Genomic DNA, 47,380 nt, shown 5'->3' with positions numbered 1-47,380 from the left:
GGTAAAATGGTGCTACAGAAAGAAGAGGATGGTGATAGTGGAGATGAAGGAGACGACGAAGATGAGGATGATGAAGCAGCGGAAGGAAGTGAAGTAGAAACTGAAGCTCAGGCTGATGATGACGAGGATGAAGATTAGTTGTCTTTAGCTTTGCTAAGAATAATAATGAATTGAATTTATTATGATAATCATATATTGCTTTTAGCTAAATTGATGCATGAATATTATAATAAAGACTGAGTAAGCCCGCCTATGGCGGGTTTTTTATTACACTTAAGATTTTCGCGTGCAATAATGTTGAATCATTTTCCAAAGACTGATATTGATTATCCACATAGAAATAGAGATTATTTCATAGCAGGATTTACGTTCTTTTGTGTTGCGGTGAGCTTGGTAATAGATGGTACTGCGAGCCCTGAAACCCAAAAACAGTTAGGTGTTATAGCTTGGATCTTTCTGACTGGATTGCTAGTTGGTGAGAATAAGGAAGTAAGAATGCAAGTTGTTGTTGCCGTTGCATTTGCGACTGCCGGTGAGCATTTTGCTTCGATTTATATGGAAGGCTATACATATCGGTTTGGAAATGTGCCTTCTTATGTCCCGCCTGGCCATGGAATGGTTTATTTGACAGCTGTTGCACTTGCACGCTCTAGATTTTTCTTAAAGAATGCTAGAAAGCTGGCTATTTCTGTTATTGTGGTTGGTGGATTGTGGTCACTGTGGGGTATTAGTGGCATACCTGAACAAGGCGATCAGGTTGGTGCTTTTTTATTCTGTATTTTTGTAATTTGCTTATTCAAAGGACGCTCGCCGATGGTTTATCTGGGAGCCTTTTTTATTTGCACATGGCTAGAGATTATTGGTACAGCAGCTGGAACGTGGAAATGGGCGTCAATTGAACCTGTTTTTAATTGGACCCAAGGAAATCCGCCTAGTGGCGTCGCAGCATGGTATTGCTTGGTTGATGCAATAGCTATTGGTTTTTCTCCAAAAATTCTAAACGGATTGCAAAAAATGAATAACTGGTATAAAACATCACTGAGCAAATAATCATAAAAAGAATTAAAAATTAAGAAGTATGAGATAAGGGATCTCTGAATAATGGTCATTTCGAGCATAGTGAGAAATCTATAATGTTGATTAGAAAAGACTCTCTACTCTTTTCGGAATTAAAACAATGAATTAATCAGCGCTTCCATAACTTTATAAAGGCTGTAATTTTGTTAAATATAATTACTTAGAAGGAATTGATGTGACCGTTGTTCGTCTGCCAGATGGATCTGAGCGTATTTTTGATCACCCTGTAACTGTACTGGATGTCGCGAGTGCGATTGGGCCAGGATTAGCTCGCGCAGCGATTGCTGGAAAAATAAATGGTAAACTGACTGATGTATATAGTCAAATTTACGGAAATAGTGAAGTTGCCATCATTACAGAGAAAGATACTGAAGGATTGGAAATTATCCGGCATTCCTGTGCGCATTTGTTGGCTCACGCGGTAAAAGAGCTCTTTCCTGAGGCGCAAGTTACCATTGGGCCGGTAATCGATGATGGGTTTTATTATGATTTCTTTTATAAGCGATCTTTTACTCCAGAAGATCTAGCCGCGATTGAAAAGCGCATGTTTGAGATTAGTAAACGGGACTTAAAGATAGTACGAAAAGTACTGGAGCGTAACGAAGCAATCAATTATTTTAAGCAGCAAGGTGAACACTATAAAGCGCAAATAATTGAATCGATACCGGGAGATCAGGATCTGTCGCTTTATTCTCAGGGGAATTTCACAGATCTTTGCCGAGGGCCGCATGTTCCAACGACTTCTAAGATAAAGGTTTTTAAACTCATGAAGGTAGCAGGAGCTTATTGGCGAGGGGACTCTAATAACGAAATGCTTCAACGTATTTATGGAACCGCTTGGATAAATAAAGATGACCAGAGAAACTATTTGCATCGCATAGAAGAATCGGAGAAAAGAGATCATCGAAAGCTTGGAAAGAAATTTAATTTATTTCACACACAAGATGAAGCACCTGGTATGGTATTCTGGCATCCCAAAGGGTGGATGTTGTGGCAACAGATAGAGCAGTATATGAGGAATATACTGAATCAGAATGGTTACCAGGAAATACGGACCCCGCTGATTCTGGATAAAGAATTGTGGGTGCGTTCGGGGCATTGGGAAAATTTCCGTGAGAATATGTTCACCACTAATTCAGATGATCGAGATTTTGCTATCAAACCAATGAATTGTCCTGGCCATGTACAAATATTTAATCAAGGGTTGAGGAGTTATCGCGAACTTCCTATACGATTGGCTGAATTTGGTTCATGTCATCGAAATGAAGCTTCTGGTGCATTGCACGGAATTATGCGAGTGCGGGCCTTTACGCAAGATGATGCACATATTTTCTGTACAGAAGACCAAATACAAAGTGAGGTTGTAAGATTTATCGATTTATTAAAAACTGTCTATTCGGATTTTGGTTTTAAAGAAATTCTAGTTAAACTCTCAACACGCCCGAAGAAGCGTGTCGGATCAGAGACTCAATGGGATGAGTCGGAAGCTGCGCTTGCTGCGGCGTTGAACGAGGCTAAGTTAGAATGGGAGCATCAGCTTGGGGAAGGTGCATTTTATGGGCCAAAAATTGAATTTTCATTAAAGGATTGTATTGGGAGAGTGTGGCAATGCGGTACGCTACAACTAGATTTTTCTATGCCGGAGCGTTTGGGTGCCGAATATGTGGCGGAAGATAATTCACGGAAAGTTCCAGTAATGCTTCATAGAGCAATTCTGGGATCTCTGGAGAGGTTTATTGGCATATTGATAGAAAATTATGCGGGTGCATTACCTCTGTGGCTATCGCCTGAGCAAGTTGTTGTATTGAATATTTCTCGCGCACAGATAGATTATGCACAGGAGGTGACCACTCAATTAAAACAACATGGTATTAGAGCTAGATTAGACTTGAGAAATGAGAAGATAACCTTTAAAATTCGAGAGCATAGCTTGCATAAGCTTCCTTATCAAATTATAGTCGGAGACGAAGAAGTGCGAACAAATATGATAGCTGTTCGTGATCGTATAGGTGAGAATCTTGGTCAAATGACATGCCAAGCTTTTCTGGAACGTCTTAAAGAAGAGATTTCTTTAAAATTATAATTTTTTCTTTAATAAACTAATCTTGGAGAATTTGCCATAGCTCAGGAAAAATCAGTACGCATCAATGAAGAAATCGATGTGCCACAGGTACGTTTAATCGGTGTGAATGGAGAGCAAGTTGGTATTGTTACACTTGCTGGTGCAATAGTCTTAGCGGACGAAGCTGGGGTGGATCTGGTTGAAATCGCACCGACAGCACAACCACCTGTCTGCCGCTTGATGGATTACGGCAAGTTTCGCTACCAGGAAAGCAAGAAAAAACACGATGCGAAATTAAAACAGAAACAAGTCCAGATTAAAGAAATTAAATTCAGACCTAATACGGATGAAGGAGACTACAATATCAAATTAAGAAACTTAACTAATTTCCTCAATGACGGGGATAAAGTTAAGGTAACATTGCGATTCCGTGGACGTGAAATGGCACATCAAGAATTCGGCATGCGATTATTAGAACGTGTGAAAGGTGATTTAGAATCTTTTGCAGTAGTTGAGCAATTTCCAAAAATGGAAGGACGACAGATGGTTATGGTGTTGTCGCCTAAAAAGAAAGACGTTAAAGCAGATAAATCAAAAGCGGCAGAGGAAGATTCATCAGTAGCATCATAGGCAGACTTTTTGTTTGCAAAGTTTATTGTTGTAAATTAAGTGAAAAATAAGTGATCACTAGGTTTTGGAAGATTTTCAATAATGAAAACACCTGGTTTCATGTTAATTGAGGAGTAGTTATGCCCAAAATGAAAACTAAAAGTGGTGCAGCAAAGCGCTTTAAGTTTAGAGCGAGCGGGAGTATCAAACGCTCACAAGCTTTCAAACGTCATATACTGACTAAAAAAACAACTAAAAATAAGCGTCAATTACGTGGTATTGCGGTTGTTCATCCCACCAATACAGCATCTATTCGCGCTATGATGCCGTACGCATAAGGGAGAACGATCATGCCAAGAGTTAAACGTGGTGTAACCGCTCATGCGCGGCACAAGAAGATATTGGATCTAGCTAAAGGCTATCGTGGACGTCGTAAGAATGTTTATCGCATAGCCAAACAGGCTGTTATGAAGGCCGGTCAATATGCGTACCGAGATCGTCGGCAACGTAAAAGACAGTTTCGCGCTTTATGGATTGCACGTATCAATGCGGCTGCTCGTGAATGCGGATTGTCGTACAGTGTATTTATGAACGGTCTTAAGAAAGCAAGTATTGAAGTCGATAGAAAAGTCTTGGCTGATTTGGCTGTATTTGATAAGGGTGCTTTTGAAAAAATTGTGCAACAAGCAAAAGCTAGCTTAGCCACATAATTGGTTGTAAAAAGTGACACTGGGAGGCTGGGTAAAACCTGAGCCTCCTTTTTTCTTGTGAAATTTATCGATATGGCCCGGTTCTTTAATCAGAGATGTTGAATTGACATGCGAAATTTGGAAGAAATTATTAGTGAAGCAACAAACCTAATGGATGGCATCGAAGACCCTATTGAATTGGAGAATGTGAAAGCTCGTTATCTCGGTAAGAGTGGTGTTCTTACTGAATTACTCAAAGGACTAGGAAAGCTTCCTGTCGAAGAGCGCCCTGTCATGGGAAGTCAAATAAATGAAGCAAAAAATCGATTAGAAGAAACACTTAAAAGCCGACGGAATGCGATTCAAGCAAAGGAGTTGGATGCTAAATTAACTGAGGAGGCTTTGGATGTTACTTTGCCTGGCAGAGGAGCGGGAATCAGCGGCTTACATCCAGTAACGCAAACTTTATTGCGAGTTGAAGCGCTATTTCATTCGATCGGTTTTAATGTGGTTTCTGGGCCTGAGATAGAGACTGATTTTTATAACTTTACTGCTTTAAATATTCCAGAGAACCATCCTGCCCGGGCAATGCATGATACATTTTATATTGATAATGGTAACTTGCTTCGTACACACACATCGCCTGTTCAAATTCACTATATGCAGAATAACCAACCGCCTATAAAAATAATTGCACCCGGGCGGGTTTACCGATGTGATTCTGACGTAACTCACACGCCGATGTTTCATCAGGTGGAAGGCTTATGGATTGATGAAAATGCAAATTTTTCCGCATTAAAAGGCATCTTAACTAATTTTATGGCACATTTTTTTGAACGAGATGATCTGCCGGTAAGATTCCGGCCATCTTTTTTCCCATTCACTGAGCCTTCCGCTGAGATGGATATCGGCTGTGTCATGTGCAATGGGAAAGGCTGTCGCATTTGTAGTCACACCGGTTGGCTTGAAGTACTCGGATGTGGAATGGTTCACCCAAATGTATTAAAGCATGTAGCAATTGATAACGAACAATACATTGGATTTGCTTTCGGTATGGGTGTGGAGCGATTGACAATGCTCAGATATGGCGTTAATGATTTGAGGCTGTTTTTTGAAAACGATTTGCGCTTTCTGAGACAATTTAATTGAATCTACTCATCTTTCTATTTTAAGTAATAACAGATTCTCATGAAATTCTCTGAAAACTGGTTACGCAGCTTTGTTAATCCTCCCCATTCGAGTGATGAGCTTGCACATGTACTAACGATGGCAGGAATTGAGGTTGAAAGCATTGAGTCGGTAGCAGCGACCTTTGATAAAGTCGTTGTGGCAGAAGTTCTCTCAGTCGAGAAGCATCCAACAGCAGACCGGCTGAATGTTTGCAATGTCAAGATAGGAAAAGCAGCGGAAGATATATTGCAAATTGTTTGCGGCGCATCCAATGTAAGCACGGGCGTAAAGGTACCCTGCGCATTAACTGGAGCAAATTTGCCGGGTTATAGGATCAAAAAAACGAAGCTGCGCGGAATCGACTCTGCTGGCATGTTGTGTTCAGCTAAAGAATTAGGAATTAGTGAGGCAGCTGATGGGTTGTTGTTACTCCCCGATGATGCCCCGGTAGGCACAGATTTTCGTGGTTACTATGGACTTGATGATCGCATTTTTACTCTAAAATTAACACCTAATCGCGCTGATTGTCTTGGTGTGCTCGGTGTTGCACGCGAAGTTGCCGCCATAACAGCAGCCAAGTTGCATAATTCACTAGCGATAAATGCTATTCCTGGTGAGATTAACGATACTCTAGATGTGCAGGTGATGGCATCAGAAGCATGCCCTTTGTATTGCGGTCGTATTATTCGAGGCATTAATCTTGAAGCGTCGGTAATACCTTTATGGATAACGCAGCGGCTGGAACGTGGAGGAATCCGGTCTATTAATCCGGTAGTCGATATCACTAACTATGTATTGCTGGAAACCGGGCAACCCATGCATGCTTTTAATCTGGAAAAGATTACTGGCACTATTCAGGTTCGCTTCGCGCTGTTGCATGAAAGCATAGAATTATTAAACGGTAGTCAAATAGACTTAAATCCAGAAATACTGTTGATTGCGGATGAACATAGACCGCTTGCTTTAGCTGGGATTATGGGGGGGCTGGACAGTGGCGTGACGCAAGGCACGACAGATATCTTTCTCGAAAGTGCATTTTTCAGTCCGAATGTAATCAGCGGTAAATCATTTCAACTTGGATTCAGTTCTGATTCTGCTTATCGTTTTGAACGTGGTGTAGATTTTGCTGCGACCAGAGCTGCACTGGAGCGCGTTACTTACCTGATACAAACTATCTGTGGTGGTCAGGCGGGCCCAGTGACGGAAGTAAAGCATAAGTTGCCGCAGCGATCCGCCGTGAATGTGCGTATTAATCGGATAAAACGAGTATTGGGTATAAATGTCGACAAGCAGCAAGTAAATGATTATTTTAAGCGCCTGGGATTTGATTTCTCAGTGAAAGAGGATATTTTTAATGTAAAACCTCCTTCTTACCGGTTCGACTTGGCGATAGAAGAAGATTTCATAGAAGAACTGGCGCGCATCTATGGTTATGACCATATACCTACTCATTTCCCACATGCAAGTATGGCGATGCTGCCAGCATCTGAAACAGAGCATTCTTCGATGGAATTAAAGCAGTTATTAGTAGCTCGCGATTATCAGGAGGTTATTAACTATGCTTTTGTGGATGCAGATTGGGAGCTTGATTTTGTCAATAACAGCACGCCAGTTACATTAAAAAATCCGATTGCGAATCAAATGAGTGTGATGCGTAGTACATTGTTAGGGGGGTTAATATCCAATTTGCAATTTAATTTAAACCGGAAACAAACCAGAGTACGCCTATTTGAAACAGGTTGTTGCTTTGTAAGAAATGGCGAAAGTGAATGCAAGCAAATAGAAAGAATTGCAGGGCTCAGTTATGGGGATGTCGTATCTGAGCAATGGGGAGTACCGGCGAGAAACGTGGATTTTTATGATGTCAAAGCAGATGTAGAAGTTTTATGCAGGGGGGGGCGGACTATTTATTTTAAGAAATTTCTCCATCCGGCATTGCACCCCGGTAAATCCGCACAAATTTGTATCGAAGACAGGTCGATCGGTTGGTTGGGCGAGTTGCATCCCCGTTGGCAAAAGAAATATGGATTGCAGAAAAATACGATGTTATTCGAAATAAGTTTAGAGAGTTTAATATCAAAGTCCTTATCTATTGTCAAAGAGATTTCTAAGTTTCCACCGGTGCGGCGTGATATCGCAATAATTGTTGAAAGTGATATTAGTGTATATTCACTTTTGGCCTGTTTGCTTGCAGAGAAATCGGCTATTGTGTCGGATATTTCATTATTTGATATTTATCGTGGCAAGGGCATGGAGAATACCAAAAAAAGTCTTGCATTCCGAGTGTTGTTACAAGATACTGAGAAAACATTGATGGATGAAGAGATTGATTTTGCTGTGGCAAACTTAGTTGAAGTTTTAAAAAATAAATTTGGTGCAACTTTACGTAATTGATGCTTGCTTCAGCATTTATATCGATTGATTGTTGTTGGGATTTGAATAGTTAATTGGATTTATTCTCTGTAGTTTTACTTATTAGATAAGTTACTAATATATCTTATAAAAGCGTCGTTTATTGAATCTAATTATTGTTGAGTTAGAGCTAAAAATTAATAACGTGATGGAGTAAAGTATGGCATTAACAAAAGCTGAACTAGCAGATTTATTGTTTGAGAATGTGGGACTTAATAAACGTGAAGCAAAGGATATGGCTGAGTCTTTTTATGAAGAAGTACGTACAGCGCTACAAAATGGAGAAGGAGTGAAACTGTCAGGCTTTGGTAATTTTCAACTGCGCGCTAAACCGCAACGACCAGGCAGAAACCCAAAAACAGGCGAAGAAATTCCGATTACTGCGCGTCGCGTAGTAACATTTCATGCCAGTCAGAAGTTAAAAGCTTTGGTTGAGAAGAATTATCATGGAAAACAAAAAAGTAAATAACCCCCCGCTTCCAATTCCAGCCAAACGGTACTTCACCATTGGAGAAGTTGGTATTCTTTGTGGCGTAAAGCCGCATGTATTACGTTACTGGGAACAAGAGTTTACGCAGCTAAAACCTGTCAAGCGCCGTGGTAATCATCGTTATTATCAGCATCAAGAAGTATTATTGATACGACGTATCAGAGAATTGCTTTACGATGAAGGTTTTACGATCAATGGAGCGCGTAATCGTTTGAACCATAGCGACAATAAGCTGCCCCCAATAGAAGAAGTTATTGTTAATCCGATATCCACGGTAACAGATTTAGGCTATGTTCGGCGTGAAATTAGAAGTATTGTGTCGCAATTGCTTTCTTAAAGGAAGGACTTTTCAGTAATAGTCTATAAAGTTTGGGTGTTTTGTTTGTTATAATTTACTGTTCGGGGCGTAGCGCAGCCTGGTAGCGTACTTGCATGGGGTGCAAGTGGTCGGAGGTTCGAATCCTCTCGCCCCGACCATTTGATAGGTACTCATTTTTTTAAATATGATTGATGCTGAGTTTTATGTGTAGGAAAGTCCGTTTGACCATCCGGTGGCTAACATAAACTTATAAAAATGCGCATACTGCTTAGTAATGATGATGGATATTTTTCCCCTGGTCTTGCTTGTCTTGCTGAAGTACTTTCAGAAATTGCAGAAATTATAGTTGTCGCACCCGAGAGGGATCGCAGTGGATCCAGTAATTCGTTAACGCTGGATCGTCCGCTAAGCTTACATAAATCCCATAATGGTTTTTATTATGTCAATGGAACACCAACAGACTGTGTCCATCTGGCAGTGACTGGTATGCTTGATTTAGTGCCGGATATGATCATTTCTGGTGTAAATAGTGGTGCTAACATGGGCGATGACACGATTTATTCAGGCACTGTTGCTGCCGCTACAGAAGGTTTTCTACTCGGAATTCCTTCGCTGGCTATTTCTTTGACTGATACGTTGAATGAAAATTACTTAACGGCTGCCCGTGTGGCCGCTGATATGGTGAAACGATTCAGAGAAAATGGTATTCAAAGTCCAGTTTTGTTAAATATCAATGTGCCGGATATCGAATATCAGAAACTTGAGGGGATCGAGGTTACTCGTCTGGGAAGACGCCATAAAGCAGAACCGGTGATCAAGTCGAAAAATCCTCGTGGAGAGATCCTATACTGGGTTGGTGCAGCAGGTGCCGCACAAGATGCAGGAGAGGGTACGGATTTTTATGCAGTTCAGCATAATCGAGTTTCGGTAACCCCGCTACAGATTGATCTAACACGATATGATCAGTTAGATCTCATAACAAGTTGGCTTGATATATAAATAGGTCATTGTTATATTTGAGTGATTTGAAATTTTATGGATACTAATTGGTGAATGTTCGTCATTCTGGAATTGGTATGACTTCTCAGCGCACACGTATGCGTATGATTGAACGCTTACGTGCACAAGGAATTTCTGATGAAGTGATTTTGTCAGCTATAGGTACAATTCCTCGTCATATTTTTGTTGAAGAAGCGCTGGCAAGCCGGGCTTATGAAGATGTTTCTTTACCCATAAATTATGGGCAAACGATATCCAGTCCATGGATTGTTGCGCGTATGAGTGAGCTATTACGTGCAAATTCTATTTTAGGAAAAGTCCTGGAAATTGGGACAGGCTGTGGCTATCAGACTGCAGTGCTGGCGCAGATTGCGCAAAAAGTTTACTCGATAGAACGTATAGGGCCATTATTGACTCGTACCAGAATTCGATTGCATGAATTGCAGATCAAAAATGTTTATTTGAAGCATGCGGATGGTTTGTTAGGGCTTGCGGAAGCAGGGCCGTTTGATGGTATTATCATGACAGCAGTGACAACCCATGTTCCTGCTTCATTATTGGAGCAACTGGTGGTGGGCGGCAGGATGGTTTTTCCCAGAGGAACTCAGAAACAGAATTTGTGTATTATTGAACGGAATTCCCAAGGTTATACTGAAACTGTATTGGAAGAGGTGAATTTTGTACCCTTACTAGCAGGGGTTATAAAAAAATAGCGACGCAGGAAATATTAAAATGAAAAATGTTGCAACGATCAAGCTAAGCGATATTGATATCTGTAAATATCTCGTTAAGATATTTATTGCTTTATCAAGGCGATTACAATCATCACCTTTTAATTTTTATTTTCCGCTTGCTTTTTTTTTACTGGTTGGATGCAGTACAACACAGCCGCCAGTGCCTGTCGTCGATAGTGTAAAAAGCGGTTCATCGAGACCAGCAAAATCAGCTGAATCAAGTAATCCAGATAATCAATTTTATATCGTGCAAAAAGGGGATACGTTGTACGGCATTGCACTGAGTCATGGCATCGATTTTAAAAAATTGGCAGAGTGGAATGATATTTTTGATCCAAAAACTATTCGGCCGGGACAGAGGATTAGTTTGTCAATGCCAGCGAGAGATTTGCAACCTGAGTTGTTTGCTTTGCCCCAGCAACCCATAACAACGACAATTGATCCGACCATACATCCGTCTGATCCAAAAAATACAATTCCACAGGAAAGTAGTAGTATTGTCGATGCGGGTAAAGTGAGAACAGGCCCTAAAGCGCTTAAATTGCCTTTTTCAGAGCAGAATGTCGCTCGATTAGAATATCCAACTAAAAGTCCGTTGCCAGCAGTACAATCTGCTTCTTTCTCATCTACTGCTGCAGAAAAAAATACGAGAATTGAAGTAGCTCCTCAACCTAATCCATCAAAACTTGATAAAGCTTCCAATTATTCTAATGCTGAATGGATATGGCCGACAACGGGAAGATTGTTATCATCTTTCTCAAAAAATTCCAAAGGTGTAAAAATATCGGGGCAGTCAGGACAATCGGTTTTGGCATCTGCTGCAGGCGAAGTAGTTTATAGTGGCCATGGTTTGCGCGGCTATGGGAATCTGATTATTATCAAGCATGACAATACATTCCTCAGCGCCTATGCGCATAATAGTAAACTTCTGGTCAAAGAAGGAGAAATAGTAACCAAGGGCCAGAAAATTGCAGAAATGGGTAATACAGACACAGATACGATTCAGTTGCATTTTGAGATACGCAAACATGGTAAACCGGTAGATCCACTGGAATATTTGCCGCACCAATCGTAATTAAGGAGCCATAGTCAAATCTGGTGTATAGAGAATCAGACGGCATTCTGTTTTTGATCTCCAGCTCCCACAATTTTTTGTTTTGGCAGTTCTTAGTCTAACAGTAGCAAATACTGATTCAATCGGATTAGTGGTTCTGATGTGCTGCCAGTTTTCGGCAGGATAATCATAGAAAGCCAACATGGAATCTTTGTCCTTGGCTAGGCAATCCATTGCACCCGGATATTTCGGACTGAATCTTTCAATACAATCATCAAAGGCTTTGTAAGCCTCCTCCATTCCGAAACCTGATTCGGATGCACATCAATTGTTCAGCTAACTCAGCTAGTGTCTTGTCACCTTTGATCGCAGCTATTGCCACCTTGGCTTTGAATCCCGCTGCGTGATTCCTTCTCGTTCTCCTCATACTCCCGCTCCTTTTTTGCCACGAGCTTAACGGATATAGATTGAGCAAGATTACCACTTATCCAATTGTCCGAATTTGTGAGGTCACTTCTCTTTGACAATCTATCCAGCTTTCAGTACATATTTGTATCAGATCTAAAAGGTTTTTTTGTCAATTATAAAAAGGGCTAGCTGGCAGTTGAAAAACTATCTGTGTTGCCACTGCGGAACAAAGAAAAATTCAAACATGCATAGATTGTCTGTTTTCGCTTATTATTACCTTGCATCGGCTATTTCAAAAATGTTTCTCGGCGGCTTGCTTGCGCTTTGGTTTTGATCGACTGTCGCTTATTTTTAAAATTCCCATGAGGTATCGCCATGCTCAAGTACATTACGGTCGCGATAATTTTGAAGTTGTTTTCTCTCAATCCGTCCACTAAACGCGCTTATCGACTCATTGCGAACAATTTAGAAGCTCGTTCGAGAACAAAAAAACAATTGCCGTAGCGCTATTTAAACCGCGCCAATAACCTTCTCAACCTGAATCATCGCTATGGCTTTCTCAAGCAAGGTGATAAAATTCTAGAAGTTGGAACTGGATGGTTACACTGGGAAGCCATAGTCATTCGGTTGTGCTTTGACGTCCGATCAGTACTCTGCGATGTGTGGGATAATCGTCAGCTTACCGCCTTGAAAGATTATATTGCTCAACTTGAAGGAATGCTCGATGAGTTGAACGGAGACGATGCGCAGCTCGACGGCGCAAGGCGATTGATTTCCCAGATTAAGGCCGTGCAGTCTTTTGACGAGCTATATCGACTATTGGATTTTATCTATGTGATTGACAAAAGTGGAGAACTTGCCTCATTCGAACAAGAGGCCTTCGATTTTGTTGTTAGTTCTGATGTGCTTGAGCATGTTCACAAGGATTCCGCCTTCTCGCTCGTGAAAGGCTTTGCTAAAGTACTCAAACCGGGTGGATATTCGATGCACAAGAATGACATGAACGATCACCTATACTACTACTCGAACACCGTGTCTCCAAAACAATATATGCACTATTCAGACCGCATCTGGAAACGCTATTTTGAGAATGACGTGCAGTACATCAACCGAATACAGCTTCCCGAATGGCGCGCAATGTTCCATGACGCAGGGTTAGAACTAGTTCACGAAGAGACAAGACTGGAAGATTTGAAAGGACTCGAACTCGCGCCACTCTACCAAGATCTGTTGTTGGATGAGAAAACCTGTAGCAACGTCATCTTCCTGTACCGCAAGTCTCTTTGAAGTCTGATAGTTGAACTTGCGATTCCCCGTGGTCTTGCCACGGGGAAGGGTGCAGGGCGCGCGGAGCAAATTTATTCTCTTCGGGAAATCTTTAATGAGCAGGTTGAAGCTATCCTTGAGGATAGCTGTCTTGGGGTGGCAGAGTGCTGTCAAGTGAACTTTCTAGAGATTAATTAGTACGGATAAGGATCATGTTCATTTTTGGTACAGTCAGTACCGACATATTGCGTGACTAAGCTTGCAGTACTTATTAAGAGCATAACCGCACGAGAAATTTTCAGACGATGTCCACAATTAAGATGAAGTTCTGGGATGGAGAATTTTAGACTGATGGTTATTTTGCAAGTACAGTTGGCAAGCATGGAGATGAACAGATGATTGGCAATTATGAACAAAATCAAGGTAAGACGTATCAGAAATCATTCTCGGATTATCAGCTTGCATTGTCCTGAGTAAGAATACCCTGCTGCTTGCGGCGGGGTTCTTTATTTGCCAGGAAAACTGGTAGCAGCAGAAAATACTTTTTAGATAGAGGAAAATGTGCTATTTATTACTGGATACTGCTATAAGTTAAGGTATTAGAATATTTAGTAAGTAGAAACAGTAAATAATTGGGGATATTCTAAAAGCAGCGAATAGTGTAAAAATTAATTAGAGTTTATGGATAATAAGAGCAATCTGTTCAGATCTGTTTAACTCGCGATTCCCCGCAGTCTTGCCGCAAGGGATAGTTGCAGGGCGCGTGGAGAAAATTTATTCCATAAGATTATGAAAAGAAGTGTATAAAGATAATCATTAAGAGATGAAAGATTGATAAATAAAAAAATAAGGTAGTATAAGAGCTTGGTGTTGCCCTCTGGTAGGGGAGATGTACCAGGTTTAGACAAGATAACCATGCCGATCATCATTTCTCCATCTTGACTAATGTTCAGAAAGGATAGTTTTATGTTTACTTTGAGGCGTGGAGTAAGAAAAGGATTTCTTGTTCTTGTCGCTTTGTTATTTTTGTTTCTAGTCAATCAGGCACAGGCGAATTTCCGCTATTCCTCTATCGTAATTGATGCGGATACTGGCAAGGTACTGCACGAATCCAATGCTGATGCCGCCCGTTATCCGGCTTCGTTAACCAAGATGATGACGCTCTATATGCTGTTTGAAGCGATTGAACAACATAAGATGTCCCTAGATACCCGTATGAGGGTGTCGACTCATGCGGCATCCATGCCGCAGACGAATATCGGTTTGCTCACGGGCGATAGTATCAGCGTTCGTGAAGCGATTCCAGCATTGATCGTGCGGTCTGCCAACGATGTGGCGGCAGTGGTGGCGGAAGCATTAGGTAATAATGAAGCTAATTTTGGCCGTATGATGACCGATAAGGCACGCAGGCTGGGTATGCATTCCACTACCTTTCGCAATGCGTCCGGTTTGCCGAATGATGAACAAAAGACTACGGCCCGAGATTTGGTAACTTTGTCGATACGATTAATGAAAGATTTTCCGAAGTACTATCATTATTTTTCGACCAAGTCATTCAGTTACAAGGGCACCACCTATAACAGTCATAACCGTATGGTGCGTAATACCTCGGGGGTGGATGGCTTAAAAACTGGATTTATTCGCGCTTCTGGATTCAATGTGGCTACCTCCGCCAAGCGCGGTAATCGCCGCGTGGTTGCTGTGGTGATGGGAGGGCAAACCGCAGTCGCGCGTGATCAGCATATGGCACAGTTGCTTGATCGCAGTTTTAACCAGGGGCATATGCATGTTGCTAACAATACCAGAAATACTCTTATCACCCCGGCTACTAAAGTAGTAAGAGCCAGCACGTCGATCCCCGCTCCTGGCCCTAAACCATTTTCCACTCTGGAAAAAAAAGTTGAGCCAGTTATCAGTCTGCAACCACAAATACAGCTCCAGAAGGCTGCTATGCGGATGGATGATGGTTGGGCAGTTCAGATTGGCTCTTATAGTGAGTCTGATCGAGCTCATGTCCATGCACAAGCGGCTGCCCGTTGGATACCGGGCGAAGTGGTGGTAACCGAGGTCGAAATTAGCAGCCGTAAGTTGTATCGAGCACGGCTGGTTGGTTTGCAGGAAAGCCAAGCACGGACAGCCTGCCAGAATTTGACCCGGCAGGGACTGGAGTGTCTGGTAGTGAAGTCATAGGGTCACAGCCTGTGCACCTATGTTTGATGGGTTGGCTAAGTTTGGATTTGCTGATCTTCCGGTAGTCACTGATCAACGCGCCAAGGCGCAATGTTGTGTTCAGTAATGAGACTGTGTTTGCTGATGCGGGCATCATCAAATTCAGCTTGTTCAAGCGCATTGATCTGATAAATGCCGGAAGCGACTTGGATTTTTATGTGTCCATCCGCAACGGCGATATGGCCACTACCATCCTTTTGCATCTGGACACTAAAGCGGGTTCCGGTGTTTTTAATGATGGCATTGCCGACTTTGACTTCAAGTTGGTTGATTGCATTCTTCTTGATGCCAAAATAGACACTTCCCTTGAACAATTCGACTTGCACTGGCTGACTTTCTTTTACGGCAACAGAGCTGCGGATATCAAGTACCATGTCAATATCGGGTGCTATTGCTGTGGCAAGCTGTGTTTCCGAATTTGTTTCATAAAACCGCACGCTATGCGGTTTTCCAAAATACCATGTCATCATACCCAGCAGCACACAAACGCCAATAATCGCGCAGTGTAACGAAAAACGCCGCCAACTGAAAACAAAAATAAAGGGTTGTATAACAGGTGGCTCAGGTTTTTGCATATGAGTTAAACGAAGTAAAGTTCGAAAGCAGAAATTATATACTGATAGCAAAAATTCTTTTAGTCTGAATCTTATGACTAAGTACCTACTTCTTTATTTTTATGAAGTTTCTGCAAACAGGAAACAAGTTAAAATTGATGTCTAGCTCAGTTGTCACAGTAGCACAACTTTCAGGCAATCAAGCAGGCATATCACTATCTTGATAGACTGCCCAAGATAGAAAATTTAGATTTTTAATGTCAATTTAAGCGAACAATGAATACTCTTGATACATTCCAATTTGCTTTCCGTTCGTTAACTGCGCATCGCCTGCGCACCATTTTATCGGCATCGGGTATTGCCATCGGTATTGCTGCGGTGATTCTGCTGACTGCAATTGGCGACGGTATTCAGCGTTTCGTATTATCGGAATTCACGCAATTTGGCACCAATATCGTCACAATTACCCCGGGTAAAATCAATACCCACGGTGGTTCCTTGGGTGCCATCGGCAGTGTGCGGTTATTGACAATAGAAGATGCCATGGCGCTGAAACAAAGCCGCTATGCAGAGTACACCAATGCCAGCGTGGTCGGCAATGCGGAAATCCGCGCCCAGCAGGGTCGCAGTAGACGGGTAACTGCGTATGGTCAGGGACCTGATTTCGCCCGGGCATTCAATATGCAAATCGCTATCGGACAATTCTTACCGGATGATGATCCGCGCAATCCGCGCGCGTATGCGGTTTTGGGTTCCAAAGTGCGCACGGAACTGTTCGGTGATGCCAATCCGCTCGGCGCTTTGCTGCAAGTCGGCGGATCACGTTTTCGCATTATCGGTGTGATGGCATCCAAAGGCAATGTACTCGGTTTTGATCTGGACGACACGGTTTTTGTACCCACAGCTCGGGCATTGGAAGTTTTCAACCGGCAGGGCGTGATGGAAATCAATTTTTCCTACCACCCGGATGCACCGGTGCAAGCGGTAGTCGATGATATTAAGCATATCCTGGTGGCACGGCATGGCCGCGAAGATTTCACCGTTAAGCCGCAACAACAAATGCTCAACACGTTATCTACGGTTCTGAATGTATTAAAGTTCGCCGTCGCCGCGCTAGGTGGCATCTCCCTGCTGGTTGGTGCAGTAGGCATGGTCACGCTGATGCACATTGCGGTTTCCGAGCGCGTATCGGAAATCGGCCTGCTCACGGCATTAGGGGCGACACGCGCGCGAATCCGCATGTTGTTTCTGCTGGAATCGATCGCACTATCCACCGTCGGCGGTCTGGCAGGATTGATAATCGGAACGAGCATCGCATGGCTGCTCAAATTTTTGATTAGCGGTTTGCCAGTGAATATTCCGTGGGATTTTGTGTTCGGCGCGCTGTGTTTATCCATGGTGATCGGCCTTGCCGCCGGCGTGATACCGGCTATGCGTGCGGCAAAATTGAATCCGGTGGATGCTTTGCGTACGGATTAGAGAAAATGATTACGGCTTTTGATTCATTGATCGATTAAGAAAACCTGAATAATCTACATTTATCATTTCTAACATAGCAAGGAATTCTTGGCAATCAACAATATAGATCTCTCGTTCTACTCGAAATGACGGTCTTTAAAAGCTTCTTAATACATAACGAAGATAAGTGGGATAAAATAAACACAAACACATTCTTCTTTGACGCACCAACCCATCGATTGAGGAAACAACTTATGCGTATTTTTCTCGCTTTGATCATGACCTTCCTGATTAGTCCGGTTTTGGCCTGCAACAGTACCCTGCTGGATCATAATTTTCGCAAACTGGCGGCACCGGAAACAGTGAATTTATGTGAAACCTACTCCGGCAAAGTGCTGTTGATCGTCAATACCGCGAGTAAATGCGGTTACACACCGCAGTATGAAGGATTGGAAAAGCTATATACCCAGTATGAAAAACAAGGTCTTGTCGTGTTGGGTTTCCCATCGAATGATTTTATGGGCCAGGAGCCGGGAACTGAAGCGGAGATTCAGGAATTCTGCCACCTGACCTATGGTGTCAATTTCCCGATGTTTGAGAAAACAACGGTGATCAAAGGAAATGCGCATCCTTTCTATGTGCAATTAGCCGAGTTATCGGGAACCTACCCAACATGGAATTTCCAAAAATACCTGATTGGCCGTGACGGCAAGTTCATCGCACAATTCAGCCCGCACACAAAACCGTCTGATCCGGCGGTTGTGACTGCCATCGAACAAGCTTTACAAAAATAAAATAATGAGCCACCTATAAATGAGAAGAAATTTATTCAATCCAAGCAAGTCATCTTGATACGTGCCGGTAACAAAAGGAGGTAATCCAAGAAATGAGCCTATTATCAATCCTAGTATTCTCGTTAATTTTCGGACTAATGGCAGGCGCCAGTGTCGACAAGTCGCATATTCTCCCGGTAGCGCTGATTTCAGCGATAATTCTCTATATATCGAGAGATAAAATCGCCGCCAGAGAGCCTGCAGCACTCTCGCATGTCGATGCACAAAGTAGCACCAACACAGCAAGTGATTATTACGCCTGGCCGGAACTGGGACAATTTGCTTTCGCAATCGCAGCAGAATCCTTTCAAGGCGCAATCAAACAATTGCTGCAGGAAAATGCAATAACCCCTGATGAAGATTCAGCCCTCAAAGCACACATTCTGATAGCGCATTTGATACCGGATAACGACAATTCCTACGACAGCAACGCTGTCCGGATTGATGTCAATAACCGGACAGTTGGTTATTTGAACCGCGAGCAAGCATTGAGTTTCAGGCGCAGACTGGATGAGAAGGGACTCGCAAATCAGATTACTACTTGTAATGCGATTATTACTGGAACTGTCGAGGTAAGCAGCGGTAATGGCGTGAGGCTAGATATCGCTCCATTTGATTGATATAAACCAAGCATCAATGAAATTTACTGTACTGATCGCAGATCAGATCGCGTACAGTTACCAAAGTAATTGAATATCTGTCAGCTCAGTTATTCATACCATTACTTACTCACCCATAACGATAAACTTTCAAAAAATCACAGCATTCATTTATGATATAAGTAATCTACTGTAATTAATGCGACGTCACTGCCACAGCACCCATTCTCCCGACCATGCCCTTTAGCCCAATTATTCTGTGGACAGATGCGCTCATCTATTTATTTGTCGCTATCGTGCTTTCTTTTATTGGGTATGTTCGTCATCACGAGCACCTGCTGACGCCCTGGAAGCGCGTCGGGCACAGCGCCAGCGGGATGTCTGCCCTCACCATTTTGATTTTCTTCTTGGTGATTGGCTTATTGGATACGGTGCATTTTCGCCCAGTCCTGGACCATAAAACCAATGATGGGGAAAAAATCTACAGTGTAGAGGTATTGAGTTTGCTGGATATTGTGGTGACACCGTTACGCACCCATGTCGAAAAAACTTATTCAGCGCCGCTGGCATCGCATCTCTACGCAAAAGAAACCATTGAACTTCCGGATGGTAAGCAAGTGCGCGCCTTCGCACGGCTTGAATATGGCGGCGCACACCTGCAAAACCCGGAAACGGAACACATCGGCGATATTGTATGGCGCGGCGCAACAGGCTTGGCGTATGGCCTATTGGTTTGGGGAATCCTGGTTGTTTGTTTGTGCATGCTTCTGGCGCACCGTAACCAGCAAAGCTTCCAGCATAACCTGTCCGGCATTTGGCGCCGCACCACCGAGATTCCCTGGTACGCCATATTAATCACATTGTTAATTCTGTTGATGCTAATCGGCTGTGTATCCACACTGGCATCGCACTATCATGTTTTGGGCACAGATAAAGTCGGGCAGGACATTTTGTATCAATCACTCAAAAGTATCCGCGTCGCGCTGGTCATCGGCACCTTAACCACGCTGATCATGCTGCCGTTCGCATTGCTGCTCGGAATTATGGCGGGTTATTTCAGCGGTTGGATCGATGATGTTATTCAATATATCTACACCACGCTGAATTCTATTCCGAGTGTTTTACTGATCGCAGCCGCCGTATTGATGATGCAGGTGTATATCGAAACGCACCCGGAAATTTTTGAAACGATTGCCTCACGGGCGGATCTGCGTTTATTGTTCCTGTGCATCATTCTTGGGATTACCAGTTGGACCGGCCTATGCCGCTTACTGCGCGGGGAAACGATGAAGTTACGCGAATTGGAATATATCCAGGCTGCCCACGCATTTGGCGTCTCGCATTGGCGCATCATCAGCCGTCATATTTTGCCGAATGTGATGCACATCGTATTGATCGCAACTGTGATGGATTTCAGCGGTCTGGTTTTAGCCGAAGCTGTTTTATCGTATGTCGGGGTTGGCGTTGATCCATCCACAATCAGCTTTGGCACGATGATTAATGCCGCACGACTGGAAATGGCGCGGGAACCGATGGTTTGGTGGGCGTTAATGGCGGCATTTGGTTTTATGTTCACATTGGTACTGAGCGCCAATCTCTTTGCCGATGCGGTACAAAATGCACTCGATCCGCGCACCCGGATATTGAAACAAAGAAACAGTTTCTTTCATCGCCCGGCAAAGCAAGAAACCTTTCCGTTAAATAAAACCCCGGAAACAACCACGCCGTCAGCACCGTCTCAGCATCCATGAAAACCTTACTGGACATAGAAAATCTTCAGACGCTGCTGCACACCGGCGATGCACCAGTACGTGCAGTCGATGGATTAACCTTGAAAATTTCAGAAGGTGAAACGTTTGCCTTATTGGGCGAATCCGGATGTGGCAAATCGATGACAGCACTGTCGATTATGCGCTTGCTGCCAGATGCCGGTGAAATTGTTGCCGGTCAGATCAAAATCGATGGCACCGATGTGCTGCAATTGCCCGAAACCGGAATGCGCAAAATTCGCGGAAAGCGCATCAGCATGATTTTTCAGGAACCGATGTTGAGCCTGAACCCGGTTTTGACCATTGCCGAGCAAATTGATGAAGTGTTGAAGCAGCATCTCAATCTGCCACAACAAGCCGCGCAACTGCGCATTCAAGAATTGCTGGAACAAGTCGGCATACCGGATGCGCCGCGCCGCATGCATGAATATCCGTTTCAGTTTTCCGGCGGCATGAAACAGCGCGCCATGATTGCCATGGCGCTTGCCGGAGAACCTGAATTGCTCATTGCGGATGAACCGACGACTGCGCTGGATGTCACCATACAAGCACAAGTGCTGGATTTGATGCGGCAAATCCAGCAACGTAAAAACATGGCGATTTTGCTGATTACCCATGACTTAGGAGTAGTGGCCGAAATGGCGCAACGAATCGCGGTGATGTACGCGGGCGAAATTGTCGAGCTGGCTACCCGGGATGATTTTTTTAATCAGCCCGCCCATCCTTATTCACAGCAGTTATTCGCTTCCTTGCCCGGAAAGCAAAAACGCGATCAAGCATTGGCTGTCATCAATGGCAATGTGCCGTCCTTATCGCAACAGTTTGCAGGCTGCCGTTTCGTCGATCGCTGTAATCAAGCTTTGGCCTTGTGTCATGACACCATTCCGCAGTGGCATCCGGTTTCCGGTCAGCATCAGGTTCGCTGTCATTTATATAACAAAGATTCGATGCACGTTTCCAGCAACCTGATGACAGACAGTCTTATACGGAATGTTGTAAACATTGCACAAACAGCACACGCGTCAACAGCATCTTTCTTATTACAGGTAACCGATCTAAAAGTACATTTCCCGATCCGCAAAGGATTATTCAAACGCGTTGCGGGTCATGTCAAAGCGGTCGACGGGGTATCGCTGAAAATTGCTGCCGGTAAAACTTTGGCGCTCGTCGGTGAGTCCGGTTGCGGTAAAACAACGATCGGCAAAAGCATTTTACAATTGATTCAACCCACAGCCGGTAGCGTGCGTTTCAAAGATCAGGAATTGGTCGCGCTAGGCAGAAGCCAATTGCGCCAAATCCGCTCGCAATTTCAGATCATTTTTCAAGACCCCTACTCTTCGTTGAATCCGCGCATGCGAATTATTGAAATTCTGCAGGAGGGTATGAGTGCACTGCATGTTGAAAGAATTGATCACATGGACGCCAATAACCAGTCATCCGCTCCTTCCAGAGAAAAAGAGATTGATGCGTTATTGCAGCGCGTTGGTTTACCTGCTGATGTAAAATGGCGATTTCCGCATGAATTTTCCGGTGGTCAGCGGCAACGCATCGCGATTGCCCGCGCTTTGGCTGTAAACCCCAAACTGTTAATTTGTGATGAACCGACCAGCGCTCTGGACGTATCCGTTCAGGCGCAAATTTTGAATCTGCTCAAATCGTTGCAGAATAACTTAGGACTTGCATTTTTGTTTATTACCCACAATATCGCTGTTGTAGAATATTTGGCTGATGAGGTTGCTGTGATGTATCTGGGAAGGATCGTTGAACATGGACACATTGATGAAGTAATCGGCCGCCCCAAGCACCCTTACACTCAAGCACTGCTGTCATCTGTACCGCAGATCCAACCCGATCCCGATCGGCAAATTATCCATTTAAAAGGCGATCTACCGTCGCCAGCCGCACCGCCTGCCGGTTGTCATTTCCACCCACGTTGCCCTAAAGCGATGGCTATTTGCCGAGAAACCTATCCGCCTGTCAGTGCATTCAGTACAACGCATACTGCCCATTGTTTTCTTTATCCACAGGAACAAGGTTCTGAGAATTATGAGCATTAATAACGAAGTGGCGCGCCGCCGCACTTTCGCCATTATTTCACACCCGGATGCGGGCAAAACCACGCTGACCGAGAAACTGCTGATGTACGCCGGCGCCATTCATATTGCCGGTAGCGTTAAAGCACGCAAAGCCAGCCGGCATGCGACTTCGGATTGGATGGAAATTGAAAAGCAACGCGGCATTTCGGTCGCCAGCTCGGTCATGCAAATGGAATACCGCGATTGCGTCATCAATCTGCTGGATACGCCCGGCCACCAGGATTTCTCGGAAGATACCTATCGCGTACTCACCGCAGTGGATGCCGCGCTGATGGTGATCGATGCCGCCAATGGCGTGGAAGCACAAACCTTGCGCTTGCTGGAAGTTTGCCGCGCACGCAACACGCCGATTGTTACTTTTGTAAATAAAATGGATCGGGAAGTCCGCGAACCGCTCGATCTGATTGACGAAATTGAACGCACTCTCGGGATGTCTACGATACCCTTTACCTGGCCGGTTGGCATGGGGCGCAACTTCCGCGGGGTATGCGACCTGCAAAACAATTGTATGCGTTTATTCCAGCCCGGAGCGGATAGGGTCGGCAATGAAGAGGAAGTGATCACGAATTTTGATGACCCGAAAATGCATAAACGCTTTGGCACCGATCTGTCCACCGCATTGCAAGCTATGGATTTAATCAAAGGCGCCTCACCGGCTTTCGATCACAAAGAATTCCTCGCCGGTAAACAAACGCCGGTTTTCTTTGGTTCCGCGATCAATAACTTTGGTGTTCGGGAAATTCTCGATGCTCTGGTTGATCTGGCGCCGCCGCCTGAATCACGGAATGCCATCCAACGTGAGGTGCTGCCGGATGAAAAAAAATTCTCCGGCATGGTATTCAAGATTCAAGCCAATATGAATCTGGCGCACCGCGACCGCATTGCATTCGTGCGGGTTTGTTCTGGACATTTCAAACGCGGCATGAACTTAAAAGTCGCGCGCAGCGGCAAAGATATCCGCACCAGCACGGTGGTATCCTTTTTATCCCAGCGCCGCGATATTCTTGAGGAGGCCTATCCCGGCGACATCATCGGCATACCCAATCACGGCACATTGCAACTGGGCGATACCTTAACCGAAGGCGAAATTTTACAATTTACCGGATTGCCTTTTTTTGCACCGGAAATTTTTCGCACCGTGGAAATTGCCGATCCGCTGCGCAGCAAACAACTGAAATTAGGCTTGGCGCAATTGGGTGAAGAAGGCGCTATTCAAGTATTCCGGCCGCTCTTGGGCAATATGTTGTTACTCGGTGCTGTCGGTACATTGCAGTTTGAAGTGGTGGCACACCGCCTGCAGCATGAATACGGCGTGGCTGCTCGCATTGCATCGGCTAAATATCAATTGGCGCGTTGGGTTACCTGCGATGATCCACGCGAATTGCAGCGGTTTATTGAAGCGAATTCACATCGTATCGCCCATGATGCAGTGGATGCACCTACCTTTCTGGCATCCTTCGGTGCAGAATTAAGCGTTGCACAAGACAACTGGCCCGCCATCCGCTTTCATAAGCTGCGCGAACATGCCGGTCTGGTTTTTCAGAGTCATATGAATGGGTAATGACAAAACATGGTGAAATGGATATGGCTTTTTATATCACTGATTTCTCTAACTTCATCTACACTCGCAAGTGTTATAACCTATCCCGCTGCTGAAAAATTAACCCGGTTTGTTGTCCTCGGAGACATGCCCTACACAGATGCGGAATCTGCTCTGCTAGAACATCCCGATGGCGCAATCGCCACCGCCATTAAAGCACTCAATCCCCCAGTGTTGATTCACCTGGGAGATTTCAAGAAAGGCCGGTTGAGCTGCACCGATGAATTGTATAAAAACAATTACCAGCAAATCGCGCATCTTAATCCGCATAAAACAGTGTATACGCCCGGTGATAATGATTGGACCGATTGTGACCGGTTCAATATGTCGATGCGCTACGACGAATTGGAGCGGCTCAACACTTTACGTCAGATTTTCTTTTACCAAGACCAGTTTGAATTAACCAAAAATATTCCTGGCTTTATCCGACAGGAAGATTTGATTGAGAATGCCTTGTGGAAAATTGGCTCTGTTATTTTCGCGACACTGCATATTCCCGGAACCAATAATGGCAGAAAGGAAATTCTGCGCAGCGATAACCAGGTTGCATTGAATGCAGCGGATTATCGTGACCAATCCAATGCGAAATGGCTACAGCAATTATTTGCAGCGGCAGAATCTTTGCAAGCGATAGTAATCGTTTTTCATGCGGACATGTTTGATTTCGATCATGACAAACCTGCTTGCTCGGCCGAGAATCGCACCGAATGTGATGGTTACCGGATGCTGCGTGAGTTGATTAAAACTAAAGCATTGCAATTTAAGAAACCGGTTTTAGTAATTCACGGCGATACATTGGCCTATTGCCTGAATCAACCGTACACCGAAATTCCCAATCTTTGGCGGCTCAACGCACCCGGGGATATCAAATATGTCGATGCCAGCCAAATCTTATTTGATCCGGAAAACCAAGCAATGCCTTTTACGGTAACCGGTTTACTTGACCGAAAACCGGCTCCGGCAGTTTGTAACGATAGTTTTTTCGACTTATCCATTCTATTACCATTCTTGAAGTAGGAAGTTTTTCTATCATGATTTTTAGCATGACTGGCTACGCCATCGCAACTCAAGAAACATCCCATGGTTCTTTTAGCCTGGAAATACGTTCTGTTAATAACCGCTATCTGGATGTCCAGTTCCGCTTGCCGGACGACTTTCGCAAGCAAGAACCGGCGATGCGGGAACTGCTGGCCGCCCAACTTAGTCGCGGCAAAGTTGAATGCCGCCTAAATTTTTCCCCTTCCACGCAAGCTGAAAATAATCAGCAACTGGATAGCGCATTATTTGAAAAGCTTTTACTATTACAACGCACGATCAAAACACACCACCCTGCTGCGCCATCGTTAACGGTATCGGAAATCTTGAAATGGCCGGGCATGCTGGGAAACGACCACTCCCCCGCGGAGGAATCCGGTGAAATCGGCATGATGCTCCTGCAAAGCGCGCTGGAAGACTTAAAAGCCGCCCGGATACGCGAAGGCGAAAAACTTAAAGCTATTTTGCTAGAGCGCCTCAACCAGATCCGCCAGCTCCTGATCGCCGCATCCCCGCGTATTCCTGCACTGATTGCCGCGTTTGAGGAAAAACTGCGCACCCGCTTGGAAGAAATTCTCGGCACTCAGGAGGATGACCGCATCCACCAGGAAATCTCCCTATTTGCCGGAAAAATTGATGTGGATGAAGAACTCTCCCGCCTGCAAGCGCATCTGGATGAAGTGGAACGCATTCTGAATAAAGGCGGTTCTGTCGGCAAACGACTGGATTTCATGATGCAGGAACTGCATCGCGAAGCCAACACCATCGGCTCGAAATCGGTCGATCTGGAGATATCGCGGATTTCGATGGAATTGAAGGTAATTATCGAGCAGATGCGGGAACAGGTGCAGAATATTGAATAATGCGAATTCACAGTTGATACCAGGCAAGAACGAATGAATAAGAACATTACTTTGACCTAACCAAATAAATCTTGGATGGGGGATGCGCTTCGCGCATCCCCCATAAGTTAAGACTAGAAACCAATACCCATGTACCCACCAGCTGTCACGCCATCGACGTCAATACCGTCTTTCTTTCCTCCTGTGATGTGATAGCGCGCATCGACACCGGCATAGAAATCTTTCCATATTCGATAATCCACACCTCCACCAAACACGACGCCTGGAATAAAGAATGAGGCTGACTCTCCGGGAGGGCTAATGATGTGCATACCGAAACCGGCAGGAATGATCCAAGGTCTCAATCGAGAGCCTTCCATAAATTTTATTTTTGGCGACGCGTAGATGGATAGTTGACTGACCGTGATACTGTGTGGATTTAGTGTGCCCCCCACTAATTGGCTGGGTATGTTGGCCAGTGCATTGCCTTGTACATGCGACGAGAATTGTTTGTATTCGATCATCAATTCTGCCAGGACACTCGTTTTAGGTGCTAGACCCCAAGCATTCTTGGTTAAATTCCAATCAAAACCGGCGCCAAAATACCAAGCATTTTTGTCAGGCCGATCCTGCGCACCAGCGTTAACAACGTCACTATGAAACACAAGGCCATCGCGATGTTGAGCGCTATGCGCAAAACCACCGCGGAAAAATACCATATTGCCTTTACGGCCTCCTTGCTCTTCTTCGGCCAGATTTTCTTTCTCTTTCTGTTGAATATGCTCAATCTTCTGAGTTGCTTGACTAGATTCGGTGCGTACTTTTTCCAATTCACTTTGCAACGCTTGCATGCCGTTCTGCATCGCTTGCATGCCGTTTTGCATTGTCTGTAAGCGTTCTTCTAATTCTTTGATCCGTTTGGCAGCCGCATCTTGTGCAAGAACCTGAGGTGCTACAGCGACACTCAAAATGACCACTGAAATACGCAGAATGACGCTCACTTCGTCAAAAATTTTTCTCATTCAAATTTCCTTTCAGTATTTAAGAACAAATATTTTTCCAATCCAATATCTCTGACCATTTTCAACATCCCGAGGATCTTGAGATATTCCGAGATTTCTCAAATAAACTAAATTGCGCTAATTTCTGATTGGACTGGGAATATAAAGCCTGAGGTGTTAATTATTTGTTAACAAGAAAACAACATTCTCTGGGTGCAATCCAATCACTGGAGATATTTTTGAATAAGCTGATAGATGCAGATAATGTAATAATCTGAGGTGTTACGTCAGGAATTTTTCTTTCGAAGGAATGCAAAAGAAGCTGTTAACGGTAAGGATTAATCCTGATATCTTCTCAGCGCGGAGCAAATTTATTGAAATTATCGCTGGAAGTGCATCATTACAATTAATGTGCAAATTCTTCGTTGCTATGGCTTATAATTTCAAACGGATGTATGCAATGGCAACAGGCTAAAACCCAGAAAACCTTAGTTCAGATGGAAATCGAACTAAAAAATAGCGATAAGAAATGTATGGTTCCACAGTCAGAGGTACTGAAAAAGTATCAAACTGACACAGTTGAAATGCTTTCTCAATATTTGCTCTGCTAATTTTCCTATCCGACAGGCCTAGGATTATTTGTTTTTCTTTAAGCGCAAAGTAACGCAGAGACCAATGGTTCGATTATTTTCAATTGCCAGTTCTCCATCGTAGACTTGAATGATATCTCGGACAATGGCCAAGCCAATGCCGTGACCGGGTGTAGATTGGTCGGCGCGGACACCGCGTTCTAAAATTCTGTCAATTTCATGCAATTGTATGCCGGAGCCATCATCCTTCACCTGGATAACCACTTGGTTTTCGTGATATTTGGCGGATACATGGATGTTGTGGAGGCACCATTTAAAAGCGTTGTCGATCAGATTGCCGAGTAATTCCATTAAATCGCCTTCGTCGATGCGCAGACTGATCGCATCATCGATCTCGATGGTTATTGCCGGATGCTTGTTGCGATAAGCTTTTGCAACGGTGGTTACGATTCTGTCGACCATTGGGCGTAAGGTGATCAGCCCCATGCCAGGAGAACTTCCGGCGGTTGCGGCGCGGCGTAACTGATACTGGATGATGTTATCCATGCGGTCAATTTGTTCTTGAATTGTTATGCGCCGGTTTTGCGTGTCTTCTTCTCCATGGATCGCTCCCTGGAGAACGGCGAGTGGTGTTTTGAGACTGTGCGCCAAATCGGCCAGACCGTTACGGTAGCGTTTCTGTTGCTTGTGTTCGTGGTTGATCAAAGAGTTGATGCTATCGGTTAACAGCTTTAGTTCGCTGGGATAAATACCTTTCAAGTTTTCCTGCTGACCGGATTCAATTGCGGCTAGTTCCGTGGAAACCTTACGCATCGGTTGTAAACCCCAGCGTAATGCCAGCATTTGCGTAACCAATAGCAAAACAGCCATGACACTGAGCCATCCCCACAGGTCTTCGCGATAGCGTTCTACCTGCGCTTCGAACAGCAAGGTATTAGTGATGACGGTGAAGGTAAACGGATAGCTGCCGGATTGTGTTTCCCAGGCAACGCCGTAGCTGTATATAAAATGGGGCTTGCCGTCGATCATAATTTGCGCAAATTCTTTTTTCCCTTTTTCAAGGAGAGCCACGACCGGAATTTTTTCATTGAGCGATGACGTGGATTGCCAGGTAATGGCATTGGTGCGGTCAATGATAAATGCATAAGTATCCGAATTTACGTGACCAAATTCTGCATCGAGCAAGTTGGCTGGTACATCTAAAACGCCGGATTCTTCAACTTCCGAATCCCCCATTAACATGAGCAGCTTCGCGAATAGACGATCCTGCACACCTAGACGCGCGCTGTCATAAAATGCGCGATCCAATGCCAACGCAATTCCGACGATAAAAATCAGTAAAACCAAGGTTGCGCTGAGCAAAACGCGCTGATTTAAAGACATCATGAAGATTTGTTGCAGGTCAGAGTGAAGCGATAACCTCGTCCACGCATGGTTTCAATCGGATTCAGTGTGCCTTGGGGATCCAATTTGCGGCGCAAACGCCCGACCATGACTTCGAGTACATTGCTGTCACGGTCTTCATCGTGCGGATAAAGATAATCGGCCAATGTATGTTTGGAGAGAATTTCGCCATGATGCCGCACCAATTCTTCTAGCAGGCGGTATTCAAATGATGTCAATTCAATGGTTTCTCCATGGACAGTAACCGATTGAGTTGTGACATCCAGTGTGATGGGGCCGCATTTCAGTAATGTTTGCGGTATGCCGGTCGCACGGCGCAGCAGCGCTTTGACTCTGGCTTGCAGTTCCTCCATTTGAAACGGTTTGGTGAGGTAATCATCTGCCCCCATTTCCAGACCTTGAACTTTGTCTTGCCAGCCGCTTCTGGCGGTTAGGATCAGAATGGGCAACAGACTGCCTTGCTCACGTAGCGCCTTGATAATTTCCAATCCGGATTTGCCGGGCAATCCAATATCGATAATGGCGGCATCCAACGGATATTCCGTGGCAAAAAATAACCCTTCTGTGCCATCACTGCAGGTGTCAACCATATAACCCACGGATTCCAATTGCTGGCGAATCTGGTTTTGTAATTTGATTTCATCTTCGATGACTAGGATGCGCATTTCATTATTTTTGAAAGTAAGAAAAAAAGATCTGAATTAGTGGGTGGATATTACCGATCCATCCCTCGCGTTGATCAGGATGGTGTGGATTGTTCCTTGATTACTGAGTATTTTTATTCGATAAATATTGTCATCATGATTGATTGCGAGCACACGGCCTTTGAAATGCTGTTGTGCAATCGCAATCGCTTTCTGCTCGGTGATATCCGTGAGCGAGTTGCTGCCAGTACGATAATAGTTTGAGGCACTACTTTGCCACCCGGCCATTGCTTGAGTGATTGGGCCAGTCATTAACATCACAATCACTAAAATTTCCTGCCATCTATTCATAACTTAATAGTCCTGCGCACTGAAGGGACAAGCAAAGCGGCAACAAGTACGTTTGAGGTACCTGTTACCAGTTTTTCGTTTCAGAAGCGTAACATAAAGCTCGCATTTCCGGTATCAATGCCCATCATTCCATGAGGAGGAGCGCCATAAACCGGTGCTGGATAGTAATAGTTATACCGTGGCTGTGGGTAGTATGGCCGATTATAGCCACGGGGTTGACTATAAATATAATTGTATCCATTAAAATGGTTGTGGTGTTTTTGATGGTGATGGCCGTGACGATGGTGGCCATGACCGTGACCATGATGACCTCTGCCTGCTTGCGCTAAAGTGGGCGCTGCTAAAGTAAATGCTAATAACGCCATGATTAGAAGACTGGGCAACATTGTTTTTTTGGTTTTCATTTTGTGTCTCCTTTCAGTTAATTAACTCAGATTTATTTCGATTGGTGTTAATTTACACAGGAAGTTATGAATGGAAACTGAATAAAGGAAGGATGTAGCGGAATTGAAAAATTGCGCGAATAAAGAATTTAAGAGTGTAGTTTTTTTACATTTTGAAATGCAGGAGGATTAATGTTGATCGCAACAACAATTGATGCACGTCAATCATTTTGTACATTCGTACGAAAAAATAAGGTTTGGGTATATACTGAGAATATGCTGAGCTGATTAGCTTCGAAGACGTGGGTTGCAGGTTTTTCCTCGAAGTTACAGTCCGGCTGCTGGGGCTTTCCCAGAAATATTCATGTTATTAACGTTCTGTTAAAGAAAGGAGTAATTGTCATGCGAGCTATATCAACAACTATTGCAGCAGGAACATTGGTGTTTTTTATGAGCACTCAGGTTTTGGCATCTGATGCAGGGCATACCTCAGAAGCGATGGAGCATGCAGGCAAAGCCCAAGCACATGGAGAAATGGGGCATGCCAAAGACGCGCTCCAGCATGCCAAAGACAGCTTGTCGCATGCTAAGGCGTCAAGAGATGATCATGCGGCATCGCATAAGCATATGGATGAAGCAATCAAGCATTTAGAAGAAGCGATTAAACATGCTGATATGGGACATGGACCTGAATCTGCCAAGCACGCAGAAGAAGCCATGAAGCATATGCGCCAATCCGGTCATTGATTATTTAGGATCAATAATTCCCTCGGCTTTGCCGAGGGACAAAATCTCTAGTCTTTCGCACCCATTTCTAATGCCAGTTTTCTGGATAATTGCGCTGCCTCCTCGGTAACCGCCATATCCAGCCATCCCTGTAGATGCGTGCAGGTAATATCAGCTAGCGCCTGGATCCAGGCGCTACGTTCATTGAGGCATGGAATGTAATGGAATTCTTTGCCACCCGCTTGTACAAAAGTGTTTTTCGCTTCTATGGCAATTTCTTCCAGGGTTTCCAAGCAATCGGATACAAAACCAGGGCATATCACATCGACACGTCGTGCTTGTTCCTTGCCCAGTTGCTCCAGTGTTACCGCGGTATACGGTGTCAGCCATTTGGCTTTGCCAAAGCGTGATTGAAAGCAAACGGAATATTGGCTTGACGTTAAGGCCAATGCTTCAGCCAGTAATCGCCCCGTCTTTTGGCATGTACAGTGGTAGGGGTCACCCTTATCCAGGCTTGCGCGCGGTGTGCCGTGAAAGCTAATAATCAGTTTATCAGGATGGCCATTCGCATCCCAGTAATCCTTTACATTCTGCGCCAAAGCAGCAATATAGCCTGGATGATCATGATATTGCTTAACGGTACGAATCGAAGGCAAGTTGCGCATCCGGCTTAATACCGAAAAAACATTATCCATCGCAGCGGCAGTACTGCTGGCAGCATATTGAGGAAAGAGTGGAATGATAAGAATGCGCTCACAACCCTGTTCTTGCATTTTTGCCATAACTGTTGCTACAGAAGGTTTGCCGATATTCATGGCGTATTCAACTATGGGCGGGTTTTGCAGCCGTGCTTGTAATGCTTCTCGCAATAATTTTGTTTGCCGTTCAGTATGAACCTTGAGCGGGGATCCTTCCGGCATCCAGATTTTTGCATATTTCTCAGCCGATGCTTTCGGTCTGAAAGGTAATATAAAACCATGCAGTATGGGCCACCAGATCAGTCTGGGTATTTCAATCACTCGAGGATTACTGAGGAATTCTTGTAGATAAGGACGCAGTGCCTGAGCGGTCGGTGCTTCGGGTGTGCCCAGATTGATGAGTAACACACCGGTTCGATTTGGCGATCCGTGCTGATAGATGGATTTGGAGGGCATAGTTATAAGTGTATTAGTCTAATCTGTTTAAAATAATAAGTTTCTCTAGAGCAACGATGTTTCAATAATCCGGCGATGAGTGTATCGCTAAAACAGCGTAGATTAATGCTGTGATAAGCCGCTGGAAAGGAGTTTAGCGGTAATTGCGACAATCGGAATGATACGTTCATAAGCCATACGTCGAGGGCCGATAACACCGACTGTACCGACGATTTCCCCTTCAATTTCATAAGGCGCTGTTACGACACTGAATTCTTCCAGCGACGCCACATCGGATTCTCCGCCAATAAAAATCTTGACGCCATGCGCTTGTCGGCTTAATTCGAGTAGCTGCAACAACTTTGTTTTGCGTTCGAACAATTCAAATAATTTTTTAAGGCTGATCAGATTAGCCGACAAATCTTCAACCTGAAGCAGATTACGCTCACCAGCTAGGACCACGGTTTCACTGCTTTCATTGACGGCATCACCACCGGCTTGAATGGCTGCATTCATCAGGCTGATCATTTCACTGCGCAATTGTTTAAGTTCGTTATCCAGACGCCCGCGAATCTCATCCAAAGTACAACCTGCATAGTGCTGATTGATAAAATTCCCGGCTTCAATCAGATCGGACTGGCTGTAGGGTATATTGGTAAAGATAATGCGATTTTGCACATCTCCTTCAGGGGTTACGATGATCAGCAAAATGCGCTTTTCTGATAAAGCCATAAACTCAATATAGCGAAATACAGCGCCTTTGCGTTTGGGCGTTACGACAACTCCGGCAAAGCGAGTCAACTCGGATAGTAATTGCGAAGCGACATTGATCAAGCGCGATGGATTATCAGGGTGTAATTGATTTTCCAGATGACTCAGTTCTATTCTATCCAGGGCTTTTACCACCAACAATGTGTCGACGAAAAGACGGTAACCTTGCGGTGTCGGAATCCTTCCGGCTGAAGTATGCGGACTAGTTACCAATCCCATTTCTTCAAGATCAGCCATGACATTACGGATGGTTGCAGGACTTAAATCTAATCCAGAGGACTTTGAAAGAGCTCGGGAACCAACGGGTTGACCTTCGTGGATATATCGTTCTACCAGTGTTTTTAATAATATTTGAGCGCGTTCATTTAACATAGTGTAATTCTACACGAATCAACAGGTCTCATAGTTTGGTTGTAAGCAGTAATTTTGTCTCACCGCAACTATGCTAAACTTTCTGGATACCGGCATATCAGTTATGAATTTGAGTTTTAGTGTGAATTAAGGTGTTTTTCTAGGAAATTTAATATTTCAGGTTAAGTGTGTGTAAAAGGCTATTTATACAACTTTGCCTGGCTGGCTTGTTAACTAACCTATTTTTTAACGGTAATTTAACGTTTATATTTAATTCTAATCCCAATACAATCAATAACAGCCAACGATAACCCAAGTAATGAATTCGCCATTTACAACTATTGCGTTGATCGGTAAACATAAAAATCCGGAAATCGCGCTACCGCTTCTCAATCTTGCCGAGTATCTAACGAGGAAGAATCATAAGATCCTGCTTGATCATCTCACAGCATCACATATTTGTAGTGACAAATATCCAGTGCTGTCCCTGGAAGAGATTGGTGAGAAGGCCGATCTCGCCGTTGTTGTGGGTGGTGACGGTACGATGTTAAATATCGCCCGCATGCTGGTTTCATATGATGTGCCGTTAATCGGTATTAATCAAGGGCGGCTTGGTTTCCTCACCGATTTATCCGTGGACACCATGTTTGAAACACTTGATGAAATACTGGCAGGAAATTACACCACGGAACGTCGCATGTTGCTATATGCTGAAATTATTCGTGACGGCGCCAGTGTTTTCGGTAGCTTGGCACTTAATGACGTAGTGCTGTATCGCGGCATGAGCAGTGGCATGATTGAGTTTGAGGTGAAGGTCAATAACGAATATGTGAATACACTGCGTTCTGATGGATTGATCGTAACCACGCCGACCGGTTCAACAGCCTATGCGCTATCATCTGGTGGCCCCATCCTACACCCCGGTCTGGATCTGATTGCGTTGGTTCCGGTTTGTCCACATACGCTCAGCAACCGTCCGATTGTCATCGGGCCGGATGCCAGTGTTGAAATCCAGATGCAAAGTGCGGTCAATGTGCGCATTAATTGTGACAGTCATTCTTGTTATGATCTGGAGCAGACAGACAGTGTTGTCGTGCGGCGTTTTCCCAAAACAGTGCGGCTGTTACATTCGGTGAATCACAGTTATTATCGGATGCTAAGAGAAAAACTGGGTTGGAGTGAATTTCCCTGATGACTCCACAGAATGTGCAATTATGCTAAAACACCTGGCCATCAAAGATTTTGTCATTGTTGACCGGATTGAACTGGATTTTATGCCCGGCTTCACGGTGTTGACCGGAGAAACGGGAGCGGGAAAATCCATTCTGATCGACGCACTGATGCTTGCTTTGGGGGAGCGCGGCGATACCAGTCAGATACGCCTGGGTTGTGAGCGTGCTGAAATCAATGTGACATTCGATATCAGCCGTTTGCCGGGGCTACTGCATTGGCTAGATGAAAATGACTTGCAAGGTGATCAGGATAGTTGTCTGATGCGCCGTATTATTGAAACCAACGGCCGCTCGCGCAGCTATATCAATGGGCACACGGTGACATTGCAGCAACTGCGCAGTGCAGGCGAACATCTGGTAGCCATCCACAGCCAACATGCACACCAGTCTCTGTTGCAGAAAGATGCGCAACGCGAACTGCTTGATGCCTTTGCCGCGTGCGGTGATTTGGCGCGCGCGGTCAAAACGGCTTACCAAAACTGGCAAGAGTGCTATCAGCAAAGAATTGCGATGGAACAACGAGCGGTGGAATCACGCGACAAGCGCGAACAACTTGATTGGCAGCGGCACGAATTATCAGCGCTAAATTTTACGCTTGAAGAATGGCAGGCATTGCAGGCAGACCAAAGCCGGTTATCTCATGTGGCTGCTTTACAGGCAGCGGCGGAAATGGGAATAGATGTATTATCCGAGCGTGAAAATGCGGTACTGGCACAGATTAATACCGTGAATGGGCAACTGCAAAATTTGCTTGAGTATGATAGTCAGCTTAAAACAATCACCGATTTTTTGGATTCGGCGCAAATTCAATTACAAGAAAGTGTTTACGAACTGAAACACTACCACCAGCACCTGGATTTGGATCCTCAGGTTTTACAAGATATTGAACAACGGCTGTTAGCGGTTCATACAATAGCGAGAAAATTTCGTGTTACACCGGAAGAGCTGCCGCAATTGCTTGAGACGATTACGCATCAACTGGAAACGTTGGGTTCAGATTCAGATATCAGTCATTTACAAGCACTTGAAGCCGATGCGCAGGCTGGGTATCACAAACAAGCTAAAGAATTAAGCGCCGCACGTCAAAAAGCCAGTAAAGCATTATCCCAGCAGGTGAGTGCTGCGATGCAGATGGTTGCAATGATTGGAGGGGAATTCTCTGTGGCATTGACGTCACTGGAGCAGGGTAATGCGAATGGTTTGGAGCAGATTGAATTTCAGGTTGCAGCACATAAAGGATTACCGTTACGGTCTCTGGCAAAAGTAGCCTCGGGCGGCGAATTGTCACGTATCAGTCTGGCAATACAAGTCATAACCAGCAAAGTTGGCGTGGTGCCAACGCTCATTTTTGATGAAGTTGATGTTGGGATTGGCGGACAAGTTGCTGAAACTGTCGGTAATTTATTAAAGAAACTGGGAAAAGAACGCCAGGTATTATGCATTACACATTTGCCGCAAGTGGCCGCAACGGGAGACCAGCAATGGCAAGTCGTTAAATCTGCGGGTGAAATAGAGAATCAGCAGATAATTAGTAAGATAAATATCTTAGACCAACAGGAACGTGTGGAAGAAATTGCACGGATGCTGGGCGGTGTCAACATTACCGAGACAACACGTCAGCATGCGGCGGAGATGTTGCACAGTGGACCAGTGGATTAGGGCTACTACGAACGTATTTTTTCCGTTAGCGGATAAAATGACTGGTTCCCACTAAATCAATGATCATTCGCCGATAGTGCTCGGATTTACGGATCTGCAAGCGCTCAAGCGAACTGAGATTGTCGGTCAGCGCCATGCCCTGCGATTGATCAATATTCACCAGCCGTTGTTTTAACCAAGTGCGATGGCTATCAGGGAATGATTCATCGTTTAGATTCACTGCGTGATTGGTGGCAAGAAAAATAAAATCATTGAAGTCAGAGTCCGGATCAGCAATAAATACTTGTTGATGCGGAAAGACTTGGGCCAGTGTTTTTGCCACGGAAGCCAGTGCTGCATTTTGACCATTATCCAGAAATGAAACAAAATTAAGCGCAAGAATCCCTTGGTCAGTCAATAAGCCCTGTAATTGAGCTAATGCTTCAACAGTCAGTAAATGTGTTGGTTCTGAGCCTCCCGTAAAAACATCCAGGATGATTAAGTCATAGGGGCCTTTAAGCTGACGAATTTTATAGCGTGCATCGCCAATAATCGTTTTACCTGTCGGTACAAAACCAAAGAATTTAATGGCAGCTTCGGCGACAGCCGGGTCTATTTCTAGTGTGTCGGTTACTATGCCATACTCTTTCAAGGTCATCGCCATATGCCCCGCTCCTTGGCCAATCAAAAGAGCGTGTTTCATCTTGGGAGCTAAAGCGGGTAGTAGTGTCACAATTTTTTGATAGGCTAGAAGGTTCTCGCCGTGACTGATACTGGCTGCACCGATCGTTGAGGCATCTACAGTCAGTAAGCGTATGTTTTCCTCAGGCTTATCGATTACTCGAACCCAGCCGTATAGGCTTTCGCGTTCAAAACGGGTTTGAAAAAATTCATTAGATTCCGCTTGATTCGAATTAGCGATTTGCGGATATAACCCAATGCCAATAATAACTAATAAGACGGTAGGTACTATGGTCTTCGTTGATTTTAAATACCGATGTTCAATATAAGCAACGACGATGGCCAGTAGAAACAGTGCAGCCCCCAAGCCAATAAAAATTTCACGCGAACCGATCAATGGAAATAAATAAAAGCCGAGGAATAAGGTTCCTATTACACTGCCTACCGTACTGACCGCATAGATGGAACCCTTGCTGGCGCCCACCTTTGCTAAGGTGGCCGTTGATAACTTAACCGCAAAAGGTCCGACCATGCCGAGCATGATCAGGCTGGGTGAGAACAATATTAATGTGCTCAAAAAGCTACCTAAACGAAGTCCCAAAGGATCGGTAGCGAGTAAAACTGGCCCCGTTAGCCAGGGAATGATGATTGTTAGCAATCCCGCTATGGCGATGATGAGTGACAGTCCTGATTTGGTTCGGTCTGCCCAGATGCCACCCCAATAGTACCCTAAAGCCAAAGCAATCAGTGTGACAGAAATCAGAGAAGTCCAAACGTACAGGCTAGCACCATAAAAAGGTGCTATCAAACGTGTACCCAGGAGCTCTATCACCATGACAGCGGCGCCGGTCAGAAACACGGTGCAGTATAGCCAAGCTTTTCCAAGAATATTTGAAGGAGATTGATTCATAGTTTACGTTGAATGGTTTTTTTATTTTCTTAAAAATGCTACGTTTAAATTTTAAGAAGCGCTTTTTATTAGGTGCTTCCGGTTGTTGAAATCCGTTGGAGAAAGCATGCTCATTTAATCTTTAAAAAAACCAGAAATCTTTATTAATTTTGGCTGGAGTTCTAGAATTGTAAGTAAGAAAAGCGGCGTTGATAATGCGGCAAATTGTCGCAGCATGAATAAATATAGAATTGCATAGTGTGAAAATTTAACTATAAAACATATATCAATTATATTGTTAAGTAATTTGTTCTTTGATTTGTGAAAAGTAGATAAAGGCATGCGACATTTTGTCGCATTGTTTTTTATTGCAAGAAGAAAGATACTCGCAGCCTGTATTACCAGTAATGATAAGTAGTCAAACTTATCAATTTTATTAAAGTGTTATACACAACTATTTTTATAATATTTCTTAGAGTATCAATAAAATTATGAACAAAATGAAATTACTTACACGCGCATTGGCGGGCATCATACTGATGGGTTTGGGGCAAAGTGTGCTGGCGCATACCCGATTGAATGTTCCAACGGCGGTTGAAGGCACACGAAGCATCAATCACGTCATGATAGGCCATTCTTGTACTGACACCACACGTACTATCGGGACCTCAGTTGTTTTTCCTGACGGTGTGGATTCAACAATTCTCGTGGGAGGGGCACCTCATAGCGGTCCACTGACTGACTTCTTAACCAACTATGGAAATAATGCGCAGTTGATTCTGGATCGCTCCTTTGCTGCAATGGATGAAAAAACCTCAAATAATAATGTTGTGGGATTCTGGGCGGGTGGAGGAGACGGTATGCCGGCTAATTTGAACGTGGCGCTTCCCTTCAGATTGACGGCAGCTAGCATTGCGCCCACATCCTGCGCCAGTAGCGTAAAAATCTATGTGTCCATTATTGATATCTGCGAAGTGACCAATGTAAGTGGCTTCAAAGAAGGTACTGTTGAATTATGGACCCATAACAACCTCGGTACGCCGTATGATCGTGTGAGTACGACTGACGATGGTCCCGCATCATTTATTATCACGCGCGATCTTGTGGCAAATCCACTGCCCTCCTCATGCGGCGGTGCGGGTGTCGCTGTTGAAGTGAAGCCATCGGCTGCGCAGATTAATCGCGATATGCCAATAAAATTCAACGGACAGCAAGTCTGGCCTTTGCCGTAGCCGTAAATTACTGCATCAGAAGAAAGCTTCTTTGCGGCTCACCGCAACAATAAGAATCGACAAGTGATTGCTGCACGCTTGTCAATTTTTATTGTTGCAGGTGCGACATTTTGTCACATTGCTATTTGTATGTCTGAAAAGGATAATAAGGTCAAATAGCTGCAATGGTGTGGTTTATAGATAGTCTATGAGTCACTTAACGACATAAGGAGAGTCAATTATGCAATCCAGAACTCTGAAAAAATTATTAATCAGTATTTTTATGCTGGTGTGTACATTAGGCTATGGAGGTGTCAGTAGTGCGGATGATGCCGGTGCTACTATGGACCCTAATGGCAATGTCGCGAACTTTACCGGTTATGCGTTGGTTACTTGTTTAGATGATGTTGGGAAGACAGATCACTTAGTTGCCAGTATTAGAGATACGTCGCCACCACAAGATAACTTATTGGTTAGTCTGCAAATAATTAAAGGAGTCCTAGCAAACAGTACTACCGATCCGATTTCAGGAGATGATGATTTCAGTCCTGAGATTAAAGTGCAGGGTGGAAAAGGTGTATATCAATTGCTAGTCAATAAAACTGGTGAGGGCGCACGATCTTTTTTAGTGTCCTATCATTGCCAGACTGCTGATACGCCGCCCATACACACGGGAACGGTAATTGTTGTTCAACAATTTAAGTAATGGCCATATTTATTGTTTGAATCACACAATTTTTCTTTAAGATCGTTTAGGTAGCTACACAATGAAAAAAACAAAATTATTATTTCTGATCGCTTCAATACTGGGTTTGTTTGCAACCGCATCATTTGCGGAGCATCTGGATCAGATATCACCTTCCTGTGTATTGACGACATTGGATGGTAGCCCTGCGCATAATTTACAAGAGCTGAAAGGGGAAGTTGTTTATGTGGATTTCTGGGCATCGTGGTGTCCGCCTTGTGTAAAATCCTTTTCTTTTTTAAATCAACTGGATCATGATTTGAAGGATAAAGGGCTGCATGTGATCGGTGTCAATCTGGATGAAAAAATCAAAGATGCACAGGAATTTCTTGCTAAGTATCCGGCTAATTTTTCCATTGTTGCAGATTCAAATAAAGAATGTGCCAAGGTTTTTGAAGTGATGGCGATGCCAACATCGTATGTCATAGACCGGAAAGGAACCATTCGCCATATACACCAAGGATTTCGCCCGGGTGAAACGGAAGAATTGCGTGCTTTAATTACGCAGCTTGTGATGGAACATCCCTAGGAATGACAACGATTATTTTGACTAGCATGAAAAAGATTCAGTATGTCTTAGTCAAATTAGTACTTGTAATAGGTATTGGGTTGTCGGCCGGTTGTATCCACGTGAATGCCTGGGAACGAGGAAATCTGGCAAAATCGCAGATGGAATTGGATCCACACCCGCTGCAAAGTGAAATACAATCGCACAATTACAGTAGCCGCGAAGCGGCTCCAAGCCATAAGTCTTCTTCAGGGGGTGGTGGTTGCGGTTGTTACTAAACTGACCCTGCCAGAAGCTGTTTTCTTTAGGTCAATAAAATATGCAACGAAATAGTATGCCCCAACGCCCGGGCAGCAATCATCATTTAAAAGATCCGGAAATACAGTCTGCAAAGCCAAGAAATACTACGCTGCAAGCATTAACCTCGGCGGCACTGGTATTGCCGGGTTTGTTAATCACACCAGGGCACGCGGCAGGAACAGATCGGATCAATTTCCAGTATAGCCGCTACCAGGAAGGTGAGCGTAATCTCTATGGTGCCCCGAATAACTTAAAACCAATCAGTGCCGATGTTTTGCATGGCAGTGGCATTTTTTCTCTTACCGATCGCACCAAATTTTCTTTTGGGTATACGCAAGATACTTGGTCAGGCGCAACCCCCGTCACTACAACGCCATTGGCTACCAATGGCGGTAATCGTCCCTATACTGTCAATGGAGTAGTGGTCGGTGCCTCGCCTATTCTGAATAGCGCAATACTTTTAGACCGCGATTTAAATCCCATTGGAACGGACCCGCTTACTAAACAATCAACGGGCGTTGTTGATACTCGATCCGTACTCGTCCTATCGTCTGCTTCTCCGGAAACACGCCGCCAAGCCAATTTTGGTTTGAGTCATGAATGGAATGAATCGGCTCTGAACGTGGGAGGGGGATTTTCCAGAGAAAGAGACTATCAATCGAGCTTTGGCAACATGGGTGCTCGCCTGGACTTTAATCAGAAACTGACCAGTGTTAAATTTGGAGGCGGCTATACGCACAGTCAAGTCGGCGCAATTCTCGATGGCGACTCATCTCCGTATATCACTAAAACTGCGTATACACAGCAAATTGTAAATCGTGGCGGTTCCGAGATTTTGCGGGGTAATCGCCAGGATTGGATCGCAAATGTTGGGTTAACTCAGGTTTTGAGCAAGAATGCATTGATCGATGCCAATATCGGCTATACGCATAGCAATGGATTTCTGGAAAATCCTTACAAAGCGACATCGATCATTTTTATTGATCCGAATCAATTAAATAGTAATTTAATCACCGGTGATGTACGCGCGTTCATTGAACAACGCCCTGACATTCGTAACCAAGTAGCTTTAAATGCAAAGTACATTCACTACATTAATCCCTTTAATGCAGCGCTGCACCTGGGCTACAGGTTGTCGGTAGATGATTGGGGTGTGAATACGCATACCTTTGATGCAAGCTGGGTGCAACCGGTTGGAAGCGGATGGACGTTGACGCCGCGGGTTCGTTATTATTCACAAGATTCTGCAAGTTTTTACCGTCCTTATTTATTCTCTCAACAAGCTTTCCGGAGACAAGAAACCGATAGTCTCGGACGACAAGTCTGGTTTGATGGGAAAAACCCTGCTATCCAGTATTTTGGCAACTCGCTTGATAGTCTGGTTGATCAGAACGGTAATCCAGTCGATGGGCTTTTGGTTAATCCGCAACCGATAATGAAGTCATTTGATGCTGGAAAATTACCCGATAATTTTTCCAGTGATCACCGCTTGGCGGGGTTTGGCGCATTAAGCGGCGGCGTGGTATTAAGCAAAATGCTCGGCAAAGGCATCGCATTGGAAACCGGCTTTGAATACTATACGCGCGCCAGTTCGATGCAGATTGGTAATGGCGGAAATAACAGTTTTGCTGATTTTGATTATTATGTGGCGAATGCGGCGGTTAGGTTTGATATTGAGCCGACCACTTCGCTGCCGATAGGTGGTTCAGGCGGATCTTCCGAATCACATCGTCATGCGGCCTCGCATCACGATCACAAAATTCCTCCTGCGGGCATTATGTTTGGTCATATGCTCGATAAACCCGGGGATTTTATGGCGGGGTATGGATTTATGTACAACTGGACCGGTGGAAATATGATGCATGGTACCCATAAAGTGAGTGATCAAACCATCATCGATCAAGGGTGTGGGAATAGTTCGTGTCAATTTACTCCCGCCTTTATGGATATGCGTATGCATATGGTTGATCTGATGTACGCACCGACCAAGTGGTTCAACGTGATGTTGATGCCAACCTTTATGGATATGGACATGAATCTGCGCCAATTAGCCGGAGCAAAAGTTAATACTTCGGGTGCACATGGTCATCATGGCGCAGCGGGGCATGAAACCGGTGCCGTAGGCGATACCTATTTTTCATCACTGATTAAGCTGTTGAATATTCCTGGACATCGTGTTCATGCGAATCTGGGATTCAGTGCACCGACCGGAAAAGTGGATATCGAAGTACGGCGTACGCACCAAGCGGATGGCGGGTTGATTCATTTTGGTATGCAATTGGGTAGCGGTACTTGGGATTTCACCCCGAGTTTGACCTATGCCGGGGAAAGGAGCCGCTGGTCTTGGGGTACGCAGTTGAGTGGTGTCAAACGCATGGAAGATCAAAATAAATCCGGTTATCGTTTGGGCGATCTATTTCAGGCGACAACCTGGGGCGGTTATGATTTAACCCATTGGCTGACTGCGTCCGCACGTGGCGTGTACACTTGGCAAGATGCGATACAGCGAGACTTTAATCAATTTAGTGCGCGTATTGGTCCGATGGATTTTCCCGCGAATTATGGCGGACAATTCTGGGATGTCGGGTTGGGGTTGAACGCCAGGATCCCTGGCGGTCGGTTCGCCGGTAACCGCTTTGGTTTCGAGTGGATACAGCCGGTCAAAAGTGATTTCAACGGATTTCAGCTGGACCGGCAGGGTGCGCTTGCGGCTACCTGGAGCTACCAGTTTTAGGTGAAAATGAAATCTGTTTTTCCAAAACTATTATAGTTTTTATAGCGTTACACAGAATGTAACTGCATGGCTCACCTAAAGTATTATCACTACGATTTTAAAGCGATGGGTTCGCCTTGTTCGATTCAGCTTTATGCTAGCAGTGCTAAGAAAGCGAAGCGTGCAGCCAAAATTGCTATGGATGATGTGTATCGCCTGGAAGCAAAATATTCCCGCTACCGCGCAGACAGTTTTTTATCTGAGATTAACCGTATTGCGGCACAAGGCGGTCATATTCGTGTGGATGATGAAACTGCCGGGTTACTCGATTATGCAGACACCTGTTATCAACAAAGTGATGGTTTATTTGATGTTACTTCGGGGATCCTGCGCCGCGCCTGGGATTTTAAGTCGGGAGCCATACCGGATCAGGAAACGATTGCATCTCTGCTCGAAATGATAGGCTGGCATAAAATCAATTGGCAACGGCCGCTTCTGGCATTTACTATTCCCGGTATGGAGATCGATTTTGGCGGGGTTGTCAAGGAATACGCCGTCGATCGCGCCGCTTCGTTATGCCGGAATGCTGGGATTAATCATGGTATCGTTAACCTGGGTGGAGACATCAAAATTATCGGTCCGCATGATGACGGCAGTCCCTGGCGTATCGCGATACGCCATCCACGTAACCCCGACGGTTTATTGCAAACACTATTATTGCATTCCGGCGCGCTGGCAAGCAGCGGAGATTATGAGCGGTGTATTACCTTAAATGGCGTACGCTACGGTCATGTGTTGAATCCAAAAAACGGCTGGCCGGTCAATGACATGGCAGCGGTCAGCGTCATCGGTGAGTTTTGCGTTGTTGCAGGCAGCGCATCGACTATCGCTATGCTGAAAGGTCAAGAAGGACCTGAATGGTTAAATGCACTTGGGTTGCCGCACTTATGGGTCAATGTACAGGGAGAATCCGGCGGCTCATTGATGGCGTGAGTGTTGATGATTGATTTGATCAGAGAAGCTTGGTGTGTGCTGGCGACTTTGGATTGAGATAACGGATTGTTAATTTAAAAAAAGCCCCGCCAAGATGCGGGGCCGTCCGAAATACACTTAAGGAGTCGTTCATAAATAACTGTAACACTTGGATCACATCTGGCGGGCACACTGCGGCGTTGTTCGTCGTCGACATAGCCTTGCTATGACTCCTCCTCTCGCCTTGCATTGCATCCAGCCAGACGCGTTCAATTGTCACTCTTATTTTTTCACGACTCCTAAGCTAAACTAAATCAAACGTTTTCTTTTCTGCAGTGAGCCTAATTCCGAGCAAGCCTAAACCGGCCAACAGCATGGCGTAAGTTTCTGGTTCTGGTATTGCTGCAGAAATCGTTAAGTCCCCAACATATGAACCATTCGTATAGCCATCAAGTAAGTTGCCTTTTAGTACCAGTTCGTACGAATGGCTATGAGGTAAAGGACCAGAAAACTTAAACCACTGTGATAGATCAGTAAATCCATCATCTGTAGCTATAAGTGTATTATCAGTTAAATCCCATAAGCTAAATTCAGAAAAAGTTAGATCGAAACTCCCCGCGAAACCTACTATCACACTATCGCCACCAAAACCGCTATAGCCTACTGGCAAGTTGAAAGGAATATGATCTTCGAAAAGTCCGTTAATATCATTATTGCCAAAATCTGCAATAGCTTCAGTTGGATTGATTGGATTAAGATACCAAGCACCAAAAGAGGTACTCGCACTGGCAGTTTCAATTCCAAACCCCAATGAAACCATTGTAATAATCGTTAATACTTTTTGTCGGGAACTATTTCGCATACCAAACTCCTAAAATGAGATTGTAAAAACTTTTTCTTGTATCCATTCAATCAAAAGCAGAAAAAGTATAACACTTGGATTTATAAAATCCCTCACGTTTTTATGGTTCGTTTATACCAAAATTGTCCTAGTATAAATGGGATTTATTTTGTTAGTTAGTATGTGGTGCAAGTGTGAGTCGGGGAACATGCCTGCTGGTAGTTGATTGCATCTGTGCGGTAATAGATCGATGGTTATAAAATAAACTGCAATAGTCGATCCTGAAATTTACTGCTTTCGGGATAGGATTGATTCTTGCAGAAAAATTAATGAATACCTGCCCATTGCATACCTTCGCTTAGTTATACCGGGATTTTCCATGGGGTCGGTATCTGGGTGGAGGCATATCTCGACTACTGCTACATTTCGACGCGACTGGTGTACGCTACGGCCATGTGTTGAATCCAAAAACTGGCTGTCCGTTCGATTATATGGCGGGTCAGCATCATCGGTGAGTTTTGTATCGCTGTAGGTAGCGCACCGACTATCGGTATGTTGGAAGGTGAAGAAGAGCCTGAATGGCCGAGTGCGCTGGGTTTGCCTTATGGATCAATGTGCAAGGAGAATCAAGCGGAGTGCTGATGGAATGAGGTGGTTTGTTTAGTTTTACAATAATAATTGGCAATGTATTCACATAGGTTTTGATTATGATTAAACTGCTAAGACTTAATCAAACCACTTAATAGCGAGTGACTTATGAAAATCTGGAATTCGTATTTTGTCAGAATAGTCAGTTTTTCCGTTCTGATGGTTGCTGCACCAATGGTGCAGGCATTGCCGGATGAGTGTAAGAATTTGACTGCACCGGCCACTTTTCTGGAAGCGAATGGTCTTGTCTGTTTGCAAAAAATCATTGTGACCGATTCATCGGGTGATCAGTTATACAAAGCATCACTACAATGGCTGGGAGTGGATAATCCAAACCGGTTTAAATTGTTGAGTGTGGAGTTTGACGATACTTTCGAGACGCATAGTCCTACCTTTTCATTTCTCAATGGGGTACTGACTTTACCCAAGATCGATGTTCCCAAGCTTTATGGTACCGAACGCTACACCGTTAGTTTGGGCTGGGTGACGGATACCGATATGGATACTGATGATGCAGTTTCGGTATTTGAATTGACAACTGTCGCCCTATACAGCAACCCCGGATATGTCCCTAACACCACTTGGAAACCATATGGCATGTTACCTCCTCATGAGCGTCGTGCGGTCGATTTGCTGGGGCGGTCTATCCCCTATGCGAAACTTGCTGATGCAATATATGATTTTGATAATGTTACGGTTGATTCTTGGGAGTTAATAGAATCCAACGGGAAAAGTTCCGGAATGGATGCCGGTGTCTATAAAAACCGTGATACCAATGAATTAGCACTGGTATTTCGTGGCACTGAAACTTGCGATTTTCCGTGCTCATTTAAGGAGCTGGAAGATACTGCTCGTGATGCGATTGCAGATGTCGCCATAGGAATTGGTACAGTCAGTGATCAATTTAAAGATGCGTTTAGATTTGCTCAAGATGTAGTCGGCCGGCATCCTGACGTTAAAATTACTGTGACTGGACATTCCTTAGGAGGAGGGCTAGCACAAGCGATTGGTGCTGTTCTGGGATTAGAAACATTTGCATTTAATTCTTCACCTGTTCCGGATCATTTCTTTGATACTTATTCAATAACATTATCAAACGAAGAGATCCAAGAATTAATTTATGTGATTGCCGATGTTCATGATCCGGTTTCTAATACTGATAATACCGGAAAATTTTATTTAGATTCTCATCATGTTACATCGCTGATTCAATTTAATTTTAATACCAAAGAAATTTTACCTGAACGCGAGGTAGACCTGGAAGATCTAAGGAAACACTGATTTATTCGATCACATCGACTTTGGTCAAAAAGGTTTGATAAACTGCATCATACTGATAAATAT

General features: G+C 44.4%; 42 protein-coding genes, 1 tRNA gene and 2 pseudogenes. 33 read left to right on the top strand and 12 right to left on the bottom strand.

What is annotated here, in order from left to right; all coding sequences use genetic code 11:
- The first annotated feature begins 294 nt into the window (after nt 1-294).
- The 13 genes from K2P83_RS00225 (at nt 295) to K2P83_RS00165 (ending at nt 11,636) form a co-directional block, all read left to right on the top strand.
- The gene (locus tag K2P83_RS00225; RefSeq protein ID WP_292925840.1) at nt 295-1,050 is read left to right on the top strand and encodes a hypothetical protein; all 756 of its coding nucleotides are present in this window, start codon (nt 295-297) and stop codon (nt 1,048-1,050) included.
- 202 nt (nt 1,051-1,252) lie between these two features.
- Nucleotides 1,253-3,160 carry a threonine--tRNA ligase gene (gene thrS, locus K2P83_RS00220; protein WP_292925839.1) on the top strand — a complete coding sequence of 636 codons (1,908 nt, stop codon included), beginning with the start codon at nt 1,253-1,255 and terminating at the stop codon, nt 3,158-3,160.
- Nucleotides 3,161-3,196: 36 nt separating this feature from the next.
- Complete coding sequence (gene infC / locus K2P83_RS00215) at nt 3,197-3,769, top strand: translation initiation factor IF-3 (RefSeq protein ID WP_292925843.1); 573 nt, start codon at nt 3,197-3,199, stop codon at nt 3,767-3,769.
- Nucleotides 3,770-3,888: 119 nt separating this feature from the next.
- Complete coding sequence (gene rpmI, locus K2P83_RS00210) at nt 3,889-4,086, top strand: 50S ribosomal protein L35 (RefSeq protein WP_292925838.1); 198 nt, start codon at nt 3,889-3,891, stop codon at nt 4,084-4,086.
- A gap of 12 nt (nt 4,087-4,098) precedes the next feature.
- A complete protein-coding gene (gene rplT, locus K2P83_RS00205) occupies nt 4,099-4,458 on the top strand; it encodes a 50S ribosomal protein L20 (RefSeq protein ID WP_292925836.1) in 360 nt (119 codons plus the stop codon).
- A gap of 108 nt (nt 4,459-4,566) precedes the next feature.
- Nucleotides 4,567-5,586: a phenylalanine--tRNA ligase subunit alpha gene (pheS, locus tag K2P83_RS00200; RefSeq protein WP_292925835.1), complete on the top strand. Its 1,020-nt coding sequence runs from the start codon at nt 4,567-4,569 to the stop codon at nt 5,584-5,586.
- A gap of 39 nt (nt 5,587-5,625) precedes the next feature.
- Complete coding sequence (gene pheT / locus K2P83_RS00195) at nt 5,626-8,001, top strand: phenylalanine--tRNA ligase subunit beta (RefSeq protein ID WP_292925834.1); 2,376 nt, start codon at nt 5,626-5,628, stop codon at nt 7,999-8,001.
- A 178-nt stretch (nt 8,002-8,179) separates the two neighbouring features.
- Entirely contained in the window at nt 8,180-8,488 is a 309-nt protein-coding gene (locus tag K2P83_RS00190) for an integration host factor subunit alpha (protein ID WP_292925833.1), read from the top strand.
- Nucleotides 8,466-8,846: a MerR family transcriptional regulator gene (locus tag K2P83_RS00185; protein WP_292925832.1), complete on the top strand. Its 381-nt coding sequence runs from the start codon at nt 8,466-8,468 to the stop codon at nt 8,844-8,846. Before K2P83_RS00190 ends, K2P83_RS00185 begins: the two co-directional genes overlap by 23 nt.
- Nucleotides 8,847-8,909: 63 nt before the next feature.
- Nucleotides 8,910-8,986, top strand: a tRNA-Pro gene (locus K2P83_RS00180).
- A 97-nt stretch (nt 8,987-9,083) separates the two neighbouring features.
- Nucleotides 9,084-9,827, top strand: coding sequence for a 5'/3'-nucleotidase SurE (gene surE / locus K2P83_RS00175; RefSeq protein WP_292925831.1), 744 nt, complete (start codon nt 9,084-9,086; stop codon nt 9,825-9,827).
- 50 nt (nt 9,828-9,877) lie between these two features.
- Nucleotides 9,878-10,540 carry a protein-L-isoaspartate(D-aspartate) O-methyltransferase gene (locus K2P83_RS00170; RefSeq protein WP_292925830.1) on the top strand — a complete coding sequence of 221 codons (663 nt, stop codon included), beginning with the start codon at nt 9,878-9,880 and terminating at the stop codon, nt 10,538-10,540.
- Nucleotides 10,541-10,559: 19 nt separating this feature from the next.
- Entirely contained in the window at nt 10,560-11,636 is a 1,077-nt protein-coding gene (locus tag K2P83_RS00165) for a peptidoglycan DD-metalloendopeptidase family protein (RefSeq protein WP_292925829.1), read from the top strand.
- A gap of 63 nt (nt 11,637-11,699) precedes the next feature.
- Here K2P83_RS00165 and K2P83_RS00160 read toward each other — a convergent pair.
- A pseudogene (locus K2P83_RS00160) lies at nt 11,700-11,912 on the bottom strand (transposase); the annotation flags it as partial.
- Nucleotides 11,909-12,042 (bottom strand): annotated as a pseudogene (locus tag K2P83_RS00155) (IS3 family transposase); the annotation flags it as partial. The pseudogenes K2P83_RS00155 and K2P83_RS00160, both read right to left, overlap by 4 nt.
- Before the next feature lie 518 nt (nt 12,043-12,560).
- On the opposite strand from K2P83_RS00155, the gene K2P83_RS00150 reads away from it, so the two are divergent.
- Together K2P83_RS00150 and K2P83_RS00145 are read left to right on the top strand one after the other, a co-directional pair.
- On the top strand, nt 12,561-13,310 hold the full coding sequence (locus tag K2P83_RS00150; protein ID WP_292925842.1) for a class I SAM-dependent methyltransferase: 750 nt from the start codon (nt 12,561-12,563) through the stop codon (nt 13,308-13,310).
- Between the two features lie 945 nt (nt 13,311-14,255).
- Complete coding sequence (locus tag K2P83_RS00145; protein ID WP_292925828.1) at nt 14,256-15,479, top strand: D-alanyl-D-alanine carboxypeptidase family protein; 1,224 nt, start codon at nt 14,256-14,258, stop codon at nt 15,477-15,479.
- Nucleotides 15,480-15,544: 65 nt separating this feature from the next.
- On the opposite strand, the gene K2P83_RS00140 is transcribed toward K2P83_RS00145, so the two are convergent.
- A complete protein-coding gene (locus K2P83_RS00140) occupies nt 15,545-16,093 on the bottom strand; it encodes a FecR domain-containing protein (RefSeq protein ID WP_292925827.1) in 549 nt (182 codons plus the stop codon).
- Nucleotides 16,094-16,348: 255 nt separating this feature from the next.
- Here K2P83_RS00140 and K2P83_RS00135 point away from each other — a divergent pair, with 255 nt between their 5' ends.
- The 8 genes from K2P83_RS00135 (at nt 16,349) to K2P83_RS00100 (ending at nt 26,325) form a co-directional block, all read left to right on the top strand.
- Nucleotides 16,349-17,551 carry an ABC transporter permease gene (locus tag K2P83_RS00135; RefSeq protein ID WP_292925826.1) on the top strand — a complete coding sequence of 401 codons (1,203 nt, stop codon included), beginning with the start codon at nt 16,349-16,351 and terminating at the stop codon, nt 17,549-17,551.
- A gap of 233 nt (nt 17,552-17,784) precedes the next feature.
- Nucleotides 17,785-18,324: a glutathione peroxidase gene (locus K2P83_RS00130; protein ID WP_292925825.1), complete on the top strand. Its 540-nt coding sequence runs from the start codon at nt 17,785-17,787 to the stop codon at nt 18,322-18,324.
- A gap of 92 nt (nt 18,325-18,416) precedes the next feature.
- The gene (locus tag K2P83_RS00125) at nt 18,417-18,983 is read left to right on the top strand and encodes an HIRAN domain-containing protein (RefSeq protein WP_292925824.1); all 567 of its coding nucleotides are present in this window, start codon (nt 18,417-18,419) and stop codon (nt 18,981-18,983) included.
- 215 nt (nt 18,984-19,198) lie between these two features.
- Nucleotides 19,199-20,713, top strand: coding sequence for an ABC transporter permease (locus K2P83_RS00120; RefSeq protein ID WP_292925823.1), 1,515 nt, complete (start codon nt 19,199-19,201; stop codon nt 20,711-20,713).
- A complete protein-coding gene (locus tag K2P83_RS00115; RefSeq protein WP_292925822.1) occupies nt 20,710-22,788 on the top strand; it encodes an ABC transporter ATP-binding protein in 2,079 nt (692 codons plus the stop codon). Before K2P83_RS00120 ends, K2P83_RS00115 begins: the two co-directional genes overlap by 4 nt.
- A complete protein-coding gene (locus K2P83_RS00110; protein ID WP_292925821.1) occupies nt 22,778-24,388 on the top strand; it encodes a peptide chain release factor 3 in 1,611 nt (536 codons plus the stop codon). Before K2P83_RS00115 ends, K2P83_RS00110 begins: the two co-directional genes overlap by 11 nt.
- 126 nt (nt 24,389-24,514) lie before the next feature.
- Nucleotides 24,515-25,444: a hypothetical protein gene (locus K2P83_RS00105; protein WP_363279232.1), complete on the top strand. Its 930-nt coding sequence runs from the start codon at nt 24,515-24,517 to the stop codon at nt 25,442-25,444.
- Nucleotides 25,445-25,458: 14 nt separating this feature from the next.
- Complete coding sequence (locus tag K2P83_RS00100; protein WP_292925819.1) at nt 25,459-26,325, top strand: YicC/YloC family endoribonuclease; 867 nt, start codon at nt 25,459-25,461, stop codon at nt 26,323-26,325.
- 113 nt (nt 26,326-26,438) lie between these two features.
- Here the strand turns inward: K2P83_RS00100 and K2P83_RS00095 are convergent, their stop codons facing one another.
- The 5 genes from K2P83_RS00095 to K2P83_RS00075 all read right to left on the bottom strand — a co-directional run bounded on the left by K2P83_RS00095 (nt 26,439) and on the right by K2P83_RS00075 (nt 30,698).
- Nucleotides 26,439-27,326 (bottom strand): porin family protein, encoded by an 888-nt coding sequence (locus K2P83_RS00095; protein ID WP_292925818.1) that lies wholly within the window; start codon nt 27,324-27,326, stop codon nt 26,439-26,441.
- A 614-nt stretch (nt 27,327-27,940) separates the two neighbouring features.
- Nucleotides 27,941-29,281 carry an ATP-binding protein gene (locus tag K2P83_RS00090; RefSeq protein ID WP_292925817.1) on the bottom strand — a complete coding sequence of 447 codons (1,341 nt, stop codon included), beginning with the start codon at nt 29,279-29,281 and terminating at the stop codon, nt 27,941-27,943.
- A complete protein-coding gene (locus K2P83_RS00085; RefSeq protein ID WP_292925816.1) occupies nt 29,278-29,964 on the bottom strand; it encodes a response regulator transcription factor in 687 nt (228 codons plus the stop codon). The genes K2P83_RS00090 and K2P83_RS00085 overlap by 4 nt, the downstream gene beginning before the upstream one ends.
- 36 nt (nt 29,965-30,000) lie before the next feature.
- Nucleotides 30,001-30,294, bottom strand: a complete 294-nt coding sequence (locus tag K2P83_RS00080; protein WP_292925815.1) for a PepSY domain-containing protein — start codon at nt 30,292-30,294, stop codon at nt 30,001-30,003.
- An 80-nt stretch (nt 30,295-30,374) separates the two neighbouring features.
- On the bottom strand, nt 30,375-30,698 hold the full coding sequence (locus K2P83_RS00075) for a hypothetical protein (RefSeq protein WP_292925814.1): 324 nt from the start codon (nt 30,696-30,698) through the stop codon (nt 30,375-30,377).
- A gap of 381 nt (nt 30,699-31,079) precedes the next feature.
- Between K2P83_RS00075 and smbP the strand changes: the two genes are divergently transcribed.
- Nucleotides 31,080-31,424, top strand: coding sequence for a small metal-binding protein SmbP (gene smbP, locus K2P83_RS00070; RefSeq protein WP_292925813.1), 345 nt, complete (start codon nt 31,080-31,082; stop codon nt 31,422-31,424).
- 47 nt (nt 31,425-31,471) lie between these two features.
- On the opposite strand, the gene hemH is transcribed toward smbP, so the two are convergent.
- Nucleotides 31,472-32,557, bottom strand: coding sequence for a ferrochelatase (gene hemH / locus K2P83_RS00065; protein ID WP_292925812.1), 1,086 nt, complete (start codon nt 32,555-32,557; stop codon nt 31,472-31,474).
- Between the two features lie 102 nt (nt 32,558-32,659).
- On the bottom strand, nt 32,660-33,679 hold the full coding sequence (hrcA, locus tag K2P83_RS00060) for a heat-inducible transcriptional repressor HrcA (protein ID WP_292925811.1): 1,020 nt from the start codon (nt 33,677-33,679) through the stop codon (nt 32,660-32,662).
- Between the two features lie 298 nt (nt 33,680-33,977).
- On the opposite strand from hrcA, the gene K2P83_RS00055 reads away from it, so the two are divergent.
- Nucleotides 33,978-34,850 (top strand): NAD kinase, encoded by an 873-nt coding sequence (locus tag K2P83_RS00055; protein WP_292925810.1) that lies wholly within the window; start codon nt 33,978-33,980, stop codon nt 34,848-34,850.
- Nucleotides 34,851-34,872: 22 nt separating this feature from the next.
- Nucleotides 34,873-36,549 carry a DNA repair protein RecN gene (gene recN / locus K2P83_RS00050; RefSeq protein WP_292925809.1) on the top strand — a complete coding sequence of 559 codons (1,677 nt, stop codon included), beginning with the start codon at nt 34,873-34,875 and terminating at the stop codon, nt 36,547-36,549.
- 25 nt (nt 36,550-36,574) lie between these two features.
- On the opposite strand, the gene K2P83_RS00045 is transcribed toward recN, so the two are convergent.
- Nucleotides 36,575-38,119 (bottom strand): fused MFS/spermidine synthase, encoded by a 1,545-nt coding sequence (locus tag K2P83_RS00045; protein WP_292925808.1) that lies wholly within the window; start codon nt 38,117-38,119, stop codon nt 36,575-36,577.
- A 479-nt stretch (nt 38,120-38,598) separates the two neighbouring features.
- Here K2P83_RS00045 and K2P83_RS00040 point away from each other — a divergent pair, with 479 nt between their 5' ends.
- The 6 genes from K2P83_RS00040 (at nt 38,599) to K2P83_RS00015 (ending at nt 44,568) form a co-directional block, all read left to right on the top strand.
- A complete protein-coding gene (locus K2P83_RS00040) occupies nt 38,599-39,330 on the top strand; it encodes a hypothetical protein (RefSeq protein ID WP_292925807.1) in 732 nt (243 codons plus the stop codon).
- Between the two features lie 220 nt (nt 39,331-39,550).
- Nucleotides 39,551-40,015 (top strand): hypothetical protein, encoded by a 465-nt coding sequence (locus tag K2P83_RS00035; RefSeq protein WP_292925806.1) that lies wholly within the window; start codon nt 39,551-39,553, stop codon nt 40,013-40,015.
- A gap of 61 nt (nt 40,016-40,076) precedes the next feature.
- Nucleotides 40,077-40,583 (top strand): TlpA disulfide reductase family protein, encoded by a 507-nt coding sequence (locus tag K2P83_RS00030; RefSeq protein ID WP_292925805.1) that lies wholly within the window; start codon nt 40,077-40,079, stop codon nt 40,581-40,583.
- Nucleotides 40,584-40,585: 2 nt separating this feature from the next.
- Entirely contained in the window at nt 40,586-40,840 is a 255-nt protein-coding gene (locus K2P83_RS00025; protein ID WP_292925803.1) for a DUF4266 domain-containing protein, read from the top strand.
- A gap of 56 nt (nt 40,841-40,896) precedes the next feature.
- The gene (locus tag K2P83_RS00020; RefSeq protein WP_292925802.1) at nt 40,897-43,596 is read left to right on the top strand and encodes a DUF3570 domain-containing protein; all 2,700 of its coding nucleotides are present in this window, start codon (nt 40,897-40,899) and stop codon (nt 43,594-43,596) included.
- Nucleotides 43,597-43,662: 66 nt separating this feature from the next.
- A complete protein-coding gene (locus tag K2P83_RS00015) occupies nt 43,663-44,568 on the top strand; it encodes an FAD:protein FMN transferase (protein ID WP_292925801.1) in 906 nt (301 codons plus the stop codon).
- A 283-nt stretch (nt 44,569-44,851) separates the two neighbouring features.
- Here K2P83_RS00015 and K2P83_RS00010 read toward each other — a convergent pair whose 3' ends face one another.
- Nucleotides 44,852-45,409 (bottom strand): FxDxF family PEP-CTERM protein, encoded by a 558-nt coding sequence (locus tag K2P83_RS00010; RefSeq protein ID WP_292925800.1) that lies wholly within the window; start codon nt 45,407-45,409, stop codon nt 44,852-44,854.
- 735 nt (nt 45,410-46,144) lie between these two features.
- On the opposite strand from K2P83_RS00010, the gene K2P83_RS00005 reads away from it, so the two are divergent.
- On the top strand, nt 46,145-47,317 hold the full coding sequence (locus K2P83_RS00005) for a lipase (RefSeq protein ID WP_292925799.1): 1,173 nt from the start codon (nt 46,145-46,147) through the stop codon (nt 47,315-47,317).
- The last annotated feature ends 63 nt before the right edge of the window (nt 47,318-47,380 follow it).

Source organism: Nitrosomonas sp. (assembly GCF_019752415.1).
GTDB lineage: Bacteria > Pseudomonadota > Gammaproteobacteria > Burkholderiales > Nitrosomonadaceae > Nitrosomonas.
The sequence above is the reverse complement of the archived record's forward strand: the minus strand, read 5'-3'. Positions and strand labels throughout refer to the sequence as shown.

Excerpts from the sequence above, each read along its gene's own strand:
- K2P83_RS00145 (WP_292925828.1), top strand. The coding sequence starts at position 14,256 with ATGTTTACTTTGAGGCGTGGAGTAAGAAAAGGATTTCTTGTTCTTGTC.
- K2P83_RS00030 (WP_292925805.1), top strand. The coding sequence starts at position 40,077 with ATGAAAAAAACAAAATTATTATTTCTGATCGCTTCAATACTGGGTTTG.
- K2P83_RS00105 (WP_363279232.1), top strand. The coding sequence starts at position 24,515 with ATGCCCTACACAGATGCGGAATCTGCTCTGCTAGAACATCCCGATGGC.
- K2P83_RS00085 (WP_292925816.1), bottom strand. The coding sequence starts at position 29,964 with ATGCGCATCCTAGTCATCGAAGATGAAATCAAATTACAAAACCAGATT.
- rplT (WP_292925836.1), top strand. The coding sequence starts at position 4,099 with ATGCCAAGAGTTAAACGTGGTGTAACCGCTCATGCGCGGCACAAGAAG.
- K2P83_RS00005 (WP_292925799.1), top strand. The coding sequence starts at position 46,145 with ATGAAAATCTGGAATTCGTATTTTGTCAGAATAGTCAGTTTTTCCGTT.
- K2P83_RS00090 (WP_292925817.1), bottom strand. The coding sequence starts at position 29,281 with ATGATGTCTTTAAATCAGCGCGTTTTGCTCAGCGCAACCTTGGTTTTA.
- recN (WP_292925809.1), top strand. The coding sequence starts at position 34,873 with ATGCTAAAACACCTGGCCATCAAAGATTTTGTCATTGTTGACCGGATT.
- K2P83_RS00095 (WP_292925818.1), bottom strand. The coding sequence starts at position 27,326 with ATGAGAAAAATTTTTGACGAAGTGAGCGTCATTCTGCGTATTTCAGTG.
- K2P83_RS00040 (WP_292925807.1), top strand. The coding sequence starts at position 38,599 with ATGAAATTACTTACACGCGCATTGGCGGGCATCATACTGATGGGTTTG.
- K2P83_RS00115 (WP_292925822.1), top strand. The coding sequence starts at position 20,710 with ATGAAAACCTTACTGGACATAGAAAATCTTCAGACGCTGCTGCACACC.
- K2P83_RS00055 (WP_292925810.1), top strand. The coding sequence starts at position 33,978 with ATGAATTCGCCATTTACAACTATTGCGTTGATCGGTAAACATAAAAAT.
- K2P83_RS00125 (WP_292925824.1), top strand. The coding sequence starts at position 18,417 with ATGAGCCTATTATCAATCCTAGTATTCTCGTTAATTTTCGGACTAATG.
- K2P83_RS00015 (WP_292925801.1), top strand. The coding sequence starts at position 43,663 with ATGGCTCACCTAAAGTATTATCACTACGATTTTAAAGCGATGGGTTCG.
- surE (WP_292925831.1), top strand. The coding sequence starts at position 9,084 with ATGCGCATACTGCTTAGTAATGATGATGGATATTTTTCCCCTGGTCTT.
- K2P83_RS00140 (WP_292925827.1), bottom strand. The coding sequence starts at position 16,093 with ATGCAAAAACCTGAGCCACCTGTTATACAACCCTTTATTTTTGTTTTC.
- K2P83_RS00130 (WP_292925825.1), top strand. The coding sequence starts at position 17,785 with ATGCGTATTTTTCTCGCTTTGATCATGACCTTCCTGATTAGTCCGGTT.
- K2P83_RS00135 (WP_292925826.1), top strand. The coding sequence starts at position 16,349 with ATGAATACTCTTGATACATTCCAATTTGCTTTCCGTTCGTTAACTGCG.
- K2P83_RS00185 (WP_292925832.1), top strand. The coding sequence starts at position 8,466 with ATGGAAAACAAAAAAGTAAATAACCCCCCGCTTCCAATTCCAGCCAAA.
- K2P83_RS00120 (WP_292925823.1), top strand. The coding sequence starts at position 19,199 with ATGCCCTTTAGCCCAATTATTCTGTGGACAGATGCGCTCATCTATTTA.
- hrcA (WP_292925811.1), bottom strand. The coding sequence starts at position 33,679 with ATGTTAAATGAACGCGCTCAAATATTATTAAAAACACTGGTAGAACGA.
- K2P83_RS00020 (WP_292925802.1), top strand. The coding sequence starts at position 40,897 with ATGCCCCAACGCCCGGGCAGCAATCATCATTTAAAAGATCCGGAAATA.
- K2P83_RS00025 (WP_292925803.1), top strand. The coding sequence starts at position 40,586 with ATGACAACGATTATTTTGACTAGCATGAAAAAGATTCAGTATGTCTTA.
- K2P83_RS00010 (WP_292925800.1), bottom strand. The coding sequence starts at position 45,409 with ATGCGAAATAGTTCCCGACAAAAAGTATTAACGATTATTACAATGGTT.
- hemH (WP_292925812.1), bottom strand. The coding sequence starts at position 32,557 with ATGCCCTCCAAATCCATCTATCAGCACGGATCGCCAAATCGAACCGGT.
- K2P83_RS00075 (WP_292925814.1), bottom strand. The coding sequence starts at position 30,698 with ATGAAAACCAAAAAAACAATGTTGCCCAGTCTTCTAATCATGGCGTTA.
- pheT (WP_292925834.1), top strand. The coding sequence starts at position 5,626 with ATGAAATTCTCTGAAAACTGGTTACGCAGCTTTGTTAATCCTCCCCAT.
- pheS (WP_292925835.1), top strand. The coding sequence starts at position 4,567 with ATGCGAAATTTGGAAGAAATTATTAGTGAAGCAACAAACCTAATGGAT.
- K2P83_RS00080 (WP_292925815.1), bottom strand. The coding sequence starts at position 30,294 with ATGAATAGATGGCAGGAAATTTTAGTGATTGTGATGTTAATGACTGGC.
- K2P83_RS00100 (WP_292925819.1), top strand. The coding sequence starts at position 25,459 with ATGATTTTTAGCATGACTGGCTACGCCATCGCAACTCAAGAAACATCC.
- smbP (WP_292925813.1), top strand. The coding sequence starts at position 31,080 with ATGCGAGCTATATCAACAACTATTGCAGCAGGAACATTGGTGTTTTTT.
- K2P83_RS00190 (WP_292925833.1), top strand. The coding sequence starts at position 8,180 with ATGGCATTAACAAAAGCTGAACTAGCAGATTTATTGTTTGAGAATGTG.
- K2P83_RS00110 (WP_292925821.1), top strand. The coding sequence starts at position 22,778 with ATGAGCATTAATAACGAAGTGGCGCGCCGCCGCACTTTCGCCATTATT.
- rpmI (WP_292925838.1), top strand. The coding sequence starts at position 3,889 with ATGCCCAAAATGAAAACTAAAAGTGGTGCAGCAAAGCGCTTTAAGTTT.
- K2P83_RS00045 (WP_292925808.1), bottom strand. The coding sequence starts at position 38,119 with ATGAATCAATCTCCTTCAAATATTCTTGGAAAAGCTTGGCTATACTGC.
- K2P83_RS00165 (WP_292925829.1), top strand. The coding sequence starts at position 10,560 with ATGAAAAATGTTGCAACGATCAAGCTAAGCGATATTGATATCTGTAAA.
- K2P83_RS00035 (WP_292925806.1), top strand. The coding sequence starts at position 39,551 with ATGCAATCCAGAACTCTGAAAAAATTATTAATCAGTATTTTTATGCTG.
- K2P83_RS00225 (WP_292925840.1), top strand. The coding sequence starts at position 295 with ATGTTGAATCATTTTCCAAAGACTGATATTGATTATCCACATAGAAAT.